The sequence below is a fragment of the Methylobacterium sp. FW306-05-D genome (assembly GCF_058782155.1).
The window spans coordinates 17837-71851 of the sequence record NZ_JBYSXL010000018.1 but is presented as its reverse complement, the minus strand read 5'-3'; the positions used below and the strand labels follow the sequence as shown (position 1 = coordinate 71851).

The 54015-nt window shown below is 70.4% G+C and carries 48 protein-coding genes; 15 read left to right on the top strand and 33 right to left on the bottom strand.

The window, feature by feature from the left end:
- Positions 1-162 precede the first annotated feature (162 nt).
- Both AC3WLN_RS09165 and purB read right to left on the bottom strand, forming a co-directional pair.
- Complete coding sequence (locus tag AC3WLN_RS09165; RefSeq protein ID WP_492480702.1) at positions 163-1023, bottom strand: D-amino-acid transaminase; 861 nt, start codon at positions 1021-1023, stop codon at positions 163-165.
- A 59-nt stretch (positions 1024-1082) separates the two neighbouring features.
- Entirely contained in the window at positions 1083-2390 is a 1308-nt protein-coding gene (purB, locus tag AC3WLN_RS09160; RefSeq protein ID WP_492480701.1) for an adenylosuccinate lyase, read from the bottom strand.
- Positions 2391-2795: 405 nt separating this feature from the next.
- On the opposite strand from purB, the gene AC3WLN_RS09155 reads away from it, so the two are divergent.
- Positions 2796-4937: a TonB-dependent receptor gene (locus tag AC3WLN_RS09155; RefSeq protein WP_492480700.1), complete on the top strand. Its 2142-nt coding sequence runs from the start codon at positions 2796-2798 to the stop codon at positions 4935-4937.
- Positions 4938-4956: 19 nt separating this feature from the next.
- Here the strand turns inward: AC3WLN_RS09155 and AC3WLN_RS09150 are convergent, their stop codons facing one another.
- The 4 genes from AC3WLN_RS09150 to hemB form a co-directional block, all read right to left on the bottom strand.
- Positions 4957-5703, bottom strand: coding sequence for an arginyltransferase (locus AC3WLN_RS09150; protein ID WP_492480699.1), 747 nt, complete (start codon positions 5701-5703; stop codon positions 4957-4959).
- 189 nt (positions 5704-5892) lie between these two features.
- On the bottom strand, positions 5893-6381 hold the full coding sequence (locus AC3WLN_RS09145) for an RDD family protein (RefSeq protein WP_492480698.1): 489 nt from the start codon (positions 6379-6381) through the stop codon (positions 5893-5895).
- Positions 6382-6548: 167 nt separating this feature from the next.
- Positions 6549-6968, bottom strand: coding sequence for a hypothetical protein (locus AC3WLN_RS09140; RefSeq protein WP_492480697.1), 420 nt, complete (start codon positions 6966-6968; stop codon positions 6549-6551).
- Positions 6965-8023 carry a porphobilinogen synthase gene (gene hemB / locus AC3WLN_RS09135; RefSeq protein WP_492480696.1) on the bottom strand — a complete coding sequence of 353 codons (1059 nt, stop codon included), beginning with the start codon at positions 8021-8023 and terminating at the stop codon, positions 6965-6967. The genes AC3WLN_RS09140 and hemB overlap by 4 nt, the downstream gene beginning before the upstream one ends.
- Positions 8024-8246: 223 nt before the next feature.
- On the opposite strand from hemB, the gene AC3WLN_RS09130 reads away from it, so the two are divergent.
- From AC3WLN_RS09130 to ldtR, 3 genes are all read left to right on the top strand, one after another.
- Positions 8247-9314, top strand: a complete 1068-nt coding sequence (locus AC3WLN_RS09130; RefSeq protein WP_492480695.1) for an enoyl-CoA hydratase/isomerase family protein — start codon at positions 8247-8249, stop codon at positions 9312-9314.
- Positions 9315-9327: 13 nt separating this feature from the next.
- Positions 9328-9795, top strand: coding sequence for a DUF6163 family protein (locus AC3WLN_RS09125; RefSeq protein ID WP_492480694.1), 468 nt, complete (start codon positions 9328-9330; stop codon positions 9793-9795).
- Between the two features lie 165 nt (positions 9796-9960).
- Positions 9961-10473 carry a transcriptional regulator LdtR gene (gene ldtR, locus AC3WLN_RS09120; RefSeq protein WP_492480709.1) on the top strand — a complete coding sequence of 171 codons (513 nt, stop codon included), beginning with the start codon at positions 9961-9963 and terminating at the stop codon, positions 10471-10473.
- Between the two features lie 88 nt (positions 10474-10561).
- Here the strand turns inward: ldtR and AC3WLN_RS09115 are convergent, their stop codons facing one another.
- The 4 genes from AC3WLN_RS09115 to AC3WLN_RS09100 all read right to left on the bottom strand — a co-directional run bounded on the left by AC3WLN_RS09115 (position 10562) and on the right by AC3WLN_RS09100 (position 15855).
- Positions 10562-11092 (bottom strand): phosphate-starvation-inducible PsiE family protein, encoded by a 531-nt coding sequence (locus AC3WLN_RS09115; protein WP_463779591.1) that lies wholly within the window; start codon positions 11090-11092, stop codon positions 10562-10564.
- A gap of 163 nt (positions 11093-11255) precedes the next feature.
- Positions 11256-13547: a xanthine dehydrogenase family protein molybdopterin-binding subunit gene (locus tag AC3WLN_RS09110; RefSeq protein ID WP_492480693.1), complete on the bottom strand. Its 2292-nt coding sequence runs from the start codon at positions 13545-13547 to the stop codon at positions 11256-11258.
- Positions 13548-13634: 87 nt separating this feature from the next.
- Positions 13635-14558 carry an alpha/beta fold hydrolase gene (locus AC3WLN_RS09105; RefSeq protein WP_492480692.1) on the bottom strand — a complete coding sequence of 308 codons (924 nt, stop codon included), beginning with the start codon at positions 14556-14558 and terminating at the stop codon, positions 13635-13637.
- A 142-nt stretch (positions 14559-14700) separates the two neighbouring features.
- Positions 14701-15855: a dimethylmenaquinone methyltransferase gene (locus tag AC3WLN_RS09100; protein ID WP_492480691.1), complete on the bottom strand. Its 1155-nt coding sequence runs from the start codon at positions 15853-15855 to the stop codon at positions 14701-14703.
- A 227-nt stretch (positions 15856-16082) separates the two neighbouring features.
- Here AC3WLN_RS09100 and dinB point away from each other — a divergent pair, with 227 nt between their 5' ends.
- Positions 16083-17171: a DNA polymerase IV gene (gene dinB / locus AC3WLN_RS09095; RefSeq protein ID WP_492480690.1), complete on the top strand. Its 1089-nt coding sequence runs from the start codon at positions 16083-16085 to the stop codon at positions 17169-17171.
- Between the two features lie 84 nt (positions 17172-17255).
- Here the strand turns inward: dinB and pqqA (AC3WLN_RS09090) are convergent, their stop codons facing one another.
- Together pqqA (AC3WLN_RS09090) and pqqA (AC3WLN_RS09085) are read right to left on the bottom strand one after the other, a co-directional pair.
- Positions 17256-17345 carry a pyrroloquinoline quinone precursor peptide PqqA gene (gene pqqA / locus AC3WLN_RS09090; RefSeq protein WP_055952690.1) on the bottom strand — a complete coding sequence of 30 codons (90 nt, stop codon included), beginning with the start codon at positions 17343-17345 and terminating at the stop codon, positions 17256-17258.
- A gap of 79 nt (positions 17346-17424) precedes the next feature.
- A complete protein-coding gene (gene pqqA / locus AC3WLN_RS09085) occupies positions 17425-17514 on the bottom strand; it encodes a pyrroloquinoline quinone precursor peptide PqqA (RefSeq protein WP_055952695.1) in 90 nt (29 codons plus the stop codon).
- 519 nt (positions 17515-18033) lie between these two features.
- On the opposite strand from pqqA (AC3WLN_RS09085), the gene mgtE reads away from it, so the two are divergent.
- Positions 18034-19404, top strand: a complete 1371-nt coding sequence (gene mgtE, locus AC3WLN_RS09080) for a magnesium transporter (RefSeq protein WP_492480689.1) — start codon at positions 18034-18036, stop codon at positions 19402-19404.
- Between the two features lie 5 nt (positions 19405-19409).
- Here the strand turns inward: mgtE and AC3WLN_RS09075 are convergent, their stop codons facing one another.
- Positions 19410-20156, bottom strand: a complete 747-nt coding sequence (locus tag AC3WLN_RS09075; protein ID WP_492480688.1) for a sigma-70 family RNA polymerase sigma factor — start codon at positions 20154-20156, stop codon at positions 19410-19412.
- Positions 20157-20569: 413 nt separating this feature from the next.
- Positions 20570-21280 (bottom strand): Crp/Fnr family transcriptional regulator, encoded by a 711-nt coding sequence (locus AC3WLN_RS09070; protein WP_492480687.1) that lies wholly within the window; start codon positions 21278-21280, stop codon positions 20570-20572.
- Positions 21281-21718: 438 nt separating this feature from the next.
- Here AC3WLN_RS09070 and AC3WLN_RS09065 point away from each other — a divergent pair, with 438 nt between their 5' ends.
- Positions 21719-22504, top strand: coding sequence for a Crp/Fnr family transcriptional regulator (locus tag AC3WLN_RS09065; protein WP_492480686.1), 786 nt, complete (start codon positions 21719-21721; stop codon positions 22502-22504).
- Positions 22505-22640: 136 nt separating this feature from the next.
- On the opposite strand, the gene AC3WLN_RS09060 is transcribed toward AC3WLN_RS09065, so the two are convergent.
- A complete protein-coding gene (locus AC3WLN_RS09060) occupies positions 22641-22814 on the bottom strand; it encodes a hypothetical protein (protein WP_492480685.1) in 174 nt (57 codons plus the stop codon).
- Positions 22815-23020: 206 nt separating this feature from the next.
- Here AC3WLN_RS09060 and AC3WLN_RS09055 point away from each other — a divergent pair, with 206 nt between their 5' ends.
- A complete protein-coding gene (locus AC3WLN_RS09055) occupies positions 23021-24271 on the top strand; it encodes an efflux RND transporter periplasmic adaptor subunit (protein WP_492480708.1) in 1251 nt (416 codons plus the stop codon).
- A gap of 12 nt (positions 24272-24283) precedes the next feature.
- The gene (locus AC3WLN_RS09050) at positions 24284-27427 is read left to right on the top strand and encodes an efflux RND transporter permease subunit (RefSeq protein WP_492480684.1); all 3144 of its coding nucleotides are present in this window, start codon (positions 24284-24286) and stop codon (positions 27425-27427) included.
- An 85-nt stretch (positions 27428-27512) separates the two neighbouring features.
- Here AC3WLN_RS09050 and AC3WLN_RS09045 read toward each other — a convergent pair whose 3' ends face one another.
- The 4 genes from AC3WLN_RS09045 to AC3WLN_RS09030 all read right to left on the bottom strand — a co-directional run bounded on the left by AC3WLN_RS09045 (position 27513) and on the right by AC3WLN_RS09030 (position 30469).
- Complete coding sequence (locus tag AC3WLN_RS09045) at positions 27513-27707, bottom strand: hypothetical protein (RefSeq protein WP_492480683.1); 195 nt, start codon at positions 27705-27707, stop codon at positions 27513-27515.
- Between the two features lie 134 nt (positions 27708-27841).
- Positions 27842-29233, bottom strand: coding sequence for an ATP-binding protein (locus AC3WLN_RS09040; RefSeq protein WP_492480682.1), 1392 nt, complete (start codon positions 29231-29233; stop codon positions 27842-27844).
- A 4-nt stretch (positions 29234-29237) separates the two neighbouring features.
- The gene (locus tag AC3WLN_RS09035) at positions 29238-29963 is read right to left on the bottom strand and encodes a response regulator (protein WP_492480681.1); all 726 of its coding nucleotides are present in this window, start codon (positions 29961-29963) and stop codon (positions 29238-29240) included.
- The gene (locus AC3WLN_RS09030; RefSeq protein ID WP_492480707.1) at positions 29963-30469 is read right to left on the bottom strand and encodes a MarR family winged helix-turn-helix transcriptional regulator; all 507 of its coding nucleotides are present in this window, start codon (positions 30467-30469) and stop codon (positions 29963-29965) included. Before AC3WLN_RS09030 ends, AC3WLN_RS09035 begins: the two co-directional genes overlap by 1 nt.
- Before the next feature lie 289 nt (positions 30470-30758).
- On the opposite strand from AC3WLN_RS09030, the gene AC3WLN_RS09025 reads away from it, so the two are divergent.
- Positions 30759-31070, top strand: coding sequence for a DUF3072 domain-containing protein (locus AC3WLN_RS09025; protein ID WP_492480680.1), 312 nt, complete (start codon positions 30759-30761; stop codon positions 31068-31070).
- A gap of 161 nt (positions 31071-31231) precedes the next feature.
- Entirely contained in the window at positions 31232-31465 is a 234-nt protein-coding gene (locus AC3WLN_RS09020) for a Flp family type IVb pilin (protein ID WP_492480679.1), read from the top strand.
- Here AC3WLN_RS09020 and AC3WLN_RS09015 read toward each other — a convergent pair.
- The 14 genes from AC3WLN_RS09015 to AC3WLN_RS08950 form a co-directional block, all read right to left on the bottom strand.
- Positions 31432-31995, bottom strand: a complete 564-nt coding sequence (locus AC3WLN_RS09015; RefSeq protein ID WP_492480706.1) for an SGNH hydrolase domain-containing protein — start codon at positions 31993-31995, stop codon at positions 31432-31434. The genes AC3WLN_RS09020 and AC3WLN_RS09015 overlap by 34 nt on opposite strands.
- Complete coding sequence (locus AC3WLN_RS09010; RefSeq protein ID WP_492480678.1) at positions 31878-32654, bottom strand: acyltransferase family protein; 777 nt, start codon at positions 32652-32654, stop codon at positions 31878-31880. The genes AC3WLN_RS09015 and AC3WLN_RS09010 overlap by 118 nt, the downstream gene beginning before the upstream one ends.
- Positions 32655-32825: 171 nt before the next feature.
- The gene (locus AC3WLN_RS09005) at positions 32826-33404 is read right to left on the bottom strand and encodes a TetR family transcriptional regulator (RefSeq protein ID WP_492480677.1); all 579 of its coding nucleotides are present in this window, start codon (positions 33402-33404) and stop codon (positions 32826-32828) included.
- Positions 33405-33591: 187 nt separating this feature from the next.
- Positions 33592-36699, bottom strand: coding sequence for an efflux RND transporter permease subunit (locus AC3WLN_RS09000; protein ID WP_492480676.1), 3108 nt, complete (start codon positions 36697-36699; stop codon positions 33592-33594).
- The gene (locus AC3WLN_RS08995) at positions 36696-37781 is read right to left on the bottom strand and encodes an efflux RND transporter periplasmic adaptor subunit (RefSeq protein ID WP_492480675.1); all 1086 of its coding nucleotides are present in this window, start codon (positions 37779-37781) and stop codon (positions 36696-36698) included. Before AC3WLN_RS08995 ends, AC3WLN_RS09000 begins: the two co-directional genes overlap by 4 nt.
- A 147-nt stretch (positions 37782-37928) precedes the next feature.
- Complete coding sequence (locus AC3WLN_RS08990; protein WP_492480674.1) at positions 37929-39221, bottom strand: O-antigen ligase family protein; 1293 nt, start codon at positions 39219-39221, stop codon at positions 37929-37931.
- A gap of 112 nt (positions 39222-39333) precedes the next feature.
- The gene (locus AC3WLN_RS08985; RefSeq protein WP_492480673.1) at positions 39334-40845 is read right to left on the bottom strand and encodes a lipopolysaccharide biosynthesis protein; all 1512 of its coding nucleotides are present in this window, start codon (positions 40843-40845) and stop codon (positions 39334-39336) included.
- Positions 40842-42065, bottom strand: a complete 1224-nt coding sequence (locus tag AC3WLN_RS08980; protein ID WP_492480705.1) for a glycosyltransferase family 4 protein — start codon at positions 42063-42065, stop codon at positions 40842-40844. Before AC3WLN_RS08980 ends, AC3WLN_RS08985 begins: the two co-directional genes overlap by 4 nt.
- Before the next feature lie 131 nt (positions 42066-42196).
- On the bottom strand, positions 42197-43456 hold the full coding sequence (locus AC3WLN_RS08975; protein ID WP_492480672.1) for a glycosyltransferase family 4 protein: 1260 nt from the start codon (positions 43454-43456) through the stop codon (positions 42197-42199).
- Positions 43437-44576: a glycosyltransferase family 4 protein gene (locus AC3WLN_RS08970; protein ID WP_492480671.1), complete on the bottom strand. Its 1140-nt coding sequence runs from the start codon at positions 44574-44576 to the stop codon at positions 43437-43439. The genes AC3WLN_RS08975 and AC3WLN_RS08970 overlap by 20 nt, the downstream gene beginning before the upstream one ends.
- A gap of 41 nt (positions 44577-44617) precedes the next feature.
- A complete protein-coding gene (locus AC3WLN_RS08965) occupies positions 44618-45724 on the bottom strand; it encodes a glycosyltransferase family 4 protein (RefSeq protein WP_492480704.1) in 1107 nt (368 codons plus the stop codon).
- Positions 45725-45834: 110 nt separating this feature from the next.
- Positions 45835-48033, bottom strand: coding sequence for a GumC family protein (locus tag AC3WLN_RS08960; protein ID WP_492480670.1), 2199 nt, complete (start codon positions 48031-48033; stop codon positions 45835-45837).
- Between the two features lie 11 nt (positions 48034-48044).
- Positions 48045-49232, bottom strand: a complete 1188-nt coding sequence (locus tag AC3WLN_RS08955) for a glycosyltransferase (RefSeq protein WP_492480669.1) — start codon at positions 49230-49232, stop codon at positions 48045-48047.
- Positions 49233-49476: 244 nt separating this feature from the next.
- Positions 49477-50565 carry an acyltransferase family protein gene (locus AC3WLN_RS08950; RefSeq protein ID WP_492480668.1) on the bottom strand — a complete coding sequence of 363 codons (1089 nt, stop codon included), beginning with the start codon at positions 50563-50565 and terminating at the stop codon, positions 49477-49479.
- Positions 50566-50986: 421 nt separating this feature from the next.
- Between AC3WLN_RS08950 and AC3WLN_RS08945 the strand changes: the two genes are divergently transcribed.
- The 4 genes from AC3WLN_RS08945 to AC3WLN_RS08930 form a co-directional block, all read left to right on the top strand.
- Entirely contained in the window at positions 50987-51241 is a 255-nt protein-coding gene (locus AC3WLN_RS08945; protein ID WP_492480667.1) for an acyl carrier protein, read from the top strand.
- Entirely contained in the window at positions 51238-52401 is a 1164-nt protein-coding gene (locus tag AC3WLN_RS08940) for an acyl-CoA dehydrogenase family protein (protein ID WP_492480666.1), read from the top strand. Before AC3WLN_RS08945 ends, AC3WLN_RS08940 begins: the two co-directional genes overlap by 4 nt.
- On the top strand, positions 52401-53384 hold the full coding sequence (locus AC3WLN_RS08935) for an amino acid--[acyl-carrier-protein] ligase (RefSeq protein WP_492480665.1): 984 nt from the start codon (positions 52401-52403) through the stop codon (positions 53382-53384). Before AC3WLN_RS08940 ends, AC3WLN_RS08935 begins: the two co-directional genes overlap by 1 nt.
- A 4-nt stretch (positions 53385-53388) precedes the next feature.
- Positions 53389-54015: DUF1839 family protein (locus AC3WLN_RS08930; RefSeq protein WP_492480664.1), on the top strand; the 627-nt coding region annotated here is incomplete at its 3' end.

Here is a 54015-nt window from a genome sequence, read left to right as displayed (position 1 = left end):
GGCTCGGGAAGGGGCCGGGCCGCGGGTTTCTCCCCCCCTCTGCGGGGAAGGGTGGTCGCGCAGCGACCGGGAGAGGGGCACGCCGCAGCCGGAGAGGTCGCCCCCTCTCCCGACCCGCTTCGCGGGCCACCCTCTCCCGCAGAGGGGAGAGGGAGAGGCGCCTCAGACGCCGGCGCGCGCCATGTCGAGATAGAGTTCCCGCAGGCGCCGGGTATGCGCGCCGGGGCGGCCCGCGCCGACCGTCCGGCCGTCGATCGCGATCACCGGCATCACGAAGGCGGAGGCGCTGGTGTAGAAGGCCTCGGCCGCCTCCAGGGCCTCGGAGACGCTGAACAGCCGTTCCTCCAGGGCGAGGCCGGCCTCTTCGGCGAGGCGCAGAACCGCCTTGCGGGTGATGCCGGGCAGGAGCGCCGTGGACAGGGGACGCGTGACGAGGGCGCCGCCCTTCGTGACGATGAAGGCCGTGGAGGACGAGCCCTCGGTGACCGCATCGTCCTCCACCATCCAGGCCTCGGCGACGCCCGCCGCGGCGGCCTGCTGCTTGGCGAGCACCTGGGCCAGCAGGGCCACCGACTTGATGTCCCGGCGCTTCCAGCGAAGATCCGGCACCGTGATGATCCGGGCGCCGGTCTCGGCGAGCGGGTTGGCCGCCACCGTCTTGGCCTGGGTGAACATCATCACGGTGGAGGCGGTGCCGGCCGGCGGATAGGCGAAGTCGCGCTCGTACACGCCGCGCGTCACCTGCATGTAGACCAGCCCCTCGGTGAGCCCGTTGCGGGCGACGAGTTCGGTCTGCAGGCCGATCCACTCCGGTATCGTGTGCGGATTGGCGATGTCGATTTCGCCCAGCGAGCGGTCGAGGCGGGCCAGATGCGCCTCGTTGTCGACGAGGCGCCCGTCGAGCACCGCGGAGACCTCGTAGATCCCGTCGGCGAAGAGGAAGCCCCGGTCCATGATCGGCACGCGCGCCTCGGCGAAGGGCAGGAAGTCGCCGTTCAGGTAGACGATGCGGGCCTGGGACACGGGGTTACCTCTTCGGTCCGGGGGATGCGGGTCGGGGCAGGCAGGATTCGTGCGCGGGCTCAGCTTTGCCCGAACACCCGCGCGAAGATCGTGTCCACGTGCTTGAAGTGGTAGCCGAGATCGAAGCACTCCTCGATCTGCTCCGGGGTGAGCGCGGCGGTGACGTCGGCATCGGCCTTGAGGAGGGCGAGGAAGTCGCCCTCGCCGCGCCAGACCGGCATCGCGTTGCGCTGGACCAGGCGGTAGGAATCCTCGCGGGAGACCCCGGCCTGGGTCAGGGCCAGCAGCACCCGCTGCGAGTGGACGAGGCCGCCGAGCTTGTCGAGGTTGCGCTGCATGTTGTCCGGATAGATCAGCAGCTTGTCGATGACGCCGGTGAGGCGGGCGAGGGCGAAGTCGAGGGTGACGGTGGCGTCCGGCCCGATCATGCGCTCCACCGAGGAGTGCGAGATGTCGCGCTCGTGCCAGAGGGCCACGTTCTCCATGGCGGGCAGGGCGTAGCTGCGCACCATGCGGGCGAGGCCCGTCAGGTTCTCGGTGAGCACGGGGTTGCGCTTGTGCGGCATCGCCGAGGAGCCCTTCTGGCCTTCGGAGAAGAATTCCTCCGCCTCCAGCACCTCCGTGCGCTGGAGGTGGCGGACCTCGATGGAGAGCCGCTCCACGGATGAGGCGACGACGCCCAGGATCGCGAAGAACATGGCGTGGCGGTCGCGCGGGATGACCTGGGTCGAGACCGGCTCGGGGGTCAGGCCCATGGCCTTGGCGACGTATTCCTCCACCCGCGGGTCGATGTTGGCGAAGGTGCCGACGGCGCCCGAGATGGCGCAGGTGGCGATCTCCTCCCGCGCCGCCAGGAGGCGGGCGCGGGCGCGCTCGAACTCGGCATAGGCCCCGGCGAGCTTGAGACCGAAGGTGACCGGCTCGGCATGGATGCCGTGCGAGCGGCCGATGGTCGGCGTCATCCTGTGCTCGAAGGCGCGGCGCTTGAGGGCAGCGAGCAGGGCGTCGACGTCCTTGATCAGAAGGTCGGCGGCGCGGACGAGCTGCACGTTGAGGCAGGTGTCGAGCACGTCCGACGAGGTCATGCCCTGGTGGACGAAGCGCGCCTCGGGGCCGACGATCTCGGCCAGATGCGTCAGGAACGCGATGACGTCGTGCTTGGTCACCGCCTCGATGGCGTCGATGCGGGCCACGTCGAAGACCGCGTCGCGGCCCTTCTCCCAGATCGTGTCGGCGGCCTGCTTCGGCACGACGCCGAGCTCGGCCAGCGCGGTGGTCGCGTGGGCCTCGATCTCGAACCAGATCCGGAAGCGCGATTCGGGGGACCAGATCGCGGTCATCTCGGGGCGGCTGTAGCGGGGGATCATGCGGGCGCCTCGGTCTACGCGTCGGAAAAAGGGGCAGCGGGATCAGGGGCGCCTAGCATGCGCGGCGATGGCGCTCAACGCGGGCGGGGCGGGGCCCGTCGAACCGGGGGCCCGAACCGGCAGCGCACCCTGCGCGTGGCATTCCTACAACAGGCCGGTCCGGATCGTCCCACCCTGGAACATTTCCAGGATTAAAGTCCGTAATAATTTTGCCGAATGTTGCGAACGCGTTGGCCGGCTGTTTCGATCGCTTCTTAGAAGCCCTGTAAAAACAAAGCTCAGGAAACGCCGCCCGGCCCGCTTGATCCTGTCTTAGCGCCCCTTCAAGGGGTGCGCCACGCCCTGTGACTGAATTCGTGGGCGCAAAACCAACAAGACACGGTCTCTCGAGCGGGCGGTACGATCATGAACACTGGAGCAGCATCCCGGGTCCTCGCAACCCTCCTGTGCGGAACGGCCCTGGCGACCACCGCCCGGGCACAGCCGGTGCTGCCGCCGGAGAGCACGGCCGTGACCCTGGACCAGCTCAGCATCGAGGGCGTGCGCGGCAACACGGTGGGCTATCTGACCCGCGCCACCCGCAGCGCGACGAAGACCGACACCCCGCTCCTCGACACCCCGCAATCGGTGACGATCGTCGGCCAGGAGCAGATCCGGGACCAGAACTTCCAGAACCTCACCGACCAGCTGCGCTACGTGCCCGGCGTGATCCCAGCCCAGGGCGAGAGCAACCGCGACGAGGTCGTCATCCGCGGCCAGAAGACCAACGCGGACTTCTTCGTCAACGGCGTGCGCGACGACGTGCAGTACTTCCGCGATCTCTACAACATCGAGCGGATCGAGGTTCTCAAGGGCCCGGATTCGCTGATCTTCGGCCGCGGCGGCGGCGGCGGCGTGATCAACCGCGTCCTGAAGGAGGCCGACGGCCTGCGCGTGCGCCAGATCGTGGCCGGCGTCGGGCAGTTCAACCAGAAGCGCGTCGCCGTCGATGTCGGCGACCGCATCAGCGACAGCGTGTTCTTCCGCCTCAACGGCGTCTTCGAGGACAGCCAGACCTACCGCCAGTTCGGCGAGCTGCAGCGCTACGGCATCAACCCCACGATGACGTTCCTGCTGGGGCCGGCGACGACCCTGAAGCTCTCCTACGAGTACTTCCACGACGACCGCTTCCCCGATCGCGGCATCCCCTCGCAGAACGGCCGTCCGTACAATTACCGCAACAACATCCGCACCTTCTTCGGCAACCCGGACGTGAACACCACCCGGGTCGACGCCAACATCGCCACGGCGACCCTCGACCACACCTTCGAGTCCGGCGTGCAGATGCGCAACCAGCTGCGCTTCGCCGACTATAACCGCTTCTACGCCAACACCCTGCCGGGGGCGCCGGTCAACGCCGCCGGCACGCAGGTGCCGATCGCCGGCTACCGCAACGAGACCGACCGGACGAACTACTTCAGCCAGAACGACTTCACCTACAAGTTCCTCACCGGCGACGTGAAGCACACGCTGCTCGCCGGCTTCGAACTCGGCTACCAGGAGGGTCTCGCCTTCCGGCAGACGGCCTTCTTCCAAACCGGCAACAGCCTCGTCACCAGCGTGGTGGTGAACCCGATGTCGCCGATCACCCGGGCGCCGGTGACCTTCCGCAACAACGGCACCACGGACGCCAACTTCCGCTACGATCTCGGCCTCGCCGCGGCCTATGCCCAGGACCAGATCGACCTGAACGAGTACGTCCAGATCGTCGGCGGCCTGCGCTACGACTACTTCGATTTCTCCTCGCGGGGCCGGGTCACGGGCCTGACCAACGAGCGCGTCGACAACCTCGTCTCGCCGCGCGCCGGCCTCGTGATCAAGCCGCTGGCGAACCTCGCCTTCTACGGCAGCTACAGCGTGTCCTACCTGCCGTCCTCGGGCGACCAGATCGGCGTGTTCACGCCCGGTCTCGCCATCGCCAAGCCGGAAGGATTCGAGAACCTCGAAGTGGGCGTGAAGTACGACGTCACCCCGACCTTCCAGGTCACCGGCGCCCTGTACAACCTCGACCGCACCAACCAGCGCCTCCCCGATCCCAACCGGGCGGGGTTCTTCCTCCTGTCGGGCCGGACCAACACGCAAGGGGCCGAGATCGGCGCCAACGGCTACCTGACCGACTGGTGGCAGATCGCCGGCGGCTACGCCTTCACCGATGCGCGGATCGACAGCGCGGTGTCGGCCACCATCGTGAAGGGCAACACCGTCGGGCTGGTGCCGTTCAACAGCGTCTCCCTGTGGAACAAGTTCGACATCACGCCGGAATTCGGCCTCGGCATCGGGGTGATCCACCAGACCCACACCTTCGCCACCTCCGACGACACCGTGCGGCTGCCGGGCTACACGCGCTTCGACCTCGGCCTGTTCTACCAGGTCAGCGAATCGGTCCGGGCGCAGGTGAACATCGAGAACCTGTTCGACCGGCGCTACATCTACACCGCCGACAACAATCAGAACATCACGCCGGGCGCCCCGCGCACGATCCGGGCGCAGATCATCGCCAAGTTCTGAGACAGCGCGGCGGGTGGACCTATTCCACCCGCTGCCAGCCGGGCCCCATCAGGCGCTCCTGCGGAGTGAAGCGGGCCTTGTAGTCCATCTTGCGCGAGCCCTCGACCCAGTAGCCGAGATAGAGGTAGGGCAGGCCGAGATCGGCCGCGCGGCGGATGTGGTCGAGGATCATGTAGGTGCCCAGCGAGCGGTGCGCCTCGGCCGGGTCGTAGAACGAGTAGACCATCGACAGGCCGTCGGCGAGGACGTCGGTCAGGCAGAGGGCGACGGTGGGCCCGGTGCCGCGCCCGTTGATCGCCGTGTCGGGGCCGCGCCGGCGATAGGTGACGAGGTGGGTGTCGACGTGGCTGTCCTCGATCATCATCGCGTAGTCGAGCACGGTCATGTCGACCATGCCGCCGTCGCCGTGGCGCGCGTCGAGGTAGCGCCGGAACAGGGCGTATTGCTCCGAGGCCGGGCGGTTGGGCTCCGGGGTGCCGACGAGATCGGCGTTGCGCTGGAGGATGCGGCGCTGGCTGCCCGAGGGCTTGAAGTCGGAGACCACCACCCGCACCGAGATGCAGGCGCGACAGGATTCGCAGGCCGGCCGGTAGGCGATGGTCTGCGAGCGGCGAAAGCCCCCCTGCGTCAGGATCTCGTTGAGGTCGCGGGCGCGGCGCCCGACGAGGTGGGTGAACACCTTCCGCTCTTCCTGACCCGGCAGGTAGGGGCAGGGGGAGGGCGCCGTCAGGTAGAATTGCGGGGTGTCCCGGGAATGGCTCGTCACGCTGTCTGTCGCCCGCCGCGCGGGGCGCGCCCAGCGCACCCCAAGACTTGAGTGTATCCGCAACGCGGACGGGCTCAACACCCTGTGAGGGTTCCGCGACGATTTCGTACGAAACCTTGATCGTCCCCTGCGCCCCCGCCTTGCAAAGCCGGCAAGCCTCGCAAAACCGGCAGGCCCGGAAGCGGCGCCTCAGCCGGCGCGGACCACCGCGAGGCCGAGGAGCAGGTCGTGGCCGAGGCGGCGGTCGGCCCGCACGAGGCCGATGCCGACATCGAGCACCCAGAGCAGGAAGGCCGAGGCGACCGCCACGTAGAACAGCAGCGCGTGGATCGCCGCCGTGAGATAGTCGACGCGGGCCCCGCTCTCCGGCGCGACCACGCGCAGGCCCATCATCCGCATGCCCCAGGTGCTCTGGCCGGGGCCGCCCACCGTGATGGCGCTGTAGAGGATGCCGCTCGCCGGCAGGATCGCGAACAGGGTCCAGCCGAGGCCGAAGGTGAGGAGCCCGATCACCGTGATCACCAGGGTCAGCAGCGCGGTGAATCCGAAGATGAACAGGATGTCGAGGAGATAGGCGACGAAGCGCGCGCCGAGGCTGCCCCGGACGTAGGGCACGGGGAATTGCGGGGCGTAGCCGGTCCGCACGGGATCGGCGTAGGGGCTGTGCGTCTCGCGCATCGGGCGCTCCTGGGTGTCGCTCGCGGGAGGGAGCGGCAGGGATCTCGGCCAAGAGATGGGCGCGGGGCGCGCAACTTCCAAGATCAGCCCTCTCAAGATCGGCCTTCCCGAGATCGGCGTTCCTCGGATCGGCCCGTCCAGGGTCACCCTATCCAGGATTGCTCCCGTCACGGCGCCGCGCGGCCGGCCGGAGCCTTCGATCCCGGGTCGGCGGCCGCGGCTTCCGGGGTGTCGAGGTAGTACTGCCGCAGGAGGAACAGGCGGGCGCCGTTGACCGGACCGGTCTCGGTGGCGAGGCCGAGGAGTTCGGCCCCGGGACCGAAGCGGCAGGTGACCCAGCGCTGGCGCGCGGCCTGCCCGGGTCGGCCCGCCACGGCGTAGTCGACCCGAAGCTCGTCCGGCGTCGCGCCCGTGCCGATGCGCAGGAGCCGGACCTCGGTGTCGGGGGGCGCCAGCGCCGGGACGGCGCGCCGGCAGATCATCGCGCGCTGGCGGTCGACGGAACTCTCGCAGGCGGCGAGCCCGAGAAGCGCCGGCACGAGCACGAGGGCCAGGATCGGCCCAGGCGCGGCGCGTCGCGGCCTCACGCGCCGGCGCGCAGCCGCTCGGCGACCCGCAGCGCGTAGTAGGTGAGCACGCCGTCGGCGCCGGCGCGCTTGAAGGCCAGCAGGCTCTCCACCATGGCCCGCTCGCCGTCGAGCCAGCCGTTGCGGGCCGCGGCCTCGATCATCGCGTACTCGCCCGACACCTGGTAGGCGAAGGTCGGCACGGCGAACTCGTCCTTCACCCGGCGGATGATGTCGAGATAGGGCAGGCCGGGCTTCACCATGACGGAATCCGCGCCCTCCGCGATGTCGAGGGCGACCTCCCGGATGGCCTCGTCGGAATTGCCGGGGTCCATCTGGTAGGTGCGCTTGTCGCCCACCAGCGCGGCCTGGGTACCGATGGCGTCCCGGAACGGACCGTAGAACGCGCTCGCGTACTTGGCGGCGTAGGCCATGATCTGCACGTCGCGGAAACCGGCCCGGTCGAGGCCGGCCCGGATCGCGCCGACCCGCCCGTCCATCATGTCCGAGGGGGCGATGATGTCGGTGCCGGCCTCGGCCTGGATCAGGCTCTGCTCCACGAGGAGGGCCACGGTCTCGTCGTTGAGGATCGCGCCATCCTCCAGCAGGCCGTCATGGCCGTGGCTGGTATAGGGATCGAGGGCGACGTCGGTCATGATCCCGAGCTCCGGGACCGCCGTCTTCACGGCGCGCACCGCCCGGCAGACGAGGTTTTCGCGGTTGAGCGACTCCGAGCCCGTCGGGTCGCGCAGGGACGGCTCGGTATAGGGAAAGAACGAGATCGCCGGGATGCCGGCGCGGGCGGCCTTCTCGGCGTCGCGCACGACCTCGTCCACGCTGAGACGCTCGACGCCGGGCATCGACGCGATGGGCTCGCGCCGGCCCGATCCCTCGATGACGAAGAGCGGCCAGATCAGGTCGTCGACCGTCAGGGTATGCTCGCGCACGAGCCGGCGCGACCACTCGGCCTTGCGGTTGCGCCGCGGGCGCTGGGTCAGGCCGAGGGCCGCCGGGCGGGCGGCCTCCTGGGCCGTCTCGACCGCCAGGGGACGCGGGGTCGGGGGTTCGTGTGTCATCGGCTCGAACTCGACGGTTTTCGGCCCAAGTCTCGGCCGGAAGGGCTCTGGCCGGGGCGGGCGAGCACGGGCCTACCACATCGGCAAAAGCCTCTGAAACCCGTGATGCCGACGCAGGGACGGCGCTCCTTCGCGCATGCCGGAACGGACCGACCCGCCACCGCTCCGATTGACGCCGCGCGCCAAAATCCCGTCTAAGCAGGCGATCCAACCGGGAGCGACGATGGCGGATTCGGGTGAAGCGGAGATCCTGTTCGAGCGGCGCGGGGCGGTGGGCCTCGTCACGCTGAACCGGCCGCGCGCCCTGAACGCCCTGTCCCTGGCGATGCTCGGGGCGATGCAGGCGCAGATGGACGCCTGGGCCGGGGACGCCGCGGTAACCCGGGTGGTGCTGCGCGGGCGGGGCGGGCGCGCCTTCTGCGCCGGCGGCGACATCCGGCAGATCTACGCCCTCGCCAAGGCCGGTGAGCAGGCCGCGGTCGATGCCTTCTGGCGCGCCGAGTACGGCCTCGACGCCGCGGTGAAGCGGTTCCCCAAGCCCGTGATCAGCCTGATCGAGGGCCTGGTCATGGGCGGCGGCAACGGGATCTCGGTGCATGGCAGCCACCGGGTCTCGTCGGAAACCTACAGCTTCGCCATGCCGGAGGTCGGAATCGGCCTGTTTCCCGATGTCGGCATGACCTACGTGCTGCCGCGCCTGCCCGGCCTGACCGGGACCTACCTCGCCCTGACGGGCACCCGGATCGGACCGGGGGACGCCCACGCGGTGGGCCTCGCCACCCATCACGCGGAAGCGGCGGCGTTCGACGCGATCGTGGACGCCCTCGCGTCCGGCGCGGCGATCGATCCGGTGCTCGCCGCCCATGCCCGGCCGGTGCCCGGGCCCGGGCCCCTGGTCGAGGCACGGGCCGTCATCGACGCGTGCTTTTCCGCCGATACCGTCCCGGAGATCCTGGCGCGCCTCGACGCGGACGGCTCCGCCTTCGCGGTCGAGACCGCCGCGCTGATGCGCACGCGCTCGCCCACCAGCCTGACCCTGGTGCGCGCGCAGATGCGGCGGGGCGCCGCCCTGAGCTTCCCCGAGGCGATGCGGCTGGAATACCGCATGGTCGGCGCCCTGATGCGCGGCCACGATTTCTTCGAGGGCGTGCGCGCCGCCGTCATCGACAAGGACGGCGCCCCCGCCTGGAACCCCGCGACCCTGGAGGCCGTCGATCCCGCCGCGATCGCGGCGGCCTTCGCGCCGTCGGACGGGCCGGAGCCGTCCTTCGCAGGATCGGACGAGCGATGAGGAGAGGTCCCGCGTGCGCGGTTTGACGAAGGTACCGGGCCCGCGCGAGATCCGCGGCCGCGGCCAGGAGGGCGGCGCCGACCGGATCGAGCGCAGCCCCCAGGGGCCGCAGACCGGCTGGGACGTGGTGCTGGTGTGGTTCATGCGCGCCATCGCCCTGGCCTGGCTGACGAAGGCCGTCGTGACCTGGGCCGGCATCCTCGACGTCCTGCCGGATTGGCGCCCCTTCGAATCGGAGACGCTCGGACGCCAGAGCGTGATCGTCTACTTCGCGGTGATCGATCCGATGGCGGCGGTGGGTCTCTGGCTGACGAGTGCCTGGGGCGGCGTGGTCTGGCTGCTGGCCGCCACGAGCGCGCTCACCCTGGCCATCCTGACGCCTCAGCTTCTCCCGATGGCGCCCGTATACCTGGCAATACAGGCGGGAATTATTGCGTTTTATTTTATCTTCTCTTTCCTGGCGGCGCGGGAAATCCGGTAAACGACAGGTTACGACGATCACTTCATCTTGCATTTACCGAGAGAGGTAAATCGCAAATTCATCCTATCGCTTAAAGCGTCTTTCATCTGGCACTCCTAGGTTGGCTTCATGAGCGGTGGCGAAGAACACCGGCCCTGAAACACCCGAGACCTGATGAGGCCCATGATGAAGTCCCAGGCTGCCAAGGTTAGCAAGACCGCCAACGCTCCCGAGGCCGCTCCGGCGCACGGCTCCTATCTTGAGGCCCTGCACCTCGTCGAGCGCCTGCACCGCCGCCTTCTCGACGTGATCAAGGACGAGTTCGAGCGCCGCGACCGCGAGGACGTGAACAGCGTCCAGGCGCTGCTGCTCTACAACATCGGCGACAAGGAGCTCACCGCGAGCGAGCTGCGCACCAAGGGCTACTATCTCGGCTCGAACGTCTCCTACAACGTCAAGAAGCTCGTCGAGGCCGGCTACCTGCACCATGCCCGGTCGAAGACCGACCGCCGCTCGGTCCGCATCAGCCTGACCGACAAGGGCCGCCAGGTCCACGACATCATCCAGAGCCTCTACGACAAGCACGCCCGCACCATCCAGCCGATCGGCGGCATCTCGGACGACGATTTCGGCCGCCTCAACACCGCGCTCAGCCGCCTGGAGCGCTTCTGGACCGACCAGATCCGCTACCGCCTCTGAGGGCGCGCCGCCACCGCGACGCCTCGCCAAGCCCGGTTCGCCGGGCTTGTTCGCGTTTCGAGGCTCCCCGGCCGCGGCGCTCAGCCGGTCAGGAGCCGGCGTGCTCGGCCGATTCCTCGCCCGCCGGCTTGCCGTCGTCGCGGGCGCGGTGGAGCATGAAGATCGCGAGCACCATCGTCAGGATCAGGCCCGCGAGGACGCCGAGCTCGATCATCGAGGCCTGGAACAGCGCCTGCTTCTCGGGCGACCAGTCCTTGGCGTGCGTGATCTCCGAGGATTGCAGGGTGATCACCAGGACCCGCCGGATCGAGGCGATGAGCCCGACGATCAGGAACGGCTCGCAGGTCAGCTTGCCCGAGCGCATCGACACCCGCACCGTGTGCAGGATCTCGATCAGCATCAGCAGGAACAGCAGCCGGTCCACCACCTCGAGGATCTGGTCGGCGCCCCCGAGGTGGCGCAGGGCCTCCCAGGTCAGCGCGGAGGCATCGATCAGCGCGACGAGGGCGGTCAGCGCGAGAAGGAGGCCGAGGGCCGCGTAGATCGCGTGCTCCGTATGAAGAAAGACGAAGCTCGCCGCCCGCGTGAGCCGGCCCTGATCCTCCCGGTCGTCGGACATGACGCGCTCCCCCCTTTTGATCCGGCGATCAGACAGGATCGGCGCACGAGCGTCCAGCGTGGCCACGCTCCGAGACCGCTCGGCACGCGGCGACGGGACCGGTCCGGACGATCACGAGCGCGTCAGCGGAGGGCGGAGCCCGGGCGACGGGACCCGCGGCCGGTCAGAGCATGTCCTCGACCCGGATCGGCAGACCGCGGATGCGACGGCCGGTGGCGTTGAACACCGCGTTGGCGATCGCGGCGTTGACGCCGATGATGCCGAGTTCGCCCAGGCCCTTGAGGCCGAGGGGATTCACGGTGTCGTCGGGGTCGGGCAGCAGCAGGGCCTCGACCTCCGGCGCGTCGGCGGCGGTGGCGACGAGATACTCGGCGAGATCCGGGTTGCGGTAATGGCCGCGGTCGAGGATCGTCTCCTCCAGGAGCGCCGAGCCGAGCCCCCAGATCATCCCGCCGGTGAGCTGGCTGCGCGCCGTCAGCGGGTTGAGCACGCGCCCGGCCGCGAAGGCGCCGAGGAGCCGCGGCACCCGGACCTCGCCGGTCTCCTCGTGGACCAGGACCCGTGCGAACTGGGCCCCGAAGGCCCAGGACAGCGACCGACCGTCGGCCCCGGTACCGAGAGCCATCCTGCCCGATTCGATCGCCGCGAGGGCCTCCGGCCCCGAGCCCTCGGGGGTGAAGGCCGCCACCGTCTCGATCCCGCCCGGATCGAGCCCGGCGACGACGGCCCCCAGCGGGCAGGTCCGCCCGTCCGGCGCCACGAGAGCGCCCGCTCGCAGGCGCAATCCAGCGGGATCGGCCCCGGCCAACGGTCCAGCCGAGGGGCCGGTCTCGACGGCGGCAAAGGCCAGACGGGCCCGGAGCGTCTCGCAGCCCTGCGCCAGGGTGTGGAGCAGGCTCGTCGTGGTGGACGAGCCGCCCGAGAGGCCGGCGGCGGGCAGGTCGGTGTCGCCGAGGCGGACCTCGACCGATTCGGGCGCGATCCCGAGCCATTCGGCGGCGCCGAGGGCCAGCAGCGTCGTGATGCCGTTGCCGATCTCGTGATGGGCGGTGGCGACCGTGGCGCGGCCTTCGGCGTCGAGGCGGACCCGCATGGTGGCGGGGGAGATCTTCACGGGCCGGACCGAGGCCGCGCAGCCGAGGCCGATCCGCCAGGGTCCGTCGCGCATCCGTCCCGGCTCCGGATCGCGCGCCGCCCAGCCGAAGGCCTGCGCGCCGGCATCGAAGCAGGCCATCAGCGGCCGCGAGGAGAACGGCTTGCCCGAGATCGGGTCGGTGGCCGTGTCGTTGCGCCGGCGCAGTTCGATGGGATCGAGTCGGAGGGCGACGGCCATCTCGTCGACGGCGCTCTCCAGGGCGAAGAGGTAGGGCACCTCGGGGGGAGCCCGCATCGGCCCCGGAGTGTTCCGGTCGACCCGCGCGGCCCGCTCGTCGGTGCGCACGGCCGGGCAGGCATAGAGGCTCGCGGTGACGTCGGTCCCCTCCATGGCGAAGGGGTCGAAGCGCGAGGTGACGACCTCGGCCTCGTGCACGAGGGCGGTAAAGCGCCCGTCCCGGGTCGCCCCCAGGCGGATGTCGTGCCGGGTCTCCGGGCGATGATTGGCGATGGTGAAGCCGTCCCGGCGGCTGGCGACCAGGGAGACCGGCCGGCCGAGGATGCGGGCGGCCAGCGCGACCGGCGCCGTGTATTGCGACAGGGCGAATTTCGAGCCGAAATGGCCGCCGATCAGGCCCGACACCACCCGGATGTCCCCCGGGTCGAGACCGAGCTGCGCGGCGAGGCCGTGCCGGACGGCGCCGATGTAGCGCGAGGGCTCGTAAACGGTGAGGCGCGGTCCGTCCCAGGCGCAGGTCGTGCCGAACAGCTCGATCGGGTTGTGGTGCTGGATCGGCGTCGCGTAGCGGGCGGCGACCGTCACGTCGGCCCGGTCGAGGGCGCCGTCGGCGTCGCCGGTGCGGGGGTCGTGGTGCTTCGGCTTCAGGTCGGCGAGCCGCAGCGTCTCGGCCAGGGGGGCGTCGAACCCGTCGGCGAAGTCTTCGGCCGCGTAGCGCACGATGGTCCGGGCGGCGGCCTCCCGGGCGGCCTCGACGGTCTCCGCCACCACCAGGGCGACGATCTGGCCGGCATAGGCGACGGCGTCCGATCCCAGCGGCAGGTGCCCGCTATTGGCAAAGCCCCCCGCCATGAGATGCTTCACCGGCCGGATCGCGCCGGCGAAATCCCGGTGGGTGAAGATGCGCAGGCAGCCCGGGACAGCCGCGGCCGCCGCGAGGTCGAAGCCGATGATCCGCCCGCGCGGAATCGTGCTGGCCACCAGGGCCCCGTGGACGAGCCCCGGCAGGGGCCGGTCCGAGGCATAGGCCGCCCGGCCGGTGACCTTGTCACCGCCCTCGACGCGGGGATGCGGATGGCCGAGCCAGGCCGCCTGATCGCGCGCGTCGGTCGGTCTCGCCATCGGCCTCTCCTCGCCTCACGGCAGGAGTAACCGCGGGATCGGCCCGCCCGATCCGGGCGCGCGACCCCGAGTCGCTCACGGCGGCTCTCAGGCGAGGAAGGGCAGCAGGCGGTCGAGCACGATCTCCGGCGCCTCCTCCTGCAGCAGGTGCCCGCAGGGGAGGGCGTGCCCCTCCACCCGTTCCGCCTTCTCGCGCCAGGTCGCGGCGACGTCGTAGAGTTCGCCGACCGTGCCGCGCGCGCCCCACAGGGCGAGGAGCGGCGCGGCGACGCGGCGCCCGGCCGCGTCGTCGGCGGCATCGTGTTCGAGATCGATGCCGGCCGCGGCGCGGTAATCTTCGCAGATCGCGTGGATGCTGCCGGGGGCGCGGTAGCAGCGCAGGTATTCCCGGATCAGCGCCTCGCTCGGAATCCCGGGCGTCCGGCTCTGGCCGGCGAGGTGGTGGCGCAGATACGCCTCCGGGTCGGCGCCGATCATCCGCTCGGGCAGGGGTGCCGGCTGGATCAGGAAGAACCACCAGAAGTACCGGGTCGCGAAGGCACGGTCGGTGCGGGCGTACATCGTCTGCGTCGGTGCGATGTCGAGGACGGCGAGGCGGTCCACCGCGGCGGCGTGGTCGAGGGCCATGCGGTGCGCGACGCGCCCGCCGCGATCATGCCCGACCACGGCGAAGCGCTCGTAGCCGCAGGCGCGCATCAGCGCCACGGCGTCGGCCGCCATGGCCCGCTTGGCGTAGGGCGCGTGATCGGCCGTGGAGTCCGGGCGATCCGAGTCGCCGTAGCCGCGCAGGTCGGGGGCGACCACCGGATGGCCGGCCGCCCGGAGCCGCGGCGCCACCGCGTGCCAGGTGGCGTGGGTCTGCGGATGGCCGTGCAGCAGCAGCACCGGCAGGCGCTGCCCGCCGGGGGACAGGGCGGTCCGGAGGCGGAGGTCGGGCAGCGCCACGTCGGCCAGGTCGAAGCCGGACAGGAACGGGCAATGCCCGCGGCTGAGGATGTCGATCGGCGGCATGAGGTCCCGATACCCGTGCGGCGAGGTCGGCCGCGGGCCGAGAACCGCCCGGACGGCCCGGCGACACTGACGCGACTCCGCGCCGGGGGCAATCCGGGACCTTTCCGCCGACGCACCGTCGGCGGCGGCGGGGCCGCTCGTCTCAGCCCTTCCAGTTCTTCAGGGCCGCGAAGGGGCTTAGCGCCGGATCGGCCGCCGGCGGGTTGAGCACCGGCTCGACCTGGGCGATGGCGTCCGCCAGGGAGAAGGCCGAGCCGCTGGTCAGCTTGCCGCCGGCCGCGTCCTTGTGGCCGCCGCCGCGGAAGCGCCGCGCCCCGTCCAGCGCGGTCTCGTTGTTGGAGCGGAAGGACATCGTCCCGGCCCGCTGCACGTTGAGGACGCGCTTGGCCCGCCCGCTCTCCATGATCAGGTCCGAGACCCGCTGGAAGGTGCCGGAATCGAGGCCGAAGGACATCAGCGTACCGTCCGACAGGGGGTGGAACAGGTCCGAGCGGGCGAGCACCCGGGCGATGCGCATGCGGGTGGTGAGGCTGCGGTCGTCGCCCTCGTCGTCGGCGAGGTAGGCGTCGAGGATGGCCTTGCGCAGGGCCGGGACCTGGCCCTCGATCACGGCCGGGGAGGCGCCGTCGCCGAGGAGGCGGGCCACCCCGAGCAGGAGGTCGCCGACGAAGCGGTCGTGCCAGGGATGGCCGATCGGCACGAGGTTGGAGACGTTGTCCCAGAACATCTCGTCGAGGCTCAGGCCGCTGCGGAATTCCGGCCGGTCCTTGCGCCAGAGGTCGACCGCGTCCACCGCCGTCACCAGGGCGCCGAGGATCGGGTCCTCGCCGGCCGCGCGGGTCGCGTAGAGCGTCCGGTGCTCGTAGGCCATGCGCGTGGCGCAGCGGGCCTCGTCGATGAGCACGACGACGTTCGGGTCCTCGAGGTCGAAGCGCAGGAGGCCCGGCACGTCCGGATCGGCCTGGGGCGCCAGGCCCTGGTCGCGCAGCTGGTCCACCGAGGAGGCGTGGTGGTCGAGCACCACGAGGCGGTGGCGCGCCTCCGGCTCGCGGCGGCGGTTGAGGGCGGCGAAGTTGCGGATGAAGGTCACCGCGACCGCCTCGAGACCGAGATCGGTCATCAGGATCATCTCGGGCGCCGCGGTCTTTCCGAGGCGCTTCAGCTCGGTCTCGACCACCGGCCCGACATCGGAGTAGCGCGGGACGTGCACGATCCGGGCGATGTCGGCGAACTGGCCGGCCACCGTGGAGGCGCCGTAGCCGTCGAGATCGTGATGGGTGATCTGGGTGATCTTCAAGGGCCTGTCCTCGGGCGGGTCGCGCAGCGCGGGCGTCGCGTGTCGTCTGTCGCAGCGTCTCGGCGCCCTTATGCGGCACGCCCGCCTCCGCGGCGAGCCCCGGCGCGCCCGGCGTCGGTTCGGCGGTGGATCGCGGGGAAGCCGGGCTTGATTCCCGCGGCCGGACCGGGAATCTGCGAACAGACCACGAACACGGGCCGACAAACCGATCGGGAGGGGCGTCCGCGATGGACCCGGACGACGCGGGCGCGATCCGCAAGATCATCCACATCGACATGGACGCCTTCTACGCCTCCGTGGAGCAGCGCGACGATCCCGCCCTGCGCGGCCGGCCGGTGGCGGTGGGCGGCTCGCGCGAGCGCGGTGTGGTCGCGGCGGCGAGCTACGAGGCGCGGGCCTTCGGCGTGCGCTCGGCCATGCCCTCGGTGACGGCGCGCCGGCTCTGCCCCGACCTCGTCTTCGTCAAGCCGCGCTTCGAGGTCTACCGGGCGATCTCGGAGCAGATCCGGGCGGTCTTCGCCGAGCACACCGACCTGATCGAGCCCGTCGCCCTCGACGAGGCCTATCTCGACGTGACGGAGAACCGCCAGGGGCTGCCGACCGCCACCGCGGTGGCCCGCGCGATCCGGGCCTCGATCCGCGCGCAGACCGGGCTCGTGGCCTCGGCGGGCGTGTCCTACAACAAGTTCCTGGCCAAGGTGGCGTCCGACTTCCGCAAGCCCGACGCCCTGTTCGTCATCACCCCCGCCATGGGGCCGGCCTTCGTCGAGGACCTGCCGATCGGACGCTTCCACGGCATCGGCCCGGTCACCGAGGCGCGGATGAAGGCGCTCGGAATCCTCACCGGACGCGACCTGAGGGCCCTCAGCCTCGAGGGGCTGACGGCGCGCTTTGGCGCCTCGGCGCCGTATTACTACGGGGTGTCGCGGGGCATCGATGCCCGTCCGGTCCGGGTCAACCGGATCCGGAAATCCATCGGGGCCGAGAACACCTTCTCGGAGGACTCGGCGGACTACGCGGTGCTCGCGGGGCGGCTGGCGCCGATCCTCGACAAGGTCTGGAATGCGGCCGCCGCCAGGGAGGTCCGGGCCCGCACGGTGACGCTGAAGGTCAAGTTCGCGGATTTCGAGCAGATCACCCGGGCCCGCTCGCTGCCCGGCTTCGTGCCGGACCGCGCCGCCCTGGAGGAGACCGTGCTCGCCCTCCTGCGCGACCTGTTCCCCCTGCGGCGCAGCGTGCGCCTCCTCGGGGTCTCGCTCTCGGCCCTGGAGCACGGCCCCGCCCCGGAGCCGCGCCAGCTCGGCCTCGGATTGTGACCCGAACAAACGAAAGGGGCGCCGCCCTCTCGGACAGCGCCCCCTCGGATCAGCGGGTCCCGCAGGCGGGACCCGCGATCGCCCTTAGTTGAAGGGATCGATCTCGGCGGACTCGTAGCTGGTGACTTCCATGCCGACGCAGATTTCCTGGACGATGGGGGCAGACCACTTCATGACGTCTCTCCTGGTTGGTTGTGTGGGGTGAAAGCCGAACCCGGTCGGGTTCGATCCGTCTGCGAACTAAGGTCGGACCTTAGTTGAAGGGATCGATCTCGGCGGACTCGTAGCTGGTGACTTCCATGCCGACGCAGATTTCCTGGACGACGGGGGCGGACCACTTCATGGGAAACTCCTTCGTGTTCGACGCCCTTGATATGCCGTTGTGTTGGGCACAACACAAGTGGGCGCTACACTTATATTTCTCATAGGATCGCGGGAAAATGCCGATCCTGCAGCCGGGTGCCGGCGCGATCCGGCCTGCGGGAGGGCAAAGCGAGAGATATGATGCCGATCTTCAGGCTTCGCGAGTCCGGGCGCGCCGGCGCCGGACCGGGTCCCCGGGCGGCCGGACCACGGTCGAGGCGGAAAGATTCGGCGCCGCCGGTTTTCGGCTTGACGCCCCGGGGAGGGGAGGCGCACTGACGCGCCGCCGACCGGGCCTGCGCGGGAGTCACGACTCACCGCGCCGCGCGCGCCTCGGCTCCCTCTCGACGATTCCGATGCCCAGCGACAATCCAGACCGATCGCCCGCGCCGTGCGCGGCCGCCTCCGCTCCCGCCGCCTGACGCCCCGCTGACCGGGCCCCGGCGGCCCGATGCGGGACGGCTCCACGGCCGGATCGCGCGCCCTGCGAGGTGAGCCCATGAACGAGATCGCTTCCTTCCCGACCGGCATCGATCCGGCGGTGCTCGCCGCCCGGCTGTCGGACGAGCGCGCGCCCGACATCGTCGAGGCCCTGAACGACGAGGCGCCCGAGGTCGCCGCCGCCATCCTGCTCGGCCTGCCGGTGGAGCGGGCGATCGAGGTGCTCGACCAGCCCGAGCTCGACTGTGCCGCCGACATCATCGAGATGCTGCCCCGCGACCGGGTCGCCTCCTACCTGTCGGGCATGTCGGCCGACCGCATCACCGACCTGTTCCGCGAGATCGAGGAGCCCGGCCGCTCGGACCTGCGCGCCCGCCTCGACGCCGAGACCCGCGGCGCCGTCGACCGGCTGAGCACCTACGGGGAGGAGACCGTCGGCTCGCTGATGACCACGGAGTTCGTCGCGGTGCCGGGCAACTGGACGGTCCAGCAGACCCTCGACCACGTCCGCCAGGTGGAGAAGACCCGCGAGACCATCTACGCGATCTTCGTCCTCGACCCGCGCACCCGGGCCCTGACCAAGGCGGTGCCCCTGCGCCGGCTGATCTCGGGCAATCCGGGCGACAACGTGCTCTCGGTGGCGCCGAACCGGCGGCCGCTGGCGGTCTCGCCCACGGCCAGCCGCGAGGAGGCCGCTCGCCTGATCTCGAAATACGACCTCCTGGCGCTCCCTGTCATCGATGCGGTCGGCCACGTCATCGGCATCGTCACGGTGGACGACATGATCGACGCCATGGTGGAGAAGCAGACGCAGGACGTGCAGCGCTTCGGCGGCATGGAGGCGCTGCCCGAGCCCTACATGGATATCGGCTTCGGCACGATGATCCGGAAGCGGGCGGGCTGGCTCTGCGCGCTGTTCCTCGGCGAGATGATGACCGCCACCGCCATGCAGGGCTTCGAGGGCGAACTCGAGAAGGCCATCGTGCTGACGCTGTTCATCCCGCTGATCATGAGCTCGGGCGGCAATTCCGGCAGCCAGGCCACCTCGCTCCTCATCCGCGCCCTGGCGCTGCACGAAGTGCGCCTGCGCGACTGGTGGCGGGTCGCCCTGCGCGAGTTGCCCACCGGCCTCGTGCTCGGCACGATCCTGGGCGCGATCGGCATCGTCCGGATCGTGGTCTGGCAGAAGATCGGGCTCTACGATTACGGCGAGCACTGGATGCTGGTGGCGGCGACCGTGGGGGCGGCCCTCGTCGGCATCGTCACCTTCGGCTCGCTCACCGGCTCGATGCTGCCGTTCCTGCTGCAGCGCCTCGGCTTCGACCCCGCCACCGCGTCGGCCCCCTTCGTCGCCACCCTCGTCGACGTCACGGGGCTGGTCATCTACTTCTCGGTGGCGATGCTGATCCTGCGCGGGACGCTGCTGTAGGCGCCTCAGGCCCGGGGCCGGAGGCTCATGTCGCTGAGCACCGAATTGGCCAGGCGGTCCGGCCCGATCTCGTCGGCGGAGTAGCCCACGAGCGCGGCGAGACTCTCGCGGGCGCGCCAGACGCGGCTCTTCACCGTGCCGATCTTGCAGCCCATCACGGCGGCGGCCTCGTCATAGGTCAGGTTGTCGATGGCCACGAGCGTCAGGGCCTGGCGCAGGGTCGTCGACAGGCGCCCGATGGCGGCGTTGACGTCCTCGAGGTCGAGGACCGCGCCCTGCGCCGGCAGCGTCACCAGCTGCGCGGCATAGCTGCCGTCGCCGTCCTCCACCTCGTGCACCCGCTTGCGCTGGCCGGAATAGAAGGTGTTGCGCATGATGATGGTCAGCCAGCCGCAGACGTTGGTCCCGGGCGTGAAGCTCTCGCGGTACATCCAGGCCCGCAGCATGGTGTCCTGCACGAGATCGTCGGCGCGGGCGGTGTCGCGGGTCAGCGAGAGGGCGTACTTGCGCAGGCCCGCCGCGTGGTCCCGGAGCCCCTGCCGGACCTCCGCCGTGAGGCTCTCGCCGCGGGCGGCGAGCACGGCCTCGAGCCGGGCGAGCAGGACGGCGAAGCGGTCGGGCTGGCCGTCGTCCAGGGAGGCGTAGGCATCGCGCAGGTGCTGCCCGAGGGATCTTCGGATCGACGGCGCGAGCGGGGGGGCTTTCTCGGGAGCGAGGCGGGTTGGTGCATCGGATTCTGATTGCGATGTCATCCAGTGTCTTCTCAGCCAATCGGGACGGACAGCACCGTGTCCCTTCAATCGATCCGACTGTGCAAGCCCAGGAACACGCTCGCATCAACACAGGTTAATGGGAAGACATTCAGATATCTTGGCACGTTATCGCACAGTCGTTCCGGTCACGCCCGATGATATGGCGAAGTTTCTTCTGGAAATTATACTATTTTAATACGACAAATAGCCCGCCGCGGCCTTTGCCGGGCGGGCCGAGTCCAGGGAGGAACGCATGATGCGTATCATCCCAACCCGGCTGGACGGGCGACGGTTCAATAGCTTTGGGAAAAGGCCGATCCGGCCACCCCGACGCCGCTCCCGCGGGGTGGACCTGCGCACGCGTCGTCCCGTCGGCGGGTCGGACCCCACGGCCCCGGCGGCGGGGAACAGGCTCAGGCGTTCTCGATGAGCCGCAGGTACTCGGATTCGGGCACGCCGTAGCTGTCGCCGGCGACGCTCAGCAGGCCGGTGCGATCGAGGACTTCGATGCGGCCGCGGCGCGCCTTGATCAGGCGGTTGCCTTCCAGCATTTGCAGGGCCAGCGTCACGGTCGTGCGCTGGACCCCGAGCATGAACGACAGGAAGTCGTGGGTCACGGTCAGTTCGTCGCCGATGACGCGGTCGTGGCACATCAGCAGCCAGCGCGCGAGACGGACCTCGATGTTGTAGCTCGCGTTGGCGAAGGCCGTCTGCGCGGTCTGGACCAGCAGGGTCTGGACGAAACGCAGCAGCAGGTTGCGCAGGGTGAGGCTGGCCTCAGTCGCCGCCACCAGCGCACCGGCCTCGATGGCCAGCACCTCGCCCGCATTCTGCACGAAGTGGTCGTAGGGCGTGCGGTCGCTCCCCAGCAGGACCGGGGTGGCTCCGACCACGCCCTCGGGACCGATGATGCCGACCTCGACCCTGCTGGTGCCGGCGGTGGTGATCGAGGCGTAGCCCGTCTCCGGAAAATAGAGGTCCTGGATCGGCCTGTGCGGGTAGATCAGCCCCTGGCGCAATTCCGTCGGCATCGACCGCAGGTGTGGCTGAAGCAACCTGTAATCGCCTGGCGAGAGACGGTTGAGCAAGCGATTGCGAACGGCAGATTGCTCTAGCAGCGACACGGCCCTGTCCCTTGGGGCAAGAGCACAAATAGTCTCTCACGGACCCATAATCAGGAATATATACAAACAGTTTTCGACTATCTGTACGATGCGAGACAAAGGCAAGCCCGCTCTGCGGTCTGTCGGGTAGTCGACACTCCGTAAGTGTCGGGCACCACACCAAAGTCGTATGGCACTGCGGCGGATAGGAATTTAGGATTTATAGACGCTGCGGTTCAGACAATACCGGAGCAAAGCCAAGGACCGGGCGGAAGCGCTGCAAGGTTCCGGCCTCTGACGGTGAGGAGACCGCGTCTCCAGTTCGGGGCAGGATCGCGCGCGACGGCGCGTGGCCCTGACATCGGTCGGATCGAGGATTGACGGCGCTGTGACGGATGGTGCGAAGCCGAGCGCGGGTTGCGGGAATCCTGGCCCGCCACGGTCGCCGGAGCGAGCGCGATGAGCGCGCCTGACGATCTCTCGGGATTGATCCCGGGCCTACCGGGGGGGCGGCACGCCGAAGCGACGCAGCCGCTGATCCACAAGCTGGAGCATTTCGGAACCCTGACGGCGGAGGATCGCGACATCCTGACGTCGCTGTGCGCCGAGACGTTCCCGGTCGGGTCGCGCACGGAGGTCGCCCGCGACGGCGAGCGCCCGACGGGGATCTTCGTGCTTCTCGACGGCATGGCCTGCCGCTTCAAGCTCCGGGCGAACGGCGCCCGCCAGATCCTGGCCTACATGGTGCCGGGCGATTTCTGCGACCTCGACATCGCCCTGCTCGACCGCCGAGACCACGCGATCGCGAGCCTGTCGCCGTGCCGCTTCGCCCGCATCGCGTTCGATCCGCTCCAGGATCTCGCGCAGGACCGAAACCACCTCATCGCCCTGATGCGGCGGGCGAACCTGATGGACGACGCGATCCTGCGCGAGTGGCTGGTGAACCTGGGCTCCCGCTCGGCCATCGAGCGCATCGCCCACCTGCTCCTCGAACTCCTGACGCGGCTTCGGACGGTCGGACTGGCGCGGAGCGACGGTTACGACCTGCCGACGTCCCAGATCGACCTCGCCGACACCACCGGCCTCTCGACGGTTCATGTCAACCGGACGCTGCAGGACCTCAAGCGCCAGGGCCTGATCGAGCTCCGCTCCCGTGTGCTGACGATCCGGAACATCCCGTGCCTGACGAGCCTGAGCGGATTCGACCCCGCCTATCTCGCGCCGGTGCAGAACGGCGGCCGGTGACGCGACCGGAGCGCAGGCGCATCGTGGCGGCGCCGGTCATCGCACGGGACGATCGCGGAACGCGAGCGCCCGACCCATCCGAGCGGACGGGCCGGGTTCTAGCCACGGTGAATTGCCCCCCAGGAGGGGCGGCGCCTCAGACGATCGGGCGGGCGACCGGATCGGCCGCGCGGATGTCTTCCGGCAGGGCCTGGAAATCGGTGTAGCCGGCCTCGCGGGCCATCGCGTCGAGGGCGGAGGCCGCGTCGAGCGCGCTGCCCGTCCAGAGAACGGCACCGTTGGTTTGCTGGCGAACCTCGAAAATACTCATGGATCGTTAACCCTTTAGCGAGAAAGGTCTATGCTCGTCTACAACGTGACAGCAGGACGAAAGTTGCGGGCAGCGGCACCGGAGGGACCTGCCCCGGTGGCATTCGGCCGTCGCCCGCGGGGTGCGCCCTGAAACGGAGGTGGGCCATGAAATCGCCGGTCTCGCGCTCCATGCCTCGGACGTCCGACGTCGACGAGCCGCCCGCCATGCGATCCCTGCTGCACTGCCTTCGGTCCAGGTCGCTCGCCAGGATACCGCTCCTCACGCTGGCGCTGCTCGCTGGACCCGCCCCGCGCGCCTCGGCGGCCGAACCCGCGGCGGTTCCCGATCCGGCCGCCGTCGCGCCGGCCGTCACGGTGGTCCCGGCAATCCAGCGCGAGGTGGTGGAGCGCGCGGTGGTCACCGGGACGCTGGTGCCGCGCGACGAGATCCTCGTGGCGCCGGAGATCGAGGGCACCCGGATCACCGAACTCCTGGTGGAGGAGGGGGCCCATGTCGCCCGCGGCCAGCCCCTGGCGCGGCTCTCCCTCGAGATGATCGTGACTCAGGAAGCGGCGAACGCCGCCGCCATCGCCAAGGCGCAGGCCGCGATCATCCAGGCCCGCAGCCAGATCGTGCAGGCCGAGGCCGCCCAGGTCGAGGCCAACCTCGCCCTCGAACGCACGCGCAGCCTGATCCGCACCGGCAACGCCACGGCGGTGACCCTGGAGCAGCGCATCTCCACCGCCCAGGGCAACGAGGGGCGCCTCGCGGCCGCGCGCGGCGGGCTTCAGCTCGCCGAGGCCGATCTCGCCACCGCGCGGGCGCAGGGGGCGGAGATCGCCCTTCGACGCGCCCGCACCGAGATCCGCGCGCCCGAGGCCGGGATCGTGAGCCGCCGCACCGCCCGGGTCGGCGCCACCGCGACGGCCGCCGGCGAGCCGATGTTCCGCCTGATCGCCCGCGGCGAGATCGAGCTGGAGGGCGAGGTCCCGGAGGTCTGGATGCCGCGCCTCCATGTCGGCGACCCCGTCCGCCTGGACTGGGACGAGGGACGGACCCTGAAGGGGCGGGTGCGCCGCATCGATCCGGAGATCGACCGCACCACGCGCCTCGGGCGCATCCGCATCGGCCTCGATCCCGACCCCGGCCTGCGCATCGGTGCCTTCGCCCGCGGCAAGGTCGAGGTCGCGCGCCGCATCGGCGTGGCGGTGCCGCTCTCGGCGGTGCTCTACGGGGCCGATGGCGGCGCGAGCGTCTTCATCGTCGCCGGGGATCGCGTCGAAGCCCGCCGGATCGTGCCCGGCCTCGCCGCCGACGGCGTCCTCGAGATCCGCTCCGGCGTCAGGGCGGACGAGGTTGTGGTAGCCCGGGCCAGCAGCTTCCTGCGCGACGGCGATCGCGTCCGGCCCGTCATCCCGACCGTGAAGGCGGCCGATGCCGCGCCTTTCCCGGCGGCCGACGCCGCACCCCGCTGATCGGACGATCCCATGCGCCTGAACATCTCGGCCTGGGCGATCCGCAAGCCGATCCCCTCCCTCGTCCTCTTCCTCGTGCTGGTGGTCCTCGGCCTCGTCAGCTTCCGGGCGCTGCCGATCACCCGCTTTCCCAACATCGACATCCCCATCGTCTCTGTGCAGGTGCTGCAATCGGGGGCCGCGCCCTCCGAACTGCAGACCCAGGTGACCAAGGTCGTCGAGGACGCGGTGGCGGGGGTAAAGGGCGTCAAGCACGTCATCTCGACGATCTCGGAGGGCGTCTCCAGCACCACGATCGAGTTCCGTCTCGAGGTGAACAGCGACCGGGCGGTCAACGATGTGAAGGACGCCATCTCGAAGGTGCGGGTGAACCTGCCCCGCACCATCGAGGAGCCGATCATCAACCGCGTCGAGATCGCGGGCCTGCCGATCATGATCTACGGCGCCTCGGCCCCGGCGATGACGCCGGAGGACCTGTCCTGGCTGATCGACGACGTCATCGCCCGGCAGGTGCAGAGCGTGAAGGGGGTCGGGGGCGTCGAGCGCCTCGGCGGCGTCGCCCGCGAGGTCCGGGTGACCCTGAAGCCCGACCGCCTGCTGGCGCTCGGGATCACGGCCGCCGACGTCAACCGCCAGCTGCGCCTCACCGCCGCCGACATGGCCGGCGGGCGCGGCGAACTCGGCGGTCAGGAGCAGTCCATCCGGACCCTGGCGGGGGCGGCCAGCCTCGATACCCTGGCGGAGACCTCGATCGTCGTACCGGGTGGCCGCAAGGTCCGCCTCGACGAGCTCGCCAGCCTGGTGGACGGCTCGGAGGAGCCCCGCACCTTCGCGCGCTTCAACGGCGAGCCGGTGGTGGCCTTCGCGATCTCGCGCTCCACCGGCGCCAGCGACGCGGAGGTGGCGGTCGGCGTCGCCAAGCGCATCGCGGAACTCGGCGCCCGCCATCCCGGCGTGCGCTTCGACGTCATCGACACCTCGGTCACCAACACGGTGGGCAATTACCACTCGGCGATGCTGAGCCTCGTCGAGGGCGCGGCGCTGGCGGTGATCGTCGTGTTCCTGTTCCTGCGCGACTGGCGCGCCACCCTGATCGCCTCGATCGCCCTGCCGCTCTCGGTCCTGCCGACCTTCTGGGTGATGAGCAGCCTCGGCTTCTCGCTGAACGCCGTCAGCCTGCTGGCGATCACGCTGGTGACGGGCATCCTCGTCGACGACGCCATCGTGGAGATCGAGAACATCGTCCGCCACATGCGCATGGGCAAATCCCCCTACCGCGCCGCCCTGGAAGCCGCCGACGAGATCGGGCTCGCCGTCATCGCCATCACGGCGACGATCATGGCGATCTTCGCCCCCGTCTCCTTCATGAGCGGCATCGCCGGGCAGTATTTCAAGCAGTTCGGCCTCACCATCGCGGCGGCGGTGTTCATGTCGCTCCTCGTCGCGCGCCTGATCACGCCCCTGCTCGCGGCCTACTTCCTGCGCGACCACGGCCCCGACCACAGCCGCGAGGGCCCGGTGATGCGGGGCTACACCCGCGTCGTCGCCTGGTCGGTGCGCCACAAGTTCATCACCCTCGTGCTGGGGCTCGCCTGCTTTGCCGGGTCGATCCTGTCGACCGGCCTGCTGCCGGCGGGCTTCCTTCCGGCGGAGGACGCCGCCCGCACGATCTTCGTGGTCGAGCTGCCGCCCGGCGCGCGCCTGTCCGACACCACGCAGGTGAGCGACGGCCTGGTGGAGCGCATCCGCGCCCTGCCGGAGGTGCGCAGCGTCTTCGTCGACGGCGGCCGCCAGCTGCCCGCGAAGAAGGAGGTCCGGCTCGCCACCTTCACCATCAACCTCACCCCGAAGAACACCCGTCACCGCACCCAGAAGCAGGTCGATACGGCCATCCGGGCGATCCTCCACGACGTGCCCGACATCCGGTTCTGGGCCCTGCGCGAGGGCGGCCAGCGCGACGTCACGCTGATCGTCTCCGGCCCCGACAAGGCGGTGGTGGCCGAGACGGCGGCCCGGCTCCAGCGCGAGGCGGCGAGCGTGCCGCATCTCGTCAACGTGCTCTCGACGGCGCCGCTGGACCGCACCGAGATCCGCATCCGGCCGAAGGCCGGGGTCGCGGCCGATCTCGGCGTCTCCACCGACCTCATCGCCGAGACGGTCCGGGTCGGCACGATCGGCGACATCGGCGCGAATCTCGCCAAGTTCAACACCATCGACCGGCAGGTGCCGATCCGGGTTCAGCTCCCCGAGCGCCTGCGCGGCGACCTTTCGCAGATCGAGACCCTGAAGGTGCCGGTGAAAGGCGGCGCGGCCGTGCCGCTCTCCACCGTGGCCGACCTCAGCCTCGGGCGCGGACCGACCGCCATCGACCGCTACGACCGCGCCATCCGCGTGGCCCTCGAGGCCGACATGGAGGGCTCGGACGCGCTCGGGGCGCTGATCGGCGCGGTGCTCGCCCTGCCCACCGCCAAGGACCTGCCGCCCGGCGTCACCATCCGGCAGACCGGCGACGCCGAGGTGATGGGCGAGGTCTTCGAGGGCTTCGCGCTGGCCATGGGCGCCGGCCTGATGATGGTCTTCGGCGTGCTCGTGCTGCTGTTCGGCAACTTCCTGCAGCCGCTGACCATCCTGTTCTCGCTGCCCCTCTCCATCGGCGGCGCGATCCTCGGGCTGCTCATCTTCAACAAGCCGATCTCGATGCCGGTGGTGATCGGCATCCTGATGCTGATGGGGGTGGTGACCAAGAACGCCATCATGCTCGTCGACTTCGCCGTCGAGGAGATGGCCCGCGGCGTCGACCGGGTCACCGCCATCGTGGATGCGGGCCGCAAGCGGGCGCGCCCCATCGTGATGACCACCATCGCCATGGCGGCCGGCATGGTGCCCTCGGCCATGGCGCTGGGCATCGGCGGCGAGTTCCGCGCACCGATGGCCATCGCGGTGATCGGCGGCCTGATCGTTTCCACCGGCCTGTCGCTGGTCTTCGTGCCGGCGATCTTCATCCTGGTGGACGACCTCTCGCGCCTGTTCGTGCGCCTCCTCGGCCGCTTCGTCGGCGCCGTGGACGAGCCGACGGAGGGCGCGTTCGCCCTGCCGCCGACCCACACGGCCAACGACCCGAAGCCGTTCTCGCCGCCCCGCATCGCCGCCGAGTAGGCCTGCGGCGGGTCCCCGCAACGAAAAGGCCCGGACCTTTCGGTCCGGGCCTTTTCGTTGCGTCCTGCGAGCTTCGACGGCGCGGTCAGCCCTCGCTGCGGGCAGCGAGGCGGCTGGCGGCGAAGCAGAGGCCGCCGGCGACGACGAAGAGCACCGCGAAGGTCTTCACGGTGGCGTAAAACAGCGCCGGCTCGATGCCCGCATCGGTATAGAGCACGAGGCCGATGGCGGAGATCGGGAGGAGCAGGAGGATCAGGAGGGGGGTCAGCGGGCTGTTCATGGCGTGCGGGTCTCTCAACCTCTGTCGGACCCGGCTCACCGGCCCGTGTGGCGTTGTCTGGGACCCTCATAGCATCGCGCTGCACCCGGCGCCAAGCTGGATCGGCCACGCTTGGTGCGGTCGATGAGCCCGGATCAGGCCGGGATCCGCACCGTGGCGCGCAGCCCCCCGAGGGGGCTGTCGTGCAGGCTGACGTCGCCGCCATGGGCACGGGCGATGTCCCGGGCGATGGACAGCCCGAGGCCGGAGCCCCCCGCATCCTGGCGCGCGTCGTCGAGCCGGACGAAGGGCTTGAACACCTCCTCGCGCTGCTCGGCCGCGATGCCGGGCCCGTCGTCGTCGATGGAGACGAGGAAGGCGCGGGCCTCGCGCCGGCCGGTGATGGCGACGGTCTCCCCATAGCGGGCGGCATTGGCCGCGAGGTTGAAGAGGCAGCGCCGCATCGCGTCCGGCCGCAGGGTCAGCTGCGGCTGGTCCTCCATCTCCACGGCCTCCACGTGGGCGCCGAGGCGCTCGACATCGGTGCGCAGGTCCTCGAGGAGCGCCCGCATGTCGGTGGGCACCGCGGCCTCGCCCGAATCGCCGCGGGCGAAGGCCAGGTAGGCCTCCAGCATCCGGCTCATCTCGTCGACGTCGCGCTGCAGGTCCTCGACCTCCGGCGTCTGCTCCACGAGGGCGAGGGAGAGCTTGAACCGCGTGATGATGGTGCGTAGGTCGTGGCTGACCCCGTTGAGCATCGTGGTGCGCTGTTCCATCGCCCGCTCGATGCGCCGCTTCATCTCGATGAAGGCGTGGCCGGCCTGGCGCACCTCGCGGGCGCCGCGGGGCCGGAACTCGATCTCGCGGCCCTTGCCGAAGCTCTCCGCGACCGCGGCGAGGCGCAGGATCGGCTTGATCTGGTTGCGCAGGAACAGGATCGCGACGCCGAGCAGCACCAGCGACGAGCCGCTCATCCAGAGGAGGAAGATGTGCGAGTTTGAGGCGTAGGCCATGCTGCGGCGCGCCGTGACGCGCATCACCCCGTCGGGGATCGAGACCCGGATCTCGATCAGGCTGGAGCGGCCCACGGTATCGATCCAGTAGGGCCGGCGGATCTGGCGCCGGATCTCGTCGGAGAGCGCCTCGTCGAGGATCGAGAAGAACGGCCGCGGCCCGGCCGGCGGCAGTTTGGCGCCCTTCAGGATGTCGACGTCGAGGTTGAGCCGGTCGTTGGCGATCCGGGTCAGGGTCTCGGAATCCTTGTCCTGCGGATAGCTCTCGTAGATGTCGATCAGCGCGGCGACGTCGGCGGTGACGGCGGCGGAGAGGCGGCGCGTCACGAGCTGCCAGTGGCGCTCCATGAAGGTGTAGGCGATCACCGACTGGAGCAGCACCACCGGCGCGATGATGATGATCAGCGAGCGGGCATAGAGGCCCTTGGGCAGCACGTCGCCGATGGCGCGGCTGACCAGGCGCCAGAGGCGCCCGGGCCGGGGCAGGGCGGCGAGGCGGGTCGCCGTGCGTTGCAGGAGGCCGGCGGCGGCCATGGGCTCAATCGACCGCGAGGCGGTAACCGACGCCCCGCACGGTCTGCAGGAACAGCGGATTGGCCGGGTCGACCTCGGTCTTGCGGCGCAGGCGGTTGATCTGCACGTCGATGCTGCGCTCGGCCGCGAGACCGCCGCTTCCGGCCAGGGCCTCGCGCTCGACATTGGCGCCGGCGGCCTGGGCCAGGATGGTGAGGATCTCGCGCTCGCGCTCGGTGATGCGGATGAGTTCGTCCTCGCGGCGCAGCTCGCCCCGGTCGATCCGGTAGGCGAAGGGGCCGAAGGTCACGGTGTCGTGCCCCTGCGCGCGCCCGCCGCCGTCCGCGCTGCGCCGCTTGATGATGTTCGACAGGCGCAGGATCAGTTCGCGCGGCTCGAAGGGCTTCGGGAGGTAGTCGTCGGCGCCGATCTCCAGGCCCATCACCCGGTCGTTGGGGTTCGAGCGGGCGGTGAGCATCAGGATGGGCACCCGCGAGGTCTGGCGCACCTCCCGGGCGTAATCGAAGCCGCTCTCGCCGGGCATCATCACGTCGAGCACCAGGGCATCGAAGACGAAGCACTGCGCCTTGGTGCGGGCCTCCGGGACGTTGCCGGCGGCGGTCACGCGAAACCCCTGCTCGTAGAGGAAGCGCGACAGCAGTTCCCGAACCCGGCGGTCGTCGTCGACCACGAGGATGTGGGGCGCATGGTCGGGCAGCTCGACGTTCGTGCGCGCTCCGGCGGTGCCCATCAGGCGGCGCTCCGTGCGCGCCGGGCCATCAGGCGCTGGACGGCCGCGCGCGCGTCCGGCTCGATCATGCCGAACAGGAAGCTCTCGGCCGAAAGCGGCGCCTCGCCGCCGCGCTCCGAGGCCGCGAGCGCCCGCGCCACCCGCCGGCTCTGCACCCGCATCAGGTCGCCGGCGAGATCCGCCCCGGCGGCGGTGCAGAACAGCAGCCGCTGGCGCCGGTCGCTGGTGCCGGTCTTCTGCACGATGTAGCCCTGCTCGATCAAATCCTTCAGCACCCGGTTGAGGCTCTGCTTGGTGATGCGCAGGATATCGAGGAGTTCGGCGATCGTAAGACCCGGATAGCGGTCGACGAAGTGCAGCACCCGATGATGGGCACGGCCGAAGCCGTACTGCGCCAGGATGCGGTCGGGGTCGCCGACGAAATCCCGGTAAGCGAAGAACAGCAGCTCGATGAGATCGTCTCCGGAGCCGGAGGAGGGCGGCGCGTCGAACTCGGCATCTCGCATCGCGTGGGCAGTCACGTCGGGGGCGACCTCGATTTACGTCAGCGTTGTTGACATGTTCCAGCCCCGTCACCACCCGTCAAGCCTCAGCGCCGGGCGAATCCCCCGGCCCGTGAACCGGTCGCGCCCCACTTTCGCGGTGACGGGCCCGGACCGGACCCGTGGATCGACGGCCTTCCGAAACCGTGAGACACTTGACCACGGGACAAGCCGGCTGCCGCGCCCCCCTGGCAGGAACCGGGATGCGGGCCCCGCGTTCACCAGAACATTTCGTGAACCGGAGAATTCCATCATGGCCAGCACCCAGGCTTCCAAGGCCCAGGATTCCAAGGCCCAGGATTCAAAGTCCAAGGCCTCCGAGTCCAAAGCGTCCGCATCCAAGGCGGACGAGAACCCGAAGACCGATCCGAAGGACGTCTCGAACCAGATCAAGGACCCGAGCCAGTGGACCACCGGCGGTGAGCCGATGACCGGTGCGCAGGCCTCCTACCTCAAGACCCTGTCCGAGGAGGTGAAGGACCCGGAGGCCTTCGATCCCGATCTCGACAAGGCCGAGGCCTCCCAGCGCATCGACGCCCTCCGCAAGGAATCCGGCAAGGCCTGACGGTCGAGGCCGAGGCCGGAACCCGGGCCGTCGGTGTCATCCGGCGGCTCGGACCGGTCGACCGGGGCAGCGTGGACCTTCGGCGATCCGCTTAAGTCCTCCGCAAGGAAGGCCGTCTATCGTCCCGCACGAGCGAATTCGGCGAAAGACGTCACAGGGCCATGACCGAGCTGGACATCAACCACTCCAGGGATCGGCATGGCGCTCGGCCGGTCCCGCGCTTCCGAACACTGGCTCGGCGCTTCCTGAAAGACACGTCCGGCTCGACGATGATCGAGTACGGTCTGATCTTGGCCCTCGTCTTCCTGGCGATCGTGGGCGCATTACGGTTCTTCGCCGACCGGACGAACGGGATGTACGTTTACATCAGTACGGCCTTCAACCGGACGTCCTGACCAGACGGTGACTCATCACCAGGACGCGCGACCTCCTTCACGAACGGGCGGACGAGGCGGTCCAGGACGGCGAAGCGCTGCTCCGGGATGCCGCTCTCCCGAAGATGGACTTGGTCGAGATGCGGGGGCCTCAGTTCGGTATTGACCGCCGGGCCGGTATCGGTCCCGCACATCCACGGCGCCGGATCGCGGATTTCCGCGCCGATCTCCTGCGCCAGGGCCCTCAGCCGATCGTGGATCGCCCGACTGGGCTGGCGGAAGTGCGCGCGATCGATCGGCTGAACGTTCGCCGTGCCCTGACCGAGGTACAGGCGCTTCGCCCGCTCCTGCGGAACCTCGAATTCGCTGAACGGACAGGTGAGCAGGATGGCGACGTCGGCCCCGGATTGCCGCACGCGCTGAAGCCGCGCCGTCAGGGTCCGCATCGATCGATCGAGACGGCCGGGCAGAGTTTCGGGCGTCCAGTCCACGCAGCGCTCGCCATCGATGAAGCAGACGGTCTGCCCGGAGCGGAGAAAACCGGACCACAGCGCGGTGAGGACCACGCGCTGATCGGACGGCCATGGCCTGTAGGCGACGACGCAGAACAGCGGCACGGCCAGGCTGCCGATCTGGACGGCGCCCTGGATCTTCGCCCGCGACCAGACGAGACGGGGTGGAGCGCGACGAGGCCGCCGGCCAGCATCTCCCAGGCCCGCGGGGGCAACCAGGAGAAGGCCGCGGATTGATGAAAGCTCGGCAGAAAGATGCACAGGGCCGAGGACAACCCGCACCCGATCCAGACCATCAGCCGCAGCGGAGACGGTTTCGGCGCGCGCGTCCAGGCCAGCGCGAGACAGACCGGGTCGATGAGGTCGAACTGCCACTCGACCGACAACGACCAGGTGTGCCGCAACCCCTTCCCATCGCTTTTCCGGTCGAGATACCCGGCTTCCTGATGATATTGGATATTGGAAGCACATCCCGGCGACCCGGTGATATGCCGGCCCAATTGCTTCGGCACGAGCGGGTCGATGAAGACCAATCCGACGGTCAGCAGCGCCAGGCACAGTCCGAACAGCGCCGGCCCGATGCGGTCGAAGCGAGCGGCGTCGAATCGCAGGAAGCTGAAATCCTGTTCCCGCAGGCGTCCGGTGACGATGCGCGTCATCGGGAAACCGGCGATGACGAGGACGAGCGTCGCGTTCAAACGCCTCGCGGGGGCGGGCGGACCGCATTTCGGTCCGACGCGACGACGGACAGCTCGATCCTGTGAAGATTCGGCGTCGCGCCGAGCAGCCTCCATTCGGTATGGAACCGCCCGGAGGCCTCGTCCCTCCCCGGGGCCGTCCCGCGCTTCATCGTGCTGGTGGAGCCCCCGTCAATGCGACGGAGCGGTCGGTGCAGGTGACGGTCCGCGCTCCGTCGTGGCGGACCGTGCGGCCTGGAGGAGGTCGTCGGCCAGGCTCGGATCATCGACCGCGCGCGCCAGGATGACAGCGCCGACGAGGGTCGAGAGCTTGGCCAGCGCCCGCTGACGGCGCCGCTCCTTCGCTCCCTGAGGCGAGAGCTCGGACAGCAGCCCGACGAGATGGCGGACCCCATGGGTGAAGCGTCCGCGCAAGGGGCTGCCGGGCGACTCGCGGGCGACGTCGTTGGCGAGGGCGGCGAGGGGGCAGCCCAAGCCCGGCGCCTGGACATGGGCCAGGGACAGGTATTGGTCGATCAGCACGTCCAAACCGCCGCGTCGGTTCTCCCCCAAGGCCGAGTCGAACGCCTCGACGGCGAGGGCGTCCTTGCTGGCGAACTGTCCGTAGAAGCCGCCATGGGTCAGGCCGGCCGAGGCCATGATGTCGGCGACGCCGACGCCGTTGAGACCCCTTTCCCGAAACAACGCGGCGGCCACCTCGACCACCCGCTGGCGGTTGCGCTTGGCCTGCTCCTGCGAAACCCTCGGCATTCCCGGCCCTCCCGTTGCGCGCCCAGCCTTATATAGATGCGGACCGTCATCCAAACAGAGGTCCGCGCCGGCCGGCCCGCCGAGGGGGGCTGGGTGCGGGTCGGCCGGCGGACCGCGCGGGCTCGGGAAACCCCGCGCGATTCACGGATGGCATCCGGCGCCGAAAGGTCCGGCCCCGGCATCGTCGTCAGGTCCGGGCCGGGTGGGGCATCGCCTCCGCGACCCTATGGGCGTCCTGACCGCGCGCGCCGCGCCCGACGCGGAACCAGAGGGCGTAGAGGGCCGGCAGGAACAGGAGGGTCAGCAGGGTCCCGACGCCGACACCGCCGATGAGCACGTAGGCCAGCGCCCCCCAGAACACCGAGTGGGTCAGCGGGATGAAGGCCAGCATGGCGGCGGCGGCCGTCAGGATCACGGGCCGTGCCCGGCGCACCGTGGATTCCACGATGGCGTCGTAATCCCCCAGGCCCGCCGCCTGGTCGTGGTGGATCTGGTCCACCAGGATCAGGGTGTTGCGCATCAGGATGCCCGACAGGGAGATCAGGCCGACGATCGCGTTGAAGCCGAAGGGCTGGTGGAAGAGGAGCAGGGTCGGCGCGGCCCCGACGAGGCCGAGCGGCGCGGTGGCGAAGACCATGAACATGGTGGCGAACGAGCGCACCTGGATCATGATGACGGTGAGCGTCACGATCAGCATGATCGGGAACACCACCACCAGGGACAGCATCGCCTTCTCGCTCTCCTCCACGGCGCCCGCCGTGTCGATCCGGTAGCCCGGCGGGAGCTTGGCCTTGATCGATGCGAGGCGCGGGAAGACCTGGGCGTGGATGTCGGGCGGCTGAAGACCGTCGAGCACGTCGCCCTGCACGCGGATGTAGGTCTCGCGGTTGTAGCGCTTCAGCACCGCGTCCTCGGTGCGGCTCTCCAGGCGCGCCACCTGGGAGACCGGCACCTGGCGCCCGTCCGTCGTCGCCAGGGTTAGGTCGCCGATCTCGGCCAGGGAGCGCCGCTCGGGGCCGGGGCTGCGCAGCAGAACGTCGACGGTGCGCAGGTTCTCGCGGACCTGGGTGGCGGGCGTGCCGTTGAGGTAGACCTGCAATTGCTGGGCGGCCTCCTTCGGGGTCAGGCCGATCAGGCGCAGGCGCTCCTGGTCGAAGGCCAGATGCAGGCTCGGGGTCTTGTCGCCCCAGTCGAGGTGGACGAGGCGCATGTTGGGATTGGCCGCCATGACTTCCCGGACCTCGGCGGCGATGCCGCGGATGACATCGAGGTCGGGCCCCACCACCCGGAAGGCGACCGGGAAACGGATCGCCGGCCCGAACACGATCTGGAGCACGCGCACGCGTGCCTCCGGGAAGTGCCCTTCGTCGACGAGCCTGCGCACCTTGCCCCGCAGGGCGTCGCGGGCGTGCGCATCGGCCGTCTGCACCACGATCTGCGCGAAGGCCGGATCGGGCAGTTCGGGATCGAAGGACAGCACGAAGCGGGGCATGCCCTGGCCGATATAGCTCGTGATCTCCTGCGCCTCGGGGAGGTCGCGCAGGGCCGCCTCGATCCGCTTGACGCTGGCCTCCGTCGTCCCGAAGGCCGAACCCGCCGGCAGCGTCACCTCGACGATGAGTTCGGGCCGCTCGGAGTTCGGGAAGAACTGCTTTTCGACGCGGCCCATCGCCACCACCGCGAGCCCGAACAGGCCCACGGTGATACCGGCGGCGATCCACTTGTGGTCGACCGACATCCGTACGAGGCGGCGCAGGCGCTCGTAGTTCTTGGTGGCGTAGATCGCCTCGTGCCCGCCCTCCACGGGTTTGATGTCCGGCAGCAGCTTGACGCCGAGATAGGGCGTGAAGGTCACGGCCACGAGCCAGGAAATGATCAGCGAGAAGGCCACCACCCAGAAGATGTTGCCGGCGTACTCCCCCGCCGTGGAGGCCGCAAAGCCCACCGGCAGGAAGCCCGCGATGGTCACCAGGGTGCCGGTGAGCATCGGCGCGGCGGTGGCGCTCCAGGCATAGGTCGCCGCCGCGATGCGGTCGGCGCCTTCCTCCATGCGCACCACCATCATCTCGATGGCGATGATGGCGTCGTCGACGAGCAGGCCCAGCGAGATGATGAGGGCGCCCAGGGTGATGCGGTCGAAGTCGCGCCCCGTGACCATCATCACCACGAACACCGCCGAGAGGGTGAGCGGCACGGCCAGCGCCACCACGATGCCGACCCGGAAGCCGAGCGCCACCAGGGAGACGAAGATCACCACGCCGAGCGCGGTGAAGAACTTCACCATGAACTCGTGGATGGCGTCGTCGATGACCTTGGCCTGGTCGGTGATCTTGGTGAAGCTGATGCCCACCGGCGTCTCGTGGTGGATCGCCACTTCCTCGGCGTTGAGCGCCTCGCCGAGCTTCAAGCCGTTGAAGCCGGGCTTCATCACGAGGCCGAGCATCAGGGCCGGCTCGCCGCCGTTGCGGATCGCGAAGGTCTTGGGGTCCTCGTAGCCGCGCGTCACCTCGGCGATGTCGCCGAGCTTCAGGCTGCGGTCGCCGACCGCCACGGGCAGGTCGCGGATGGCGTCGAGCCCGTCGATGGCCCCGTCGAGGCGCAGATACACGCGCGGACCCGCGGCCTCGACGAAGCCGGCCGGGGTCACGTCGTTCTGGTTGGCAAGTGCTGCGAGCAATTGCTGGCCGGTGATGCCGAGGGTGGCCAGGCGCTGATAGGAGATCTCGACGAAGATCTTCTGGGCCTGCTCGCCAAGGATGTTGATCTTCTCGACGCCCGGCACCCGCAGCAGGCGCTGGCGCAGGTCCTCGGCGCGCAGCACGAGCTGGCGGTGGGGCAGGCCCTTGGCCTGCACGGCGTAGAGGGCGAAGTAGACGTCCGAGAACTCGTCGTTGAAGAGCGGCCCCAGCACCCCGCGCGGCAGGCTCGAGGCTTGGTCGGCGAGCTTCTTGCGGGCTTGGTAGAACTCCGACTGGAGCTTGGCCGGCGGCATGTTGTCCTTGAAGATGACCTTGGTCATCATCAAGCCGGGGCGCACCGTCGTCTCGGCCCGGTCGTAGTAGACGAGCTCCTGCAGGCGCTTCTCCAGGGGGTCGGCGACCTGGCGCTGCATCTCTTCCGACGTCGCGCCCGGCCATGCGGCCGAGACCGTCATGACCTTGACGGTGAAGGCCGGGTCCTCAGCCCGCCCGAGCTTCTCGAAAGCGAAGAAACCCGCGCCCGTCAGCACGATCAGCAGGAACAACGTGACCGCCCGCTCGCGGACGGCGAGCGCCGAGAGGTTGAAGCCGCTCATCGCACCACCCCCGTCATGCTGGCGGGCGCTTGGCGCACCTTCTGATCGGGCTTGAGGAGATGGGCGCCGAGCGACACGATCCGGTCGCCGGGGCTCAGGCCGGCGACGATCTCGGCGCGCTCCTCGCCCAAGCGGGCGACCTGCACGGCCTGCGGGCGCACGGTCTCGCTGGCGGCGTCGTAGCGCCAGACGGCGGTACCGCGCCCCTGGTCGAAGAGGGCGCCGAGGGGCACCTCCACGCTGGCTTGGCGGACCGCCGCGCGCTCCTTGAGCTGCAGGGTGACGGTGGCGCCGAGCGGCGCGGCCTCGCCGCCGCCCGAGAGGATGTAGCGCGCCCGGTAGGTGCGGGTGGCCGGATCGGCGGTGGCGGAGAGTTCGCGCAGGCGCGCCGGGTAGGTCGCCGCACCCTCGGCGTAGAGGGTGGCGGAGGCCTCGCCCTCGGCGGCACGGCGGCTACCCTCGGGCAGGAACACCTCCGCCTCGCGCGCGCCGTCGCGGGCGAGCTTGACCACGGTCTGGCCGGCCGCGACCACCTGGCCGGGCTCGGCGGGCACCTCCATGACGACGCCGTCCGCATCGGCCTGGAGCTCGGCATAGCCGGCCTGGTTCTGGATCTGGCTGGCCTGGGCCTCGGCATTGGCGAGCTGCGCGATGGCGGCATCGGCCGCGCCCTTGTTCTGGTCGTAGGTCTGCCGGGAGGTCCAGCCGTCTGCCACGAGCCGGCGGCTGCGCTCCTCGTCGGCCTTGGCCTTGATCATCTGGGCACGGGCCGCCTCGACCGAGGCGCGCGCGGCGTTGAGCGCGAGGGTGAAGTCGGTGCGGTCGAGACGCATCAGAGGCTGGCCGAGGCGCACCCGGTCGCCCGGATCGACGAGGCGCTCGAAGATCTTGCCGCCGACCCGGAAGCCGAGATTGCTCTCGGTGCGAGCCCGGATCACGCCGGTGTAGCGCGAGACCGCGCCGGGGCCGGGGGCGACCTCCGCGACCTGGACCAGGGGCGCCTCCGGCGTCACCGCCGTCTCCGCCGGAGAGCAGGCCGCCAGGGCGAGCGTGGCGAGCCCGGGCGCGAACCATTTCTGCATGACGCATCCTCCGCAGCCGGACATCCGACGCTTTAAGATTACGAACATAATCTATTTTGGCGTCCGGCAACGGTCAAGCGCTGCCGGAGGCGGCGTCGTGCGAGGAAGCACAAGCCCGGGCGACGGCGCGCGCCGCCCCGGGTCGGCTCAGTCCGCGGCGGCGCCGCCCAGCCCGGATCGCTTCGACGAACCGGAGGTCTCTCCGGTTGCGGGCCGCACCACCAGGGAGGCCAGGATCACCGCCATGAAGAAGAGGAAGTACTGGTTCACCGAGAGCTCCTCGAACATCATCGAGGGCACCAGGAACAGGGCGCTGTAGGCGACGAAGGGGCCTGCCGCATCGGGGGCGTGGGCGATCCGCACAAGGCCGGCGATGAGGAGAAGGGCGACCGCCACCCCGCTCTGGAGCGCCAGGGAGATGAAGCCGTTATGCGGCGTCACCAGTCCGGTGAGGGCGCGGAGTTCGTCGCGCCGGGCGACCTCGCCGACGCCGAACGGGTACTCGGCCACGAGTTGGAGGGCGGTCAGGCCGGAGATGAAGCGCTCGTCGGCATTGCCGGAGACGTTGCCGTCGCCGGCGAACCGGGTTTCGATCGACTGCGCCAGTTTCTGGGGCAGCAGAGGGATTTCGCCCGTCATCGAGAAGGCGACGAGGAGGGCGCCGAGCACGCCGAGCACGGGCAGCACGACCTGGAGCCGGATGCTCCGGCGCATCAGCACCAGCAGGATCAGCACCGGCATGAACAGTCCGGAACGGTTGTTGGTCAGGGGGAAGCTCGCCAGGAGGGCGGCGAAGTACCCGAGGTAGATAAGGTTCAGGCGGGTGCGCAGGCTGAGCAGGAGGGCCGCGGCCCCGCCGAGCGCGAAGACATGGCCGGTCTCGTTGCCGGAGGCCCAGAGTCCGCCCTGCTTGTCCTCCACGAAGAGCTTCAATTCCTCGTCGAGGCCATCGGTCGGCACCCCGAGCCCGAAGCGGTCCAGGGGCAGCCCGGAAGAGGAGAGCAGCAGGACGACGAGCGAGCCGGCGAGGCCCGCGAGCAGCCCCCAGCAGAAGGCGTTCTCCAGGCTCCGGTCGCGGAACATGACGAGCAGGATCATCGCCAGCACGAAGTACAGGAGCAGCACGAGGGTCAGGTAGACGTCGCCGGCCTGGATCTGTGCCTTCAGCACCAGCGAGAGCGCGATCAGGATGCCGATGGCGGCCATGGGCGCGGCCCGGCGCAGGCCCTCGGCGATCACGGCGCGGCGCAGGCCGAACCACGGGATCAGCAGGAAGGGCAGGAGGTCCGACAGGCGCTGGAACGGCAATCCGAAGCTCGAGGTCAGCACGTTGAGCTGCAGGGCGACCCCGAGCAGGAACACGGCTGCGCGGTCGGCCGCGAGCGGCACCGCCCGCGCCTCCACCCTCCCGGCCGCCACCGGCCCCGCTGGTCCCGTCATCGTCCCGGAGCCTTTCGCATGTCCGCCGTCCGCCCGGCCGGGCACCTGCCCCCGGCGCGCAGTCTCGCGCGCAAAGGTTTGCGAAGCGTGCAGGCGCCCGGAGACCGCCGGTTCAGGCGCCGCGGCGGACGAAGAAGCCGAGGGCCGAGCGCACGGTCGGACGCAGGAAGACCAGGGCGAGGGCGCCGTAGGCCAGCATGCCGAGGATCACGCAGGCGAAGAGTCCGAGGCGGTCGCCCAGGGCGTCGTGGATCGGCTCCTGGACGAGCAGAACCAGGGCCGCCATGGCGCCGGCGCAGGCGGTGGCGGGCAACAGCACCCCGACGAGGCGCCGGTTGCTCACGGGCACGAAGCGCCCGGCCCGCAGGACGATCAGCGGCGAGAACAGGTAGGCCCGGACCACGTGGCCGATGACGAGGGCGGGAAGGCCGAAGGGCCCGGTGAGGATCGCCGCCACGGCGCCGAGGCCGAACTGGGCGCCGGCGAGCTTCAGGGCGGTGCCGCTGCGCCCCAGCGCCGTGAAGATCATCCACAACATGGATGTGACCACGAATTCCGGAGCCAGCAGGGACAGGATGCGCAGGACCGGCGCCGCGTCGTGCCACTGGTCGCCGAACAGGAACGGGATCAGCGTCGGGGCCACCGCGGCCATGCCGAAGAAGGCCGGCAGCGCCAGGAAGGCGGAGGTCCGGGTGAAGTCGTGGAAGGCGGCGGCGAGGTCGGCCGGCCGGTCCTGCAGGCGGGCATAGGTGGTGAGCCCCACCGCCGAGAACGGGATGACGGCGACCTGGCTGACGAGATCGATGCAGCGCCAGGCGAGGCGCAGGTGGCCGACATCGGCGGTCGACAGGAAGTAGGCGGCGATCACCTCCTGGCTGCGGATCGAGAAGACCAGCAGCAGGTTGGTGGAGAAGACCCGCGAGCCGAAGGCGATCTGGCGGCGCGCCGCCGGGACGTCCAGGCGCCGGGCCGGGACCCAGGGCATCGCCGCCCAGGTCAGGAGCGTGGTCGCGCCGGTGGCGACGAGGCGCTGCACCACGAGGCTCCAGACCCCGTAATCGGCGAGCGCCAGCGCCAGGGCCGCGGCGCCCCCGAGGAGGTTCGCGCCCAGCGCCCGAAGGGCGAGCTTGCGAAAGCCGAAGCTGCGCTGGAGCCGTGCCTCGTGGATCGCCCCCAGGGCCGAGATCACGAAGCAGGCGGAGAGCGCGCAGAGGGCCGGGCGCAGCTCGGGCAGGTCCAGCAGCCAGGCGATCGGCCAGGACAGTCCGACGAGGGCCGCCGCGTAGACGACGCTGGAAGCCAGCGTCACCCAGAAGGCGGTGGCGGCGAAGTCCTCGTCGAGGTCCGCCCGCTGGACCACCGCGTCGGGCAGGCCGCCGCGGGCGACGATCTGCAGGATGTCGATGAAGACGGCCGCGACGGCGACGAGCCCGAACTCGGCGGGCTCGATCAGCCGGGCGAGGACCAGGAACACCCCGAAGCTGAGGACGACGTTGCCGACGGAGGCCAGGGCCACCCAGCGGGCCGCCGCGAAGGAGCGGCCCGAGACGTCGGGTTCGTCGGTGACGCCGAGGGAGGCCGGCGCGGTCGCGGCCTGTCCCGGAAGCAGGGCGGTGGCGCTCACGCGCGCTCGGCCCGGCGCTCGTCCACGAGCTCGGCGTAGAGGTCGAGATACTTCTCGGCCACCCGCTCGGAGGTCGATTCTCGGATGACGTGCTGGAAGCTGCGCTCGTCCGGCAGGCCGACGCGGCCGCGGGCGATCACCGCCCGGAGGCGGTCGGCGAGTTCGGCCTCGTCGCCCGGCGTGAACAGCCATTCGGCGTTGTCCTCGCCGATCAGCTCGGGGATACCGCCCGAGGCCGCCCCGATCACCGGAACGCCCATGACGTAGGCCTCGTAGATCGTCCGCGGCGAGGGCTCGGCCCAGAACGAGGGCACGACGAGCACGTCGATCTCGCTGAGGAAATCCGCGGGCTTGGCCCAGCCCACGAACTCGATCGGCAGGCCCTCGGCCTGCGCCTTGAACCGGTCGATCGAGTCGTCCATCGCCTGGCCGGCGACGAGGCAGCGCCAGTCGCCGGGGCCGACCGATCGGAACGCGTCCACGAGAGTGCCGACCCCCTTCTCGACGTTGATGCGGCCGAGATAGCCGAAGGTCATCGGCCGTCCGGTGCGATCGATCCGCCGCCGCGCCTCCGGGTCGCCGTCCGGGACCGTGCAGGAATAGTAGATCACCCGCCGGCGCTCCGGCGCGAGGTGGCGGAACAGGCCGTGATTCACGTGGGTCTTCAGGATCTCGGTCCCGACGCTCACCACGGCCCCCACCGCGCGGTTGGTGATCTGCTTGGTGGCGTTCACCACCTTGCAGCCGAGGTGCCAGTGCGTGCAGGGCTTGCCATGCCGGAACATCGCGGCGTTGCCGCAGATCAGGTCGTACTCGCAGACGGTGTGGACGATCGGGATGCCGCGCTTGGCCGCCTCCCGCCAGACCAGGGTCGAGACGTCGAGGAGCGAGTGCGTGTTGACGATGTCGGGCCGGAAATCGTCGAGGACACGGCCGAATTCGGCGGCGATGGCGAAGTTCCACTGCTGCTTCAGCTTCGCCCAGGTGCGGCCGACCCGGGTCGCCTTCGGCCAGTCCTCCAGCCAGAAGTCGTTGTTGTGGGCCATGCGGTAGACCGTGACGCCGTTGCGCACGGTCTTGGGCTCGGCCTCGCGGGCGATGCAGGCCGCCGCCACCGTGTGGCCGGCCGCCACCAGTTCCTCGGCGAGGTGCTCCACCGAGCGCTCGGCGCCGCCGACGATGTAGGGCGGATAGAGTGCGCTGAGATGCAGGATGCGCATCGGGCCGGTCGCGGCGGTCCGGGCAGCGCCGTCCGCGCCGCGCATCTCGACGGCCGGGGCCGACGCCGCTTCCAGCCGGGCGCGGGCGAGGGCGGGGGTGGTCAGCCCGGAAGCGGTCATCACGGAAGCGGTCATGGTCGGCACTCGTCGAGATGCGGTGGCTCGGAGAAGGCCGCCGGCGGGAGGGGATGGGCGCTGACGGCCGGGCGGGCGCGGACGGCGGCGTAGAGGTCGAGATAGGCGGCGGCGACGGCGTCGGGGTCGGTGCCGTCCCGAACGGCCCCGGCGCGGGACAGGCCCTCGGGGAGACGGTTCGGTGCGGCGACGAGCCGGGCCATCGCGGCGGCGAGCGCCGGGGCGTCGCCAGGGGGCACGAGCCAGGGACCGGGACCGACCTGCTCGCCGATCCCGCCCACGGCGGTGCCGATCACCGGCACGCCGCGACCATAGGCTTCGGCCACCGTCCGACCGAACGCCTCCGGCCAGACCGGCGGGACGACGAGGCAGTCGATGGCATCGAGGAAGGCATCCTTGTCGGCATAGCCCACAAACGTTACCGGCAACCCCTCCGCCAGGGCGCGGTAGCGCTCGAGCCCGTCGGCGGCCCGGCCGGCGACGACGAGGCGCCAGCCCTCCGGGGGCAGGCGGCGGCAGGCCTCCAGCAGCACGTCGGTGCCCTTGGAGGGCTCGATGCGCCCGAGGGAGCCGAACACGACGGGGTCGCCGGGCTGGCGCGGCCGCCGCATCGACGGACCGCCGGCGCCGATCGGGTTCCAGATCACCCGGCGCAGCGACGCAGGCACGTCCGCGAAGAAGCCGGCGGCGACGTGTCGGTCCAGGATGTCGGTGCCGACCGCCGCGACCGCCGCCACCGCGCGCTGGCAGAGGCGGTGGGGGGCCGCGTAGAGCCGGCATTTCAGGTGCTGGCCGGCGCAGGCCCGGCCGTGCCGTGCCATGGCGCCGTTGGTGCACAGGCTGGTGAAGTCGTGGAGCGTGTGGACCACCGGAATTCCGAGGCGACGCAGCATGGGCCAGACCGCCGGCGTGATCTCCGAGATCGAGTGGGTATTGACCACGTCGGGGGCGAAGTCGCGGACCGCCACCTCCATCTGGACGAGGGTGTGCCGGTTCCACTGCGTCGCGAGCTTGTAGCGCAGGCGGTCGAGGCGCCCGTGCCGGGGCCAGTCGAGGCTGTGGAAGGGGGTTCCGTGGCCGGTCCGATAGACGCGGACCCCGTCCTGGAGGGACGGCGCCTCCACCCGGCGCGAGGCGCAGGCGACCGCCACGGCGTGGCCGAGGCCGGCCTGGGTCCGAGCCAGGGTCTCGACCATCAGTTCGGCCCCGCCCACCTGCTCGGGAGCATAGAGGGAGCTAAGGTGCAGGATGCGCATCCGCGGCCTCCCCGGTGGGCATCGGGCGGGCGGCCGCGCGCGCAGCCTCGAGGAGGACGCTCTCGTAGCGCCGGGCCGTCTCGGCCCAGTCGTAGCGGCGGGCATTGGCGTGGCCGCGCGCGATCAGGTCGGCGCGCAGGCCGGGCTCGTGCAGAAGGCGGCGCAGGGCGGCCGCGAGCGCGGACGCGTCGGCCGGATCGAAGGTGAGCGCGCCGGTGCCCGCGATCTCGGGCGTCGCCGAGCGGTCCGAGCACAGCACCGGGCAGCCCAGGGTCTGCGCCTCCAGCACCGGCAGGCAGAAACCTTCGGCGAAGGACGGCACGCACAGGCAGAGGGCGCCTCGGTAGAGGGCGGCCAGGCGGTCCTCGCCGATGCGCGACAGGCGTGTCAGCTGCACCGGTGCCCCGGCCAGGGCGGCCGCGATGGTCTCCTGCGCATCCTCACCGACATGGACGATGGCGAGGTCCGGATGGGTGTGGGAGAGCGCCGCGACGGCCCGCCCCAGGGCGGCGAGGTTCTTGTTGTGGGTGGCGTTGCCCACCGCCAGGACGTAGGCGCCGAGTGCGGCCTCCGGGTCGGGACCCGCCGCCTCGTCGAGCATCGCCGCCGAGGGGACGGTCCGGACCCGGCCGCGCAGGGACGGGTAGAACTGCTCGAGGCTGCCCCGGGTGGTATCCGAGACCGCGATCACGCGGGCGCTGTTGCCGAGCACCAGCCGGAAGATCAGGTCCGTCGTCAGGGCCTCGCGCCGCCCGGTGCAGTCCGGGATGGTGCGGAAGTAGAGGTCGTGCACGACGCTGACGCGGGCCCGGCCGCCGAAGGCCGCGCCGTAGGGATCGGCGTTCAGCACCACGTCGATGCCTTCGGCCCGGCACAGCGCCGGGACGGCGAGGACCTGGCGCAGCACGTCGAGGATCATCAGGCGCGGGCGCGGCACGGTGACGACCGCGACCCGGTCGCGGATCGTCTCGGGCAGTTGCGCGCGGGTCCAGGGCGAGCGCAGGACCACCGAGACGTTGCCCCGGTCGAGCAGCCCGGCGATCACCCGGAAGGCCACCAGGGCCACGCCGGACGGGCGGCCGCCATGCTGGCTCGGCATGTTGACGAGGACGCGGGTCATCGTGGCTCGGCGGCTCCGGAGGAGAGGGGTGCCCGGATGGGTCACCCGCGGGCGGCGGCCCGGCGGATCAGGCCGGCGAGGGCGTCCTGCATCCGGGCGGCCCCGTAGCGGGCGAGGGCCTGCTCGCGGGCGCGGCGGGTGCGTTCGGCGACAGCGTCCGGGCACGCCAGGATCTCGGTGAGAGCGGCGGCGATGCGGTCGGGCCGGCGCGGCGGCACCAGGGTGCCGAGGGCGCCCCCGTCGAGGATCTCGGTGGAGGCGCCGGCATCGGTGGCGACCACGGGCACGCCCGCCAGCATCGCCTCCACGAGGGTCCGGCCGAACGGCTCGGGATCGACGGAGGGATGGACCACGGCGTCGACCGCCTGCATCAGGCGAGGCACGTCGCTGCGCTGGCCGAGGAAGAGCATTCGGTCGGCGACGCCGCGGGACGCCGCGAGGTCGCGCAAGGCCGCCGCATAGGCGTCCTCGCCGAACAGAGCCGAACCCACCACGATGCAGCGCAGGCCCGGTACCTGCGCCAGCGCCTCGATGACGACGTCCTGCCCCTTCCAGGGCGCGAGACGGCTGAACACGCCGATCAGGGGCCCGGCGGGCAGGCCGAGCTCCGCCCGCAGTTCGGTCGCGGGGCGCGGGTCGAGAGTCAGGTCGAGCCCGTTGGGCACCACCGTCACCCGGTCGCGCCGCCCGCCGGCCCGCACGAACGCCGTGGCCGCAGCCTGCGAGGGCACGATCACCCGCGCCGCGCAGGCATTCGCGAGCCGGGCCTGGACGATCCGCTGCGCGCGGCCGAAATGGGCGCCGTCGAGGATGTCGTGCAGGTGCCAGATCAGGGGACGGCCGACGAGGCGGGCGGGCAGGGCGGCGAGCAGGAAGGCCTTCTGCGAATTGGCATAGACCACGTCGCAGCCGCGCGCCGCGCGGCCGAGGTCCAGCGCGAGACGGGCGAGGCGCCCGAGCACCGGCAGGGCGCGCAGCGGCGAGACATCCCGGCGCAGGTCCGAGAGGTCGGCGCCCGGTGCCGCGAGGTGGATCGTGAGGCCGGCCCCCTGTAGGGCCTCGGCGAGCGGGCCGCGCTCGAACAGGTAGGCGGCCGAGCCCGGCCAGGCCTGCGCGATGTCGCACAGGACGAGTTCGGCCCCCGACATCGTGCCGGTGTGGCTGACGAACAGCACCCGGGGGCTCACGCCACGGGCCTCGGCCGGGACCGTGGTGCTGGTCGGCCCGAGGCCGGCGGCGGTGGAGAGCGTCGCGGCCATCAGGCGGCTCCCGCACGGTGCGGCAGGGACAGGGGCATCGCATCGTAGGTCGGCTGGCCGCCGGGCTTCGCCATCGTCATGGCGATGCCGAGGACGGCGCCGCCGGCCTTTCGCAGGCTCGACACGGTCTCGACGGTGTCGGAAAGCTGCGAGCGGCCGTAGCGCGTGCAGCAGAGCACGCCGTCGACGTGGCGGGCGAGCATGCAGGCATCCATCAGCAGGCTGGTCGGCGGGCTGTCGAGGAGCACGAGGTCGTAGCGCCGGCTCCAGCGCAGGAGATGCGCCATGCGGTGGCTCATCAGGAGTTCGGTCGAATCCGGCGTCGGCAAGCCGGCCGGGATCACGTCGAAGCCGTCCTTGGCGATGACCGCTTCGGTCGCATCGATCTCTCCGCGCAGGATGCCCGCGAGGCCGGCGCTGCGGCCGAGGCCGAGCGACGCCTCGAAGTTCGGACGGCGCAGATCGCACTCGATCACCAGGACCCGGCGGCCGCTCGCGGCGCTGAGGCCGGCGATGGCGAAGGTGGTGAAGGACTTGCCTTCACGCGGCTTGCCCGAGGTCACCAGGACCGTGCGCGAACCGTCGCCGCCCGCCAGGAACAGGTGCGCGTGGAGGGTGCGCAGCACGTTGCGCATGCCCGGGTCCGCCTGCGCCCGCTGCAAGGCCTCCGCCAGGGGCAGTTCCCGGCGTCGGTCTGAGAGGCGGCCCATCAGGCCGCCGGCATCGAGGCAGGGCAGCTGGGCGAAGACCGGAGCGCCGGTGCCGGCCACGAGTTGGGCGGGTGTTCGGACGCGGCGGTCGGCGAGGTCGCGCAGGAGAGCGGCGCCGGCGGCCAGCACGGTCGCGAGGACGAAGGCGCCGGCGAGGAACGGAACGGGCTTGGGCGAGAACGCCTCCTGCGGCACCTCGGCGAGGCTGACGAGGCGGGTGCTGCCGGTGAGGATGCGCCGCTCGGTCTCCAGTTCGCTCGCCCGCTTCACGAGGTCCGCGTAGCGCAAGCGCTTGATCTCGGCGTTGCGGACCATGCCCTCGATCGAGGCCTCGTCGTCCATCGCGGCGGCGGCCTCGGACTTGGCGCTCTCCATCTGGGCGCGCAGGGACCGGGCCAGGGTGTTCGATGCCTCGTAGGTCTTGCGCAGGCCGTCGGCGACGTTGGCGAGTTCGCGGTCGATCCGGGCGCGCAGGCTGGCCTGCTCGGTCTGGAGAGCGCGCACGGTGGGGTGGTTCGGACCGAGGAGCGTGCTCTGGTTGGCGAGCTGGGCGCTGACGGTGCTGATCTGCTGCTTCAGGTCGCCCACCGCGCGGCTGGCGAGCACTGCCGGGGCGCTGTCCGAGCCGCGGCGGCGGTCGGCCTCGATCTCCTTCAGGCGCGCCGCGGCGTCGGCCTTGGCGGCCTCGGCGGCGGCGAGCTGCTGGCTGATGCCGGTGAGGCGCTCGGCGCTGATCGGCCCGGTGGCGCCCTTCACGAGACCCTTGCGCCGGCGGAAGGCCTGGATGCGTGCCTCGTCGTCGCGGATCGAGGCGTCGAGTTGCTTGATCTCGGTGAACAGCCAGTCGGTGGCGGCCTTGCGGCTCGAGGCCTGCGCGTTGCGCTGGTCTTCCAGGAAGGCGTTGATCAGGGCGTTGGCCATCGTCTGCGCCACCTCGGGCAGCGGCGACTTGTAGCCGATGGCGATCACCCGCGAGCGGCCGGCGCTGCCCACCATGTAGCGCTTCTGCAGGTATTCCACGAGGGCGTCGCGATCGCTGCCGAGCTTGGCGCAGACGGCGTCCTTCTTTTCGGTGATCCGCTCGGGACGTCCGCGCGTCATCGCATGGCGACATTCGGCCATCACCGACTCGGCGAGGCCGCTCTCGGCGGCCAGGCGCATCAGGCGCGGCGAACGGATGACCAGGATCTGGCTCTCGAGATCGGCTGGATCGCCGAGTTTCTGGATCCAGGCCATCGAAGCGTTGTTGGCGCCGGGCTCGGGCTCGGCCACGATGACGGAACCGCTGGCGACGTACTGGGCCGGTGTCCGGATCAGGAACGCCACGGCGAGCCCGAGGATGGCGACGAAGACGCCGGCAAACAGGATGCGGCGGCGCCAGATCTTCAGGAGCGGCGCCATGAGCGCACCGCCGCGCTCGCGCTCCTGCTCCAGGATGCGCCCGGCGGCCGGAACCCTGTCGGGGATGTCGAGGGCGAGGAGGGACATGGCTCCGCTTCTCAGGAGGCGGCTTCGAGCCGGGGAACGGGCTCGAGCCGGGAGAGGGTGCGCGGACGGGGCTCGCAGGCGGCGCGGTGCATCACGAGTTGCTCGTCGACGAAGCGCGAGAACCGGATGCGGAACAGCTCGGCCGAGAACGGCTCCGCCTGATTGCGGCAGGCCTCGCGGGAGAAGCTGTCCTCCTGGCGGATGAAATCGCGCACGCAGGACGCGATGGCGTCGGGCTCGGGGGCGTCGAAGAACAGGCCCGTGCGGTTCGGCCCCTGGACTTGGACCGTCTCGCGCGCTCCGCCGCGGCCGAGGGCGAGCACGGGCGTGCCCTCCGACTGGGCTTCCACCACGATGATTCCGAAATCCTCCTCCGCCGCGAAGACGAAGGCGCGGGCGGTGGCCATGAGACGGCGCAGTTCCTCGTCGGAGACGAAGCCCGCGAAGGAGACGTTCGGGGTCGCGATCGCCTTCAGCCGTTCGGCCTCAGGGCCGGTGCCGGCGACCACGAGGTTGAGGTCGGGCAGCTGCGCGAAGGTGCGCACCACCGCCTCGACGTTCTTGTAGGGCACGAGACGGCTCGCCACCAGGAAGTGGTTGGCGCGCGGTCCGTCGTAGCGCTGGCTCGACAGGGTGACGGGCGGTGGGATCACCTCGGCGCTGCGGCCGTAGACTTTGTGGATGCGTCGCGCCACGAAACCCGAATTGGCGACGATCGCGTTCGGCCCGGCCGCCGTGCGGTAGTCCCACAGGCGCATGCGATGCAGGACGAGCCGGGCGAGGAGGCCCTTGAGGCCGCTCGTGCAGTTGCTCTCGCGCAGGTAGGTGTGCTGGAGGTCCCAGGCGTAGCGCATCGGCGAGTGGACGTAGGAGATGTGAAGCTGGTCGGGCCCGGTGAGGACGCCCTTGGCGACAGCGTAGCTGCTCGAGATGACCAGATCGTAGCTCGACAGGTCGAACTGCTCGATGGCGAGGGGCATCAGCGGCAGGTAATGCCGGTGCCGCGTCCGCGCGAAGGGCATCCGCTGAATGAAGCTGGTGCGCGACTGAACGTAGCCGAGATGCAGCCGCGCCGACTCGGGCAGGAAGTCGAACAGCGTGAAGACGTGGGCCTGCGGATAGATCTTCAGCAGTTGCCGCAGCACCTGCTCGGCACCCCCGACCACGTACAACCAGTCGTGAACGATCGCCACACGCATCCGAACCATCCTCGCCGGCACGCCGGACACCGAGTGAATCACTGCTGACGTACGGCCAGAAGACCGGCCGACCGGAGCTCCACTTCTCCAAACCAAAATACTACGACCAACTCAGACTCGGAAGGAGTATCTCAGATGAACAGTACTCAGAGCTAATAGTCTTCCGGTGGTTTTCTCGAAAAATACTTACTCAGCCTTCAGGTATCGTTAAGCATCAAGACAGAAGCTTGACCACGCGATGCCATCAAGGCGCAACGACGCCGGGCAGCGGAGCGGGGCGCCCCCCTCGATCGCACCAGCGCCGCAGGGCCGCGCCGAGCGGCCGCTCGACTCCGCGGTACAGCCACTCTCCGAGAGCGATCGACGCCGAAAAGGCGAGGATGAAGATCAGGGCGACGCGCAACGGCCCCGGGGGCATCAGGATCGCCGCCACCTTGGCGCTGGTGTGCAGCATGAGGTTGTGCACGAGATAGAACGCGTAGCTGGCATTCCCTTGGGAAAGCAGCCACCGAGACTGCAGGACGACGCCGCCCCGCTCCAGGACGAGCAGCGCGCCGACGGTCAGGACCGCGGCGCTGCCCCAGACCAGGGGACGCAGGAAGCCGGTCATCTCCAGCCCGGCGCCGAGGGTGGCCGCCATGGCCTGGCCGCCCAGGATGATCGCTGCCGCAGCCGCGAGGGCGGTCCCGGCCGTGCGCCGGACGGGGACGTCGGGCGGCAGCGGACCAAGGCGGAGATAGGCGTAGCCGAGGCCCGCTCCGGCGACGAATTCGAGAATGATCGGCTTGGTGTAATAGAGCCAGTACAGCCCCGGCACGGGGGCAAGCCCGAGAAGGACCAGGACGCCGAAGGCCAGGACGAGCCCGAGCATCCGCGTCCTGAGCCTCTCCAGAAGCAGCAGGGCGGCGAAGACGGCGTAGAAGAACATCTCGTAGTTGAGCGTCCAGCCGACCGAGTTGAGGGGCTCGACGAAGCCGCCCCGCGAGAACGGCAGGAACAGCAGCGACTGCACCACGTAGTCGGGCCGCAGTTCGACGATGCCGATCGGCTTCAGGCCGGCGAAGGCGATCAGCGCCAGGGCCAGGGTGACCAGCCAGTAGAGCGGCACGACCCGGATCGCCCGGCGCAGCAGGAACGACCCGGGCGTCTCGCCCCGGCCTGCCGTGCTCACGAACATGATGAAGCCGGACAGGACGAAGAAGACGTCCACGCCCGCCGCGCCGAACGCGAGGGCATCCGGCCGCGGAAGCACCGGGCCGGCATAGTGTCCGAAGTGCGTCAGGAAGACCGCGTAGGCCGCCAGGGCGCGCAGGATCTGCAGATTGTAGATCATTTCTCGCCGAAGGATCGCGTGACGCCGCCCGCCTGACGTGGAGGGCGTCCGGTCAACGCCCGATCCCCGGATCTCAGCGCGTCGCAGACCGTGGAGTCACGTCATTCCGGGCGTTATCCTGAATCACCCCGTTTTTCTGCAATCGTCGTCAGATTTCATTCATCACGGCCGCAGGTCTTGCCGCCGGCCACCCCGATCGTTGCGAATTCTGCAGGCTTCGGCCCTTACGGAAAGCGACTGTAAAGCGGCGCCTCTCGATGATCCGCGTAACTCCAGGGCGATCAAAGCGCCCGGGACCGGCCAGAGCGCGCCGGATTGCACGACTCACAACAGAGGCCGGTATTTACCATTGCGGATCATGTTGTTTGACAATGTCCAGTCCCGCTCAATACATCACCTTATCCTAGAAAGGAGCCGCACCTTGGTCACTTCCCAAGACATCCGTCAGATCCTTGCGTCGAACGAGGCGCTTGCGCCGATCGCCGAGCAGATCGCCGACGACGAAAGCCTGTTCGATCGCGGCCTCGACTCGTTCGGCTCGGTTCAGCTCATGCTCGCCCTCGAGGAGCGGTTCGGCATCGAGTTCCCCGACGAGCTCCTGAGCCGCAAGTCCTTCGCGACCATCGGTGCGATCCGCGAGACCGTCGCCGCCGTCATCCGTCCGAAGGCCGCATGAGCACCCTGGCCCAGCGCGCGCAGCGTGCGGCGGCGGTCGCGGCGCTCCATGCCGATGCCGTCGACCGCGACGGCCGCTTCCCCCTGGAAGCGGTCACGGCCCTCAAGGCGGAGCGCCTGCTGGGCCTGCAGATCCCGAGCCAGTTCGGCGGCGAAGGCGCTGGGCTGCGCGAGATCGCGGATCTGTGCAGCACCCTCGGACAGGCGTGCAGCAGCGCCGCGATGGTGTTCGCCATGCATCACATCAAGGTCGCGAGCCTCGTGGCACACGGCCTGGAGAGCGCCTGGCACTGCCACCTGATGGAGCGGATCGCCCAGGAACAGCTCCTCGTCGCCTCGTCGACCACGGAGGCCGGGATCGGCGGCGACCTGCGCACCAGCTTCTGTGCCGTCGAGACCACCGGCAACGTCTTCGCCCTCGGCAAGGACGCCTCGGTAATCTCCTACGGTACCCAGGCCGACCTGATCCTGGCCACTGCCCGGCGCCACCCGGAAGCCGCGGGCTCCGATCAGGTGCTGGTGGCCCTGTTCGCCGATCAGATCTCCCTGGAGCGCAAGACCGTGTGGGACACCCTGGGCATGCGCGGCACCTGCAGTGACGGCTTCCGACTGGAAGCCCGGGACATCCCGGTCGAGCAGATCCTGCCCAAGCCCTTCGCGGAGATCGCAGCCCAGTCGATGCTGGCTTCCTCGCATCTCCTCTGGAGCAGCGTCTGGTTCGGCATCGCCAATTCCGCCGTCGACCGCGCCCGCACCTTCGTGCAGGCCGAGGCCCGGCGCCAGCCGGGACAGGTGCCGTCCACGGCCCTGCGCCTCGCCGAGGTCTCCAATGCCCTCCAGGCGATGCGGGCCGCCATCGTATCGGCACTGCGCCGCTACGAGGATGCCCACGGAGACGCCGACACGATCGGGTCGATCGGTTTCTCGGTCATGCTCAACAACCTGAAGACGACCGCTTCGGAGATGGCCGTCGACATCGTGCAGCGCGCCCTCTCGATCGTCGGCCTCGCCGGCTACAAGAACGGCACGCCCTTCAGCCTCGGCCGGCCACTGCGCGACGTCCTCTCGGCGCCGCTGATGATCGGCAACGACCGCATCCTCGCCAACACCGCCAAGCTTCTGCTCGTGCAGAAGGGCGGCGGCCAGCTCATGAGCGCGTGATGGACTCGATCTTCTCTCCCACCGCCGAATCCCGCGCCGGAGACGCCGCGATCCCCGACGTCGTCGAGGCGGCGCAGGACGCCGGCCCGAGCTTCCTCGACCGCCTGTTCGATCAGGGTCTCCTGGTGCGCACCGGCGTCGACGGCCTCTACGGACGCAGCGGCGCCTTCGAGAGCGTCGTCGACGCCCTCGACCGGCTGATCAGCCGCCTCGGCGCGGCGGACGGTGCCGAGGTGATGCGCTTCCCCCCCGGCATGAGCCGACCGGCCTTCGAGCGCAGCGGCTACCTCAAGGGTTTCCCGAACCTCGCCGGCACGGTGCACAGCTTCTGCGGCAACGAGGCTGAGCACGCCGAGCTTCTCGCCTGCGTCGAGGCCCGGAGCGACTGGACCGGCCACCAGCAGGCAACCGACATCGTGCTCACGCCGGCCGCCTGCTACCCGCTCTACCCGGCCGCCGCCGCACGCGGCCGGCTGCCCGACGGGGGCGGCCTGTTCGACCTGCAATCCTACTGCTTCCGGCGCGAGCCGAGCCTGGAGCCGACCCGGATGCAGCTCTTCCGGATGCGCGAATACGTCCGCATGGGCAGCCCCGAGCAGGTGCTGGCTTTCCGCGAGTCCTGGCTCGCCCGCGGCACCGAGATGATCCGCAGCCTCGATCTACCCCTGGCGATCGACGTGGCCAACGACCCGTTCTTCGGCCGCGCCGGTCGGATGCTCGCCAACAACCAGCGCCAGCAGAACCTGAAGTTCGAGCTCAACGTGCCGGTGAACAGCGTCGAGAAGCCGACCGCCTGCCTCAGCTTCAACTATCACCAGGATCACTTCGGGACGACCTGGGATCTGCGTCAGGCCGATGGCAGCGTCGCCCACACCGCCTGCGTCGGCTTCGGCCTGGAACGGATCACCCTGGCGCTGCTGCGTCATCACGGCCTGGACCTCGCCGCCTGGCCGGACTCCGTTCGCACCATCCTGTGGGGCTGATCCGGTGACCGCCGCCCTTCTCCAGCCGGCGTCGGGGCTCGGACCCGCGACGCCCTACGCGCCGCACCCACTCCACGCGGCCGACCGCAACTGGCCGGAGACGAATTGCTACGTCGACCTCTGGATCGAACTCCTGCACGGGCGCGGCCTCATGCCGGAGGCGATGCTGGGCTTTACCGTGCGGCAGGATTTCGAGGGCGACCAGTTCACCTTCTTCAAACCGCCGGCGGCCGACATCGAACGGCTCTACGGGCTCGAGGTGCTGGAGCTCGCCGTCTACGACAGCCTCGAGGCGCAGGCCCTGGTGCAACTGCCCCGCGGCCGGCCGGTCCTGGTGGAGGTCGACGCCATTTACCTGCCGGATACCCACGGCACCACCTATCGTCGCGAGCACGGCAAAACCACGATCGGCATCCTGGCGCTCGACCCGGAGACCCAGGAGCTCGACTATCTCCATAATGCCGGCCGCTTCCGGCTGTCCGATGACGATTACCGCGGCATCTTCGGGCCGGCGCTGCTGCCCCCCTACGCGGAGTTCGTGAAGGCGGTCGCGCCGCCCCTGGACGCCGCCGACCTGCCGGAGGCGGCCCTCGGGCTGCTGCGGCGTCATCGCGCCCCGGCGCCCCGGCGC

Coding starts and splice junctions, on each gene's coding strand:
- purB (WP_492480701.1), bottom strand. CDS start 2,390: ATGATCCCCCGCTACAGCCGCCCCGAGATGACCGCGATCTGGTCCCCC.
- AC3WLN_RS09155 (WP_492480700.1), top strand. CDS start 2,796: ATGAACACTGGAGCAGCATCCCGGGTCCTCGCAACCCTCCTGTGCGGA.
- AC3WLN_RS09145 (WP_492480698.1), bottom strand. CDS start 6,381: ATGCGCGAGACGCACAGCCCCTACGCCGATCCCGTGCGGACCGGCTAC.
- hemB (WP_492480696.1), bottom strand. CDS start 8,023: ATGACACACGAACCCCCGACCCCGCGTCCCCTGGCGGTCGAGACGGCC.
- AC3WLN_RS09130 (WP_492480695.1), top strand. CDS start 8,247: ATGGCGGATTCGGGTGAAGCGGAGATCCTGTTCGAGCGGCGCGGGGCG.
- ldtR (WP_492480709.1), top strand. CDS start 9,961: ATGAAGTCCCAGGCTGCCAAGGTTAGCAAGACCGCCAACGCTCCCGAG.
- AC3WLN_RS09115 (WP_463779591.1), bottom strand. CDS start 11,092: ATGTCCGACGACCGGGAGGATCAGGGCCGGCTCACGCGGGCGGCGAGC.
- AC3WLN_RS09110 (WP_492480693.1), bottom strand. CDS start 13,547: ATGGCGAGACCGACCGACGCGCGCGATCAGGCGGCCTGGCTCGGCCAT.
- AC3WLN_RS09105 (WP_492480692.1), bottom strand. CDS start 14,558: ATGCCGCCGATCGACATCCTCAGCCGCGGGCATTGCCCGTTCCTGTCC.
- dinB (WP_492480690.1), top strand. CDS start 16,083: ATGGACCCGGACGACGCGGGCGCGATCCGCAAGATCATCCACATCGAC.
- pqqA (WP_055952690.1), bottom strand. CDS start 17,345: ATGAAGTGGTCTGCCCCCATCGTCCAGGAAATCTGCGTCGGCATGGAA.
- pqqA (WP_055952695.1), bottom strand. CDS start 17,514: ATGAAGTGGTCCGCCCCCGTCGTCCAGGAAATCTGCGTCGGCATGGAA.
- mgtE (WP_492480689.1), top strand. CDS start 18,034: ATGAACGAGATCGCTTCCTTCCCGACCGGCATCGATCCGGCGGTGCTC.
- AC3WLN_RS09075 (WP_492480688.1), bottom strand. CDS start 20,156: ATGACATCGCAATCAGAATCCGATGCACCAACCCGCCTCGCTCCCGAG.
- AC3WLN_RS09065 (WP_492480686.1), top strand. CDS start 21,719: ATGAGCGCGCCTGACGATCTCTCGGGATTGATCCCGGGCCTACCGGGG.
- AC3WLN_RS09060 (WP_492480685.1), bottom strand. CDS start 22,814: ATGAGTATTTTCGAGGTTCGCCAGCAAACCAACGGTGCCGTTCTCTGG.
- AC3WLN_RS09055 (WP_492480708.1), top strand. CDS start 23,021: ATGCGATCCCTGCTGCACTGCCTTCGGTCCAGGTCGCTCGCCAGGATA.
- AC3WLN_RS09050 (WP_492480684.1), top strand. CDS start 24,284: ATGCGCCTGAACATCTCGGCCTGGGCGATCCGCAAGCCGATCCCCTCC.
- AC3WLN_RS09045 (WP_492480683.1), bottom strand. CDS start 27,707: ATGAACAGCCCGCTGACCCCCCTCCTGATCCTCCTGCTCCTCCCGATC.
- AC3WLN_RS09040 (WP_492480682.1), bottom strand. CDS start 29,233: ATGGCCGCCGCCGGCCTCCTGCAACGCACGGCGACCCGCCTCGCCGCC.
- AC3WLN_RS09035 (WP_492480681.1), bottom strand. CDS start 29,963: ATGGGCACCGCCGGAGCGCGCACGAACGTCGAGCTGCCCGACCATGCG.
- AC3WLN_RS09030 (WP_492480707.1), bottom strand. CDS start 30,469: ATGCGAGATGCCGAGTTCGACGCGCCGCCCTCCTCCGGCTCCGGAGAC.
- AC3WLN_RS09025 (WP_492480680.1), top strand. CDS start 30,759: ATGGCCAGCACCCAGGCTTCCAAGGCCCAGGATTCCAAGGCCCAGGAT.
- AC3WLN_RS09020 (WP_492480679.1), top strand. CDS start 31,232: ATGACCGAGCTGGACATCAACCACTCCAGGGATCGGCATGGCGCTCGG.
- AC3WLN_RS09005 (WP_492480677.1), bottom strand. CDS start 33,404: ATGCCGAGGGTTTCGCAGGAGCAGGCCAAGCGCAACCGCCAGCGGGTG.
- AC3WLN_RS09000 (WP_492480676.1), bottom strand. CDS start 36,699: ATGAGCGGCTTCAACCTCTCGGCGCTCGCCGTCCGCGAGCGGGCGGTC.
- AC3WLN_RS08995 (WP_492480675.1), bottom strand. CDS start 37,781: ATGCAGAAATGGTTCGCGCCCGGGCTCGCCACGCTCGCCCTGGCGGCC.
- AC3WLN_RS08990 (WP_492480674.1), bottom strand. CDS start 39,221: ATGACGGGACCAGCGGGGCCGGTGGCGGCCGGGAGGGTGGAGGCGCGG.
- AC3WLN_RS08980 (WP_492480705.1), bottom strand. CDS start 42,065: ATGCGCATCCTGCATCTCAGCGCACTCTATCCGCCCTACATCGTCGGC.
- AC3WLN_RS08975 (WP_492480672.1), bottom strand. CDS start 43,456: ATGCGCATCCTGCACCTTAGCTCCCTCTATGCTCCCGAGCAGGTGGGC.
- AC3WLN_RS08970 (WP_492480671.1), bottom strand. CDS start 44,576: ATGACCCGCGTCCTCGTCAACATGCCGAGCCAGCATGGCGGCCGCCCG.
- AC3WLN_RS08965 (WP_492480704.1), bottom strand. CDS start 45,724: ATGTCGGGGGCCGAACTCGTCCTGTGCGACATCGCGCAGGCCTGGCCG.
- AC3WLN_RS08960 (WP_492480670.1), bottom strand. CDS start 48,033: ATGTCCCTCCTCGCCCTCGACATCCCCGACAGGGTTCCGGCCGCCGGG.
- AC3WLN_RS08955 (WP_492480669.1), bottom strand. CDS start 49,232: ATGCGTGTGGCGATCGTTCACGACTGGTTGTACGTGGTCGGGGGTGCC.
- AC3WLN_RS08950 (WP_492480668.1), bottom strand. CDS start 50,565: ATGATCTACAATCTGCAGATCCTGCGCGCCCTGGCGGCCTACGCGGTC.
- AC3WLN_RS08940 (WP_492480666.1), top strand. CDS start 51,238: ATGAGCACCCTGGCCCAGCGCGCGCAGCGTGCGGCGGCGGTCGCGGCG.
- AC3WLN_RS08935 (WP_492480665.1), top strand. CDS start 52,401: ATGGACTCGATCTTCTCTCCCACCGCCGAATCCCGCGCCGGAGACGCC.